The sequence below is a fragment of the Anaerolinea thermolimosa genome, from assembly GCF_001050195.2.
Classification (GTDB): Bacteria; Chloroflexota; Anaerolineae; order Anaerolineales; family Anaerolineaceae; genus Anaerolinea; species Anaerolinea thermolimosa.
Genome location: NZ_DF967965.1, coordinates 48449 through 106119 on the forward strand (window position 1 = coordinate 48449; position 57671 = coordinate 106119).

Below are 57671 nucleotides of genomic sequence, written 5' to 3' on the forward strand. Positions count from 1 at the left end.
AACGCCCCGGTCGGGCGCACAACGCCCTCACGCCGGGGCGTTGTGTTTGAGGCATTCAGTTGGATGTAGGTTTGGGAAGGTGCTACGGGGAGTATAGCACAAGGTATTACATGTTGTCAATACTTGTAATACCATAAAGTAAAAAAAAGAGCCTTTAGGCTCTTTTAAATTTGCGGTCGTAACAGTCCTGTTTTTGGTTTATATGGAAGGCCTTTACTATCAAACAACCATTTCCCTTGTCCCTTCCGTTGTTTATATATCTCAGCACAATAAGCCACGTCTTGCTCATTGAGGAATATTTTTTCACCACCAGATACTACTGCTCGCCTTATTTCTGTAATAATACCCTTCTTGTACCAGCGAAATAAAGTGACTTGTGGAATATTGTATTTAGTTGCCGCCTCTGATAAGCCTATTTCAACATTATTCAGGTATGCGTACTTTTTCCACTCCGGCAAATCCTCTTTGCGGAGGCCTTTTTCCTGGATAGCTTCACCTCGCACTTCATCTTCGTTCACGACCATTTCTCCCGCGATCACTCCCGCCCTGATTTTACCTTTCTCAATCAGGGCCCGCAAGCGAGCCTCGTCCAGCCCGTACTTGCGGGCGGCTTCGGAAACCGGGAGAAACGTGGGGAGTGTAACCATAACCTGCCTCCATTAACAGGACACGGACGAGTGGGCCCGGCAGGGTTCGAACCTGCGACCAAGCGGTTATGAGCCGCGCGCTCTGCCACTGAGCTACGGGCCCTGGAAGGGCGATCATCTGATAAAGAACCGCGCGCTCAGCTCCCTGAGGGGATTCTCTTTACAAATTATAACATCAGATCACTCTCTGTAGCCCCGAAAATTTCAGACGCTTCTCTCGGAGTGCGTAGTATAATACCGCCCATGCCTCTCAACTTGCTTACATGGCTGCTGGCATTTTCGCCGGTGATTATTGTGCTTGTGCTCATGCTCGGTCTTCGTTGGGGGGGGAGTAAGGCGGGGGCCATTGCCTGGTTTGTTGCCGTTCTGGTGGCGTTTTTCTTTTTCGGCGCGAATCTACGCCTGATCGCGTACACGCAGGCCAAAGCCATTCTGCTCAGCCTGGATGTCCTCTATATTATCTGGACGGCTCTTCTGCTTTATCATATTGCCGATGAATCGGGCACGGTGCGCATGATCGGTACCATGCTCCCGGCCCTCACCCCCGACCGCACCATGCAGGGTCTGTTGCTCGGATGGTTGTTTGCTTCCTTTCTGCAGGGCATGGGAGGGTTCGGCGTACCAGTGGCGGTCTCTGCACCGTTGCTGGTAGGGCTGGGGTTCTCGCCGGTGCAGGCAGTGTTAATGTCCTGTATCGGGCATGGCTGGGCGGTTAATTTTGGATCGCTGGCCACTTCTTTTCAAACCCTGCTGGCCGTAACCAATCTGCCGGGTACATTGCTCGGGCCGCCTTCAGCTGTGTTGCTGGGCATCTCTGCCCTGCCCTGCGGCCTGATTGTGGCTTTCATCGGCGGGGGATGGCAGGGGGTCAGGCGTACTTTCCCGGCGGTGTTGTTGCTGAGTGTGGTGATGGGCCTGACGCAATATGGGCTGGTGGTGGCCCGGGTGTGGACGCTGGGGGCAACCGGGGCTGCGCTGGTCGGGCTGGTGGTGGGTTTTGCGCTCACCCGCCTGCCAGCTTATCGCCAGACCAACGGGCAAAGCCTGACTTCCCAGGTAGATGAAAATGGTCGGCGGAGATCGTTGCCCGTAGCCTTCTCGGCATACGCCATTCTGGTCGTCCTGGCTTTTGGCATTAACCTGATTGAACCTTTACGGGCATTTCTGGACCGCTTTCAATTTACCCTGCAATTCCCCGAACTGCGCACCGCACTCGGCTGGGTTAACCCGGCGGAAGCCGGACGAAAAATTGACCTTCTGGGGCACCCGGGAGCGGTCTTGTTTTATTCATCCTTGCTGGCAGCGCTTATTTACCAGCGGGCGGGGTATTTCCGCCCTGGGGCATGGAAGCGTATTCTCACCCCGGTGTTGCGTGGAGCGGTCAATTCCAGTCTGGGAATCGTCGCCATGGTGGGAATGGCGGTGATCATGTCGAACACGGGAATGACCAACTTGCTGGCTGAAGGGTTGAGCCGGAATTTTGGGGCGGAGTTTTATCCCCTGGTGGCACCATTCCTGGGGGCACTGGGGGCATTTATCACAGGGAGTAATAACAACTCGAATGTGTTATTTGCACTGTTGCAGATGCGCACCGCTGAACTGCTCAAATTGAGTGTGCCACTGATCCTGGCGGCACAGACGGCGGGAGGGTCGCTCGGCTCTATCATGGCACCGGCCAAGGTGATCGTTGGATGCTCTACGGTGGGGCTGGGAGACAACGAGAGTGTGGTAATGCGCCCAATTTTATTCTACGGCCTGTTACCTGTGGCCGGAGTAGCCCTGCTCACGGTCCTTTTTCTCTGGCTTGGGGTGTGGTCATGAACGGAGTTCCGCCCAATTCCAATTCTTCGTGGCGTAAGAAATACCGGCTTCAGGTGCAATTGGTGGCATTGATCCTGGCAGTAACAGCGAGTTTTGGGCTCTATACCGCGGCCCAGAACGGGGATTCATTCTGGAGCGGGGCGTGGTTGGCAACGCTCGCTCTCAGTATGTTGCTTACTGGCCTGGTGGGATAAGTAAGATACCATGCTCTATATAATTCAGAAAGCGGGTGCCAGAGGGGCACCCGCTTTGAGATTAGTATTGTTCCCAGTGCACTCTGTCTTCGCGGTATTGGGTACGCGGAGGCTTCTCTTCTGCGGGGTAGCCCACGAGAATGACCCCCAGGGGAATCACCCCCTCGGGCAGGCCAAGGACTTTCTGCACTGCCTGGACACGTTCAGTCACGGGATACACACCCGTCCAAACGGTTCCAAGCCCCAGGCCGGTAGCGGCGATGAGCAGGTTTTCGGTGGCGGCGGAACAATCCTGCACCCAGTAACTGCCGGTTGGTTCATTCTGCGCGCGTTCGGGCACCCCGCAAACCACAATCGCGGCGGGGGCGTTGTATCGCGCGTAGGGTAGCACGGCCTGGAGTTCAGCCATACGTTCGGGGCGGGTGACGACTACAAACTCCCAGGGCTGCTTGTCGACGGCAGAGGGCGCTGCCATGGCGGCGCGTAACAGGTCTATGAGAAGTTCGCGGGGCACGGGGCGCGGTTGATACTGGCGAATGCTGCGCCGGGAAAAGATAAGCTGCAAAACGTCTTTCATGGTTCCCTCCCTTGTGATGAATGATTAACCTGGCCGTTGAGCAGGGCAGGTAATTCTTCCAGATGATGAATTTCGAACCTGGCCGGATACAGAGGCTGAGGTGGCAGGTAGCGCGGGTTGTACCAGCAGGCATCCAGACTGTACTGCAAAGCTCCCTGAATATCGGAAGTCAGGCCATCCCCGATGACCAGGGCTTGCTCCCGGGGGGGATTTCCCAGCTGAGCGAAGAGCGCATCGAAGAAGGCCGGATCGGGTTTGGCCGCACCAATTTCTTCAGAGATGGCGATAACTTCAAAAAAACGAGCCATTCCGGCGCGTTGCAGGCGCGGGCGCTGTACATCTTTGAGGCCGTTGGTGATGAGTGCCAGCCGGTAGACTGGCTTGAGAGCCTGCAAAGTTTCAACGGCGCCGGGCATCAGATCGGTGCCGTGAGAAAGGTTGAGGAGATAGCATGTAGAAAATTCGAGCGCGTCGGCGTGAACCTCGATGGCCTCCAGAAGGCGCGCGAAACGTTCGACGCGGAGGCGTTCAGCAGAAATTTTCCCGGCCTCGAATGCTTCCCATACCTCCGCGTTGAAGCGGCGGTAGAGAGACCCGTAGGCCGGCTGGTATGGGATATTTAATTGCCGAAAGGTGGCCAGGAGGGCCTTTTCTTCGGCCCTGTCGTAATCAAAAAGCGTGCCGTCGGCATCGAAAAGTAACCAGGTATAGGGCATGAGGTAATTATAACCAGAAGCGCCCCTCCCTGGAGATGGAAATCATCCCGGCGAAACGGTCTGGTGAGTGACGTTCCTTCTGACCGGATCGATTTGCCGGGTGGCCAGAAGGAATCCGGTAAACATCACTGCGGCACCGATTAATTCAGAAAGATACAGCGCATCTACCAGCCCGGCTTTGACCAGTGACCCTGCCATGGCCGGAGAGAGTGCTCCCGCGGCGATGAGGATATTTCCGAGCACGCGGTTGAAGAGCACCTGCTTTCTCCAGAAAAGAAATGCCGAGTAAATGGCGCCGCCGACCATGGCCAGTGTGCCATAAATATTCAACAGGATGGTCAGAGCGGTGATGATTCCACTGCGCACCAGAATCTCTTTATATTGACTGGATACAGGCAGGGCGGGTTGAAACGACCCTGCTGCCGAGGTGATGGGCGCCGCGGCCAGGAAAAGCACCGCTGCCAGTGAAACTACTCCCAGGGCCAGAGTCAGCCCGCGGGCGATTCCCGCACGGCGCACGAGCAGGTGGATGGTGCCCTGCCCGAGCCAGGCTGCGGTCAGCATGGCACCCGAAAGGTACCACAATTTAAGCACCAGAGGGTTGAAACTGATGGAGAGGAGCACTTCCGAGAGCGTGCCGAGGCCATACAGGAATAACCCGATGGACCAGAGTAAAAGATGGAGGCCACGTCGATTCAGATAGCGGAGAAAAACGGCGACGGTGAAGGCGAAAGTAACTGCAGTTGAGGCGAGGGGTAAGGGGTTCATGCAACCTCCATGGGTTAAGGATTGGGGGTGAGACCGGTAACCGAACCTATCACGATGGCGAGGGTGAGAAGTAACCCCAGGGTAAGAATCCCCAGGAAGACGGGTATGAGCCAGCGGCTCACGCCTGAGGCTTTAAAGCGATGAGAGCGGCGCGGGGGTTCAGGGAACATGTCGTTCGCGTTGGTCATAATGATCCAGAATGGCAATCAATACCTGATCCGAAAAATGAGAAAACCTTTGCAGTAAAGCATTCCAGGCGACCGGCGAGGTGATACAGGCAGATTGATAGGCCTTTCCCAGGGCTTCGAGCACCTGTTGCCGGAAAAAGAGAAAGACCTGGGCGGCTTCTTTGACCGTCAGACCCAGCCTGCGGCAGTGTACCGCATATTCAAACCCAAGTGCACCCGCCTGAGCTACTGATTCTTCCCCTTCTACCGTCAGGTAAGCTACCAGCGTGCGTGCCAGGTTCCGGCCACTTTCCCGAAAGTACGCCCGGGTACCGGTGTCCATGCGAAGGAACCAGGTTTCCTTCTCCAGCGAGAGTTCCTGAATCTGCAATCGCACTGAACGGAGAATTTCTTGCAGGAGGTAAGAGGTATCTATGGCCTCAGCACTGATGCGCGACTTTTGCCACAGTTCGATTTCGCTCAGCAGATAGCGGCGATGACCTCCACTGGTCAGGTGGACGGGGAGTTTCCCTTCATTGGACCACTTTCGCACCGTACTGGTGTGCACCCCCAGCAGGGCTGCGGCATCACTGAGGCTTAACCATCGTTGATCTGACATTGTCATCCAGGTCAGGCAAATTGACCCTCATTGTATCGCTGATAAATCAGAGTTCAATGTAGATTTCTACAGATTTGGATGAGAAGTTATTAATAAAAAGCACGCCCGGTGGTGCATTACCGGGCGTGCGGTTTCTATCTACTGGAAGCCCTGAAGATTACGGTTTCTTGTTGGGTTTGGGCTTCTGAGTGGGCTTCTCACGAGGCGGTTGGGCGGTGGATTGGGCTTCAAGGGCCTTTTTAATGTTGCCCCAGCCCATGCCTGAAGCGCGCATGGCGAACACTTCGGTGACGGGTTTGCCGCTCTGAATGGCCAGCTCGTAGGCCAGATCAATTTCGCCAAAACCATAGCCCTGGCAGAACCAGCTCATGATCTCATTGTAAGAGACGCCCCAGCGGGCTGCGAGTTTCAAGCCTTCTGGATGTTGCCATGTTCCATTCTCACAACCGGCGCGGTTACTTTCCAGGGTGGGTTCGGGGGTCAGGGTGGGTGTGGCTTCAGGAGTTTCGGTGATTTCAGGTGTGGGAGCCTCAGAACCTTCGGGAGTGGGAGTTTCGGACTCTTCGGGGGTGGGGCTTTCTTCTGCCGTGGAGGTTGGGGTAGGTGTGGGGTGCTCTTCGTTTTCCAGCGCCTCAATTTCCTTAGCCAGCCATGAGCCATCGGGCTGGATGAGGTAGTTCACGCTAACCACGTCCCCAACTGAAAGATCGCCATCGATTTCTGTTTCGTGGTTGACCAGCACGGTCTTGCCGCCGATGATCCAGCTGGAATCGCCGATGGACTCAATGACCCCTGTGAACCGCAGTTTCACCTGCTCGTTCTTGGCGTAAGTGACTCGGTCGGCCAGGTAGGTTCCATCCGGGAGAATGCGGCCGCGAATGACAACCCAGTCGCCCGGCTGGAAGCCAGTGGTCAGGGACGAAGCTACAGTAACAGGGGTGCCGCCCACCACCCAGCTTTCGCCCTCCATGGATTCGATCGGCCCTTGAATGTAGAAGGCGTAGGAGGGATCTTCGGGAGTGCTCTGAGGCTCTACCAGTGTGGCCTGCCCGGCGGTCAGGAAGACCGTCGCTCCCTGCTGGGAGACTGCCACTTTACCGTGATCCACGCTGTAATAGACACCATCTGTGGGATCGACATCTACCCCAAAGACGGTACCATGCACCTCAGCCATACCTGCAGGTGTTTCCACCCGGTAGAAGGCATTTTTGTTTTGGAAGGGAACGACCCGGTGATCGGTCTGGCCGTAAAGCTGACGCAGTTGTACTTTGAGAACCTTTCCCCAACTACCGGAAAGGGCCTCGATGAGCACAGCAGAGTCCGCCTCAAGCAGGGTCTGGCTGCCTTCAAAGTAGACCAGCCGGGCGCTTGAATCGGGCCGGGTGCGTACCACTTCACCCTGATGGATGGATTGACCCTCGGTGGCAATCGTCCAATCTCCGGCTTCTGGCGACGAGGCTACCTCAACCACACCTTGAACATCGGTGAGGGTGGCGGCGCGGGCACTGGCAGGCGCACGGAAGACCAGCACCGCCAGCAGGGCGAGAAGCGCCACCCCTGCCAGTCCCAGAGAAGTGGCCATGCGGGGCCATTTCAGTGAGCGATGGGTGGCCTGCCCTTTTTTCGCGGTATTCAGCACACGTTGTCGTTGTGCGTGGGCTGATGCCGGTTGTAACCGGGGGTGATCGAGGTTGCGGATGGCGGCAGCGGTTTGCACCAGAGACGCCAGTTCGTGGTTATCCGGGGGAAGAGATGCCAGCACCTGATCCAGGGGCTGGCCCGAGTCCAGTTGACGCAGGGCTTCTTCGAGCAAGCTATCGGTTTGATCCATGGTTTTCCTCCATCGATTCGAGGAGCGTGCGCAGATTGATGAGTGCCCGCCGCTGGAGGCCTTTGATGGCATCTTCGCTTCGATGCAGGGCGGCGGCTACTTCGGCGAGGGGCATTCCTTCCACAAAGCGCATGAGCACCACATCGCGCTGATCATCAGGCAGGCGAGAGAGAGCCTGGCGCAGCAGTTCGCCGGTGAGCTGGCGCTGAGCAACATCTTCGGGGTGCTCACCGTCTGCAGGGAAAACCTCTTCCAGGGGTTGGACGGGGCGGTTGCGATTGCGCCGGTAATGGTCAATGGCCAGGTTGCGGGCGATCTGGAATAACCAGGTGCGAAACGAAGCCGTACCCACCCTGAAGTTCGGAAGTGCCTCCAGCATTTTGAGGAAGACATCGCCGGTGAGGTCTTCGGCTGCCCGCAAGTCTCCGGTGCGATAAGCCAGGTAGCGAAAAATGCTCTGGTAATGGCGCTCGTAAAGCTGGCCGGTGGCTTCGGTGCTGCCACGTTGTGCCCGGGTGACGAGGTCGGGAAGGGTTCTGGTCTCGATCAAGGTGCGCGAATCCTCAAGGTTTCTTATAGATTCAAACGCAGGACGGAGGAAAAAGAGTCGTGTGTGAACAAATTTCAGCGGGTGTGCGGTGGGTTCGTTGAAAAAGACCGAAAAAACAGGTATCGAATCGGTCAAAAATGGGTTATGATCATATCATCATTTTTCGCAATGTTCATTGTAAACCCAGATTCGCCCGTTCAGGGAAGACCTCATCCTATCTCTCAAGAGGTGAAAATATGAGCCCCATTAAGCGCGTCCATAATTTCAATGCTGGACCATCGATCCTTCCGCTGCCCGTTCTGGAAAGGGCCCAGGCCGAACTGCTGGATTATGCGGGTACGGGTATGTCGGTCATGGAAATGAGTCATCGCTCCAAAGAATTCGAGGCCATTATTCAAACGGCCGAGGCCGATCTGCGCGAGCTGATGGGTATCCCGGCAAATTATAAAGTGATGTTCCTGCAGGGTGGCGCGAGCCTGCAATTTGCCATGGTGCCGATGAATTTGCGCCCTGCGGGTGCCTCGGCTGATTATATTGTCACGGGTTCGTGGAGCCGCACTGCCATGAAAGAAGCCGCCAAGCTCGGTGCGGTACGCACAGCTTTCAATGGAGAAGGGGAAAATTACACCCGTCTTCCGGCTGAAGGGGAGCTCTCTTTTGATCCGAAGGCGGCGTATGTGCATTTTTGCCATAACGAGACGATCCACGGCGTGGAGTTTAAGAGCGAACCGGCGGTTCCCGAGGGCGTGCCGCTGGTGTGTGATATGTCTTCCGATTTTTTAAGCCAGCCGGTGGATGTTTCTAAGTATGGGCTGATTTACGCCGGCGCGCAGAAAAACGCCGGCCCCGCAGGGGTGACGATTGTCATCATTCGTGAGGATTTGCTGGCGCGCGTGCCCGGCAACCTGCCCGCTCTTCTCAACTACCAGGTGATGGCCGAGAGTGGTTCTCTGCACAATACACCGCCCTGCTTTGCTATTTATATGGTGGGGCTGGTGTTGAAGTGGTTGAAAGACCTGGGCGGTTTAAACGCCATGTATGAGATCAACCGGGAAAAAGCCGAGATGATTTACAAAGCCATTGATGGGAGCGGCGGCTATTACCGCGGCCATGCCGTGCCAGAGGCGCGCTCGATCATGAATATTCCTTTCCGTATGCCCAGCGAAGAACTTGAAGACCTCTTTGTCAAGGAAGCCAAGAAGGCAGACCTGGTGGGGCTTAAGGGGCATCGCTCGGTAGGCGGTTTGCGCGCTTCGATCTACAACGCGCTACCGGTGGAGTCGGCCCGTGCTCTGGTCGAGTTCATGGCTGATTTTCAGCAGAAGCACGGATAAACTGATCTGTGAAATGTGAAAACGGGGTTTGCGCCATTGAAACGCAAACCCCGTTTGATTTAAGCAGGTGAGACGATCAGTTCCATCGACTGCGGCTGGTTTTACCGACCGGGCGGTGGTTGTAGGGCTGTCTGCCGCTGGGCGGTGTGCTCCGGCGCGTGGCCGATGGCCCTTTGTCCTCACGGCGCGGGGCGGGTGGGTTGAGGGGCTGCGGCTCGAATCCGTCCAGCGTGCGCCTTTCGAGAGGACGACCGATCAGGCGTTCTATGGAGCGCACCATGGGGGTGTCTTCAGGGGTGACGAGGGAATACGCTGTACCATGGTGAGCCATGCGGCCGGTACGGCCAATGCGGTGGGTGTAAGCGTCAGTAGTATCGGGAAGATCAAAGTTGATAACATATGCGATCTGCGATATGTCGATCCCGCGGGCGGCAATATCGGTGGCTACCAGCACACGCACTTTCCCGTTGCGGAACCCTTCCATGGCTTCCTGCCGGCGGCTCTGCGATAGATTGCCCTGTAACGAGGCGGTAGCGAACCCTTCGCGGGCGAGTACTTCGGCCAGTTTACTGGCGCGATGTTTGGTGCGGGTGAAGACCAGCACCTGCCCATCGCCCGACTGGTGTAATAAAGCTTTGAGTAATTCCACCTTATGGGCCTGCTCTACCGGATAAATGGCATGGCTGACCGATTCTACCGGGCGAGAAGCGCCGATCTCCACGGTTACCGGCTGTTTGAGGATGTCTCTGGCAAGCGAACGGATTTCGTCGGGCATGGTGGCAGAGAAGAGCAACGTCTGATGGTTGGCGGGCAGCGCGGCGAGGATGCGCCGGATATCGGGCAGGAAGCCCATATCAAACATCATATCGGCTTCGTCGATCACCAGTACCTCGACCGTGCTGAGGTTGACCACTTTCTGGTTCATCAAATCCAGTAAACGCCCGGGACAGGCTACGGCAATCTCAATTCCACCCCGCAGGGCTCGAATCTGAGGGACAGGGCTGACCCCGCCGTAGATTGTCTGACTGCGCAGGCGGGTCTGTTGCCCCAGGGTGTGGATGGCGGTGTGGGTTTGCTGGGCCAGTTCACGGGTGGGAGAAAGAATGAGCGCGCGGAGCTGTCGGCGCGGGCCGTGCATCAGGCGTTCGAGAATTGGAAGCACGAAGGCGGCCGTTTTGCCGGTGCCGGTTTGAGCCAGGCCCAGCACATCACGCCCCTCCAGAATGGGAGGTATACTGCGCATTTGGATTGAGGTGGGAGTGGAGTAACCAACAGCACGGATGCCCGCGTGAATCTGCGGGTGAAAAGCAAAAGTATCGAAGTTCAAAAGAGGTCCTTTAGGCAAAATTGAGCCAAGGCGAACCTCAGCCCATCCCCGTCGAAAGAGATAAAAACTATCTGATTTCGCGCGGATGAGTCAGTATATCATAGAAATTTCGATTTGGGGAAAGATTGTGCTAGAATGATGTGCATGGCCTCCCGTCGAATCCTGATAGATACGGACCCGGGTATTGATGATGCACTGGCGATTTTGCTGGCGCTGGCATCCCCTGAGGTGCAGGTAGAAGGCCTGACGGTGGTGCATGGGAATTGCTCCAGCTGGCAGGGGGCGCAAAATGCCCTCGCTGTGCTTGAACTGGCGCATGCGGCTGAAATTCCGGTGGCAGTTGGCTGTGATCGCCCTCTGGTGCAGCCCTCTTTGCTTGCCCCCGAAACGCACGGTGAAAGTGGGCTGGGATATGCCCGCCTGCTCGCTCCGGCTACCCCGCTCCATCCCATGCACGCGGTTGATTTCTTAATCGAACGGTTGCTGGCCGCCCCCGGGGAGATTACCCTGGTGTGTATTGGGCCGCTGACCAACCTGGCGCTGGCGATGCGCCGCGAACCACGTATCATTCCGGCCATTGCCGAATTGATCATCATGGGTGGGGCGATTCGTCATCAGGGGAATACCACCCCTCTGGCGGAGTTCAATGTGTACGTCGATCCTCACGCGGCACACATTGTTTATCACAGTGGCGTGCCCCTGACTCTGGTTCCCCTGGATGTCACCTATCAGTGTATCCTTACCCCGGGTGACGTGGCGCGCCTGCTCAAAATTGCTTCTCCCATTCCGCGATTTATCGCCGATGCCACTCGCTTTTATATGGAGTTCCACGACGCCTACCAGAAGATCGAGGGCTGTGTCATCAACGATCCACTGGCGCTGGCGCTCCTTTTTGCGCCGGAGCTGTGTGTGTACGAAGAACACTTCGTGGATGTGGATATTCAGGGGGGCGTTTCCATGGGGAAGACGTTTGCCGACTTTTACCGCATGACCGGAAACCCACCCAACATGAAGGTGGCACTTGGTGTGCGTGGAAGGGATTTCATCGAGCTTTTCATCGAGCGCATGGAACAGTTGAGCAGAAAAATCGCCGACTGAGTGGCGTGACTCTGGGGTGATTTACGGGTTTTTTTCCATAACCGGTCTGTTCTTCCGTTTTTTTTCCTTTTTTCAGGAGGGCCTCATGAAATTGCTCGAGTCGATTAAAAAGGACTTCAATACGATGACCTGGGTGCTCATCCCGGTGGCGATTGCCATCAATGTGGTCATCGGGCAAATTGTGGTTTTGCTTAAATTGCCAGTGTTCCTGGATTCCATCGGCACCATGCTGGTGGCGGTGGTTTGCGGGCCGTGGGCGGGTGCACTTACGGGAACCCTTTCCAACATTATCTGGGGTCTGGCGATTGATCCCAGTGCGTTTCCGTGGTTCCCGGTGGCACTTTTCATCGGTTTTGTCACCGGATGGTGCGCACAGGGCGGTCTGTTCCGCAACACCTGGAAGGTGGCCATTACCGGTTTCATCGTGGCGCTCACTGCGGCCGCGGTTTCGACGCCGATCAGCGTATACCTCTACGGAGGAATCACGGCCAGCGGTTCCAGCATCATTACAGCGTATCTGCTGCAGACCGGGCGCGATTTACTCACCTCGGTGCTCAGCACCAACTTCCTGGTAGAGCCGGTGGATAAAATTTCCACGGCTTTCCTGGCTTTTGCCATCCTCCGCGGGCTATCAGCGCGGTATCTTGCCCGCTTCCCACGTGCCGGGAATGCCACCCCTGAGAAGGATGATCGGCGCGCGCTGTTCATCGGTGTGGGCATCTTCGTTGTCCTGGCTATTCTGGTTGCCAATCTGATTAACCCGGCTTTCCTCTGGATCGGTCTGGGGGTGGCCGTGGTGGTGATTGGGGTGGGTCTCCTCTCTTCTCGCATTCGGTAGGGAAAGGTCTGCGTTGCGGGGGGCTGACTCCTTTTAAAGCCCCCCGCAGAGGTTTCTCATGCGCGAACGGCTCTCGTTCTATATTCAACGCCACAGCCCTATCCATCGCCTGAACCCGTTCACAAAGCTCACACTGGCCTTCGCGCTGGTGTTGATTTCTTTTTTCAGCCCGTGGTACTGGACGGCCCTTTGCCTGATTCTGCTGGTGATTTTCCCACTGGCGATCATCGGGCGGGTGGGGCGGGAATTTTTTGCCGCGGCGCTTCGTCTGCTTGTGCCAGTGACCGGTTTTATCTTCCTCATGCAGAGCCTTTTCTTGCCCGGCGGAGAAACGGTGCTTTTCCGGTTCTGGTTCCTCAGGGTGACGCTGGAAAGCGTTGCCAGAGCTTTTTTAATTTCCATGCGCATTTTTGGAATGGTCTCGTCTTTCATCTTGTTTTTACTCACCACGCATCCCAGTGAATTAATGACCGACCTCACCCGCCGGGGCTTACCGGGAACGGTCGCTTATGTGATTATTTCCACGCTGCAGATTCTTCCGCAGATGCAGGCCAAAGCACAGACGATCATCGCCGCCCAACGTTCGCGCGGTTTGGCGGTGGAAGGGTCGTTCATCCGCAGGGTGCGGGCGCTGGTGCCGCTGGTAGGGCCGCTGGTTTTTGGTTCGCTGGTGGAGGTGGAGGAACGTGCCATTGCCATTGAAGCGCGGGCTTTTTCTGCAACCGGGCCGAAAACTTCTTATCGTGAGATTGACGACACCCCCTTTGACCGTACTGTACGCTGGTTAATGGTGGCGCTGGTGGTGCTTTCTCTGGCGGCACGGTTCTTTGGCTGAGGGAGGACAGTTCTTGGTTATTGTCGATTTGCAGCACGTCACCTATCGGTATCCGATGACCGAACAATCGGCACTGGAGGATGTTTCTCTGCATATAGAAGAAGGGGAGTTCGTGGCCGTTATTGGCCCCAATGGTGCGGGAAAATCAACCCTGTGTTATACCGTGGCCGGTTTCATTCCCCACTTTTTTAAGGGGGAACTGGAAGGCACGGTGGAGGTGGCGGGTGTAGAAAGCCGCCAGGCCAGCCTGGAACAGCGGGTGCGCAGTGTGGGGCTGGTTTTCCAGAATCCGTTCAATCAGATTTCGGGCGCAAAATATACGGTTTTTGAAGAAATTGCCTTTGGTCTGGAGAATCTGGGGGTGAGTCGAGCGGAGATGCCCGCGCGGGTGGAGCAGGTCATGGCTCTGACTGGCATCACCGATCTGGCGGAACGATCGCCTTATGCTCTTTCGGGTGGTCAACAGCAACGGGTGGCGCTGGCTTCAATCCTGGTGATGGAGCCGAAAGTGCTGGTGCTGGATGAGCCGACCTCTCAACTCGACCCGGTTGGTACGCGCGAGGTCTTCGGGGTGATCCGAAACATGGCTCTGAGGGGGATGACGGTATTAATGGTGGAGCATAAACTGGAATGGGTGGCCGCCTTTGCCGACCGGGTCATCGCCCTCGAAAACGGGCGTATTCTTGCCGAAGGCACCCCCGCCGAAGTGCTTACCGACGAACGTTTGCTGGAGCACCATTTTGGCTTCTCGCGTTATACCCTGGCTGCCCGTGAAGGCAGAAAAGAGGCCCTTTGGCCGCCTGACCGGCGCCTTCCGGTGACGCTGGATGAGGCAGAGACGGGCTTTCGCGAAGGACTGAGAAGGCCATGAACATTGAAGTCGAAGATCTTCACTTCAGTTATCCCGGTGGGGTAGAGGCGCTCCGCGGCATCACCCTGCGCATAGAGGGTGGCGAGCTGGTGGCGATGGTGGGGCAGAACGGATCGGGGAAAACCACCCTGGTGAAGCATTTCAACGGGCTATTACAGCCATCTCGTGGTTGTGTGCGGGTGGGCGACTGGGATACCCGTACGGTTTCGGTGGCTCGCCTGGCCTCAAGGGTGGGTTATGTATTTCAGAACCCGGATGATCAGCTTTTCTGCAAAACCGTGGCTGAAGAAGTGGCCTTTGGGCCGCGTAACCTGGGGTATGCCCCGGAGAAGGTGGAACAACTTGTTCGCCGTGCCCTTGCATGGACCGGACTCACCGGGCGAGAAGGTACCAACCCCTATGATCTTTCTCCCACCTGGCGAAAAATGGTTGCCCTGGCGGCGGTGCTTTCGATGGATACCCCGGTTGTGATCTTTGACGAACCCACTACCGGCCAGGACTGGCAAAGTGTGGCGCGCATGGCCAGGGTCATCGCGATGCTGAGAGAAGAGGGGAAGACGGTGATCACCATCACCCACGACATGGATTTTTGCGCCGAGAACTTCACGCGGGTCATTGCACTGGGGGGCGGGCAGGTGCTGCTGGATGGCCCCGCGGATGAGGTGCTGGGAGAAGCCGAAATCCTGGCGCAGACGTTTGTGGAGCCTCCACAACTGGTGCGGCTGGCCAGACGGTTGGGATGGAAAGAGACCCCTCTCACCATCCCGGTTTTTCTGGATGCCTGCCGCCGCTCTGTGCGAAAAGAGGACGGCGCGGATGGAGCGGAGAGAAGGTTCGATACCTGAATAGGCTCTTTCCTTTTTAAGCCTGTAGTACACTTTAAACGGGAAAAGTTCACATTCCTGAATCACCGACATCACTGTGTTAAGGTTGTACTTCACAGGAGTTAACCCCATGGAACAGATTCGTAAAGATTTCTTGACCCCTCCTGCTACCTTTCGAGGGGCGCCTTTCTGGTCGTGGAATGATCGCCTGCAGGTGGATGAGCTGGTACGGCAGGTGCAGGATATGAAAGCCCATGGTATGGGCGGGTTCTTCATGCATTCACGAGAAGGGTTGGAGACCCCTTACATGGGCCCGGAATGGATGGAGTGCATTCGCCAGACGGTGCAGGCGGCTCGGCAGGCCGGGATGTATGCCTGGTTGTACGATGAAGACCGCTGGCCTTCGGGCTTTGCGGGGGGGCTGGTGCCGGCGCGCGGCGGCGATGCCTTCCGGGCAAAGATTCTCTCGGTGGAAGAATGCTCCAGCCTTCCCCCCGATGCGGATGAGGCGCTGGCGCTTTTTGCGGCAGTGATTGATGGAAGTGAAATCAGAGCCGCCCGCAGGTTGACTTCAGCGCAGGAACAGCTTCAGCCGGGTGAGGTGGCTTTGATCTTCCGGCGCGAGATTTCGGGCCCGAGTGAGTGGTTCAACGACGATGCCTATGCCGATAACCTCAACCCCGATTCGGTGGCGGCATTTCTGGACATCACCTACGAGGCTTATCGGAAAGAGGTCGGTGAGGAATTTGGCCGGGCGGTGCCGGGGATTTTCACCGATGAGCCGAATATTTTCAGCCACCATTCACCGGCCGGGCGGCGGGCGCTTCCCTGGACAGATGGTCTGGTGGAGATGTTCCGTGAGCGCCGCGGCTGGGACCTGCTGGATGGTCTCCCCTGGCTTTTTTACGATGGTGAACCGGCCGCCAGGGTTCGGCATGACTTCTGGTATACGATCAGCCAGCGTTTTACCGAAGCCTATTCCAGACAACTGGGGGAGTGGTGCGAGGCCAACGGGCTGGCATTTACCGGTCATTACCTCAACGAGGCCGAAATGGGGCACGGTATTTTGCGGGGCGGGGCGATCATGCCGCATTACCGTTACCAGCAGGTGCCCGGGATTGACATGCTCACCGAGCAAAACCACGAGTTCATCACCATTAAGCAATGCAGCAGTGTGGCCAATCAATTTGGGCGGCGCCGGGTGCTCTCTGAAACGTATGGCTGTTCGGGCTGGGAGTTCACCTTTGAAGGGCAGAAGTGGAATGGTGACTGGCAATACGTGCTGGGGGTGAACCTGCGCTGTCAGCACCTGGCGCTGTACTCCCTGCGCGGCTGTCGCAAGCGGGATTACCCCCCGTCCTTCAACTACAACACCACCTGGTGGGAATACAACGGGGTGGTTGAAGATTACTTTGCCCGCCTGGGGAGTATTTTAAGCAGGGGCCACGCCGTGCGCGATGTGCTGATGATCCATCCGGTATCGACGGGTTGGATGATGCTGGGCGAGGGGGAAGAACGGGTGCAACAGGTGAACGCCTTTGGTGAACGGTTGAATACCTTTGTTCAGGCTCAGCTTGCCACGCATTACGATTTTGACTTCGGCGATGAGCAGATCATGGCTACCGATGGGATCGTGGAAGGGAACCAGATTGGCGTGGGCCGGGCTCGTTATCGGGTGGTTGTCATCCCCCCCGAAACCAGAACTCTGCTGCCTTCCACGGTGGCATTGCTCACCCGCTTCCTGGATGCTGGCGGTGCAGTGCTGGGTTTTGAACCCCTGCCCGATTGTGTGGGTGCTGTTTCTGACCCACACCTTGCAAAATTATGGCAAAAGCCCGGGGTGACCGTGCTGAAAACCCCTGCTCAACTCAACCGTGCTCTCGAGGCGCTCCTTCCGCGGCGGATTTTGCTGGTGACCCCTCAGGGCCAGCAGGCCGCCCGCCTGCTCACCATGCAACGTAAAATGGAAGAGGGAATGGCTTTCTTTGTGGTCAATAATGACCGCCACCAGAGCTACCGGGTGAGTGTGGCGCTGGAAGCGGGAGAGTTTGTTGAGGGGTGCCTGGAAGAGTGGGACGCTCTCACCGGTGAAACGCGCCCTGTGGAGGCGACTCTGCGTGATGGGATGTTCCACTTTGAAGCCGAATTTGCCCCGGCGGGTTCGCGGTTGTATATGATCTCGCGCTCTCCAGCCGGAGCGACCCGGCCCGGTGAGGGAGCGCGTCGGGGTGATGTACGGCAGGTGCAAACACCGGCGCGTGTGTGCTATGCCGGGCCATCGTTTGAGTTCAGCCGCACCGATCCCAACCTGCTCACTCTCGATTTCTGCCAGTGGCGGGTGAAGGGTGAAGCATGGTCTGAACTGATGCAGGTGTGGCAGGCGCAGGACGAGTTGCGCCGCAGACTGGGTATGCGTTCAATTTATTACAACGGCCTTCCTCAGCGTTACCGCTGGGCGCTGAACCCTCACCCTGGTGATGGAACGCCCATGGAGATGCGGTTCACTTTCAAGGTTGAGGTTGTACCGCAAAAGCCGGTGTATTTGCTTCTGGAGAGGGCCGAACTCTTTGAGATCATGCTGAACGGCCAGCCTGTCTCTGCCAGCTCTGTGGGATGGTACCTGGATCGTGCCTTCAAGAAAGTGCTTCTTCCGGCACTGCAAAAGGGAGACAATGAGCTGGTGATCTCCTGCAGTTACACTCAATCCATGGAGCTGGAAGACTGTTACCTGCTGGGCGATTTTGGTGTTTCACTCGACCGGGTGATGGTTGCTGAACCGGAACGGCTGCACACCGGGGATTGGACTGCCCAGGGGTACCCGCACTACGCCGGCGGGATGATTTACCATGCCCGCGTGGAATTTTCTCCCGGAGAGCGCGTATTTCTCCACCTTGGACCCTTCAGCGGGGTGCATGTGGTGGTGCACGTCAATGATCAGAAGGTGGGGCATATTCCGTGGCGGGCGGCGAACGGACTGGAACTCACCCGCTTCCTTCAGCCCGGAGAAAACCGGGTTGGGATCGAGGTGGTCAGCAGCCCGCGCAACATGCTGGGCCCACTGCACCGTGCCCCTGAACATGAACCCTGGACGGACTGGCGATCCTTCCGGCGCACGGATGAAAGCTTCACTCCGGATTACGTGTTCTGGCCGTGGGGATTGACCGGGCAGGTGCGTTTTATTGTTCAAAGATCATAAGTTCCGCAGGATGGGTGATGGCGGGGAGAAATTCCTGAACGAAGCCATCATCCATCCCGGGCAGGAACAAGATCAATATCGAGGGGCTTCTCTGACCGGTACGCTTTGCGAGCCGCCCCGTTGAGACGGGTTTTTCTTCTGCACTGGCGCTTTGCCTGTGGATGAAAAAGGTAGCGCTGGTATGGGCATATCTGCGCGAGCAGATCAAGATGGGTGACCTTTATGCCATGCTGTTCACCAGTGCCATCGCCGAAGGAAAACGCAGAAGCGGAGACCGCAAAAGTAGTTGGAGAAATAGAAGCCTTTGTTGCTATACTTTGCTTATGATTGAGGTGAGTCCTTCGATAAAACTGGACGAGAGCGAATTGCAGTTCGACTATATCCGCGCCCCTGGCCCCGGCGGGCAAAATGTGAATAAAGTTTCCAGCGCGGTACAGCTTCGGTTTCATGTAATTCGTTCTCCCTCTCTGCCGCCTGAAGTAAAGGAACGGTTAGCGCGCCTGGCAGGACGAAAGATGAATGATGCGGGGGTGTTGATCATCGAGGCTCATGCCTATCGCACCCAGGAGCAGAATCGCGCCGATGCCATCCGGCGGCTGGTAGCGCTGATTCGAAAAGCCAGCCAGGTTCCCCGGGTTCGGAAACCCACGCGGCCGTCAGGCGCCGGGAGAGCCCGCGAAAAAGCCCATCGCAGTCGGATCAAAGCCATGCGCCGGCTTGATCTCCATGACTGGGAAGAATGAACCGGGAGGTGATGAGGAGATGAGGCAGAGATTGGAAAGAGTGTTTCTCTGCGCGGCACAAAAACTCCGCCGTCTGGTGAGGGAACATCCCGATCAATTTCCTATGTACACCACCGGCGGGAAGTGGGACTTCAGCGGTGAGGTGTGGACCAACTGGTGCGAGGGGTTCCCTGGAGGGCAGTTCTGGCTGCTCTACCAGCATACCAGTGAGCCTGAATGGCGCAGGCTTGCTGAACATTATGCGCGGCTCATCGAAGGACGAAAAACCGACCGGAACGTACACGATCTGGGCTTTCTGTTCTGGCCAACCTGGAAACCCTGGTATGACCTGACCGGAGACCCGGAACATCAGGCGGTGCTCATCGAAGCCGGACAGACGATGGGGTTGCGCTATCGCGAGAAGGGACAGTATTTGCATTCTTTCCTGGCTGAAAACAGCCTGTTTATCGATATCATGATGAACGTTGGGATCGTGTTTTACGCCGCCCGGCAGACAGGGGATACGGCGCTGGAAGAGAAGGCGCTCCGTCACTGCCTGACCACCCGCCGAACCCTGGTGCGCGGTGACGGCTCTACTGCCCATGAGGGTATCTTTGACCCGGAGACGGGAGAATTCCTGCGGCAGTCAACCCAGCAGGGATGGCGGAGTGACTCGAGCTGGGCAAGGGGGCTTGCGTGGGCGCTGTATGGTTTTGGCACCGTTTACGGCCTTACGGGTGATCCCCGTTTTTTAGACACAGCTGAAGCCTGTGCTCGTTATTATATGGAGCGAACCCCCGCGCATGGCGTCCCGCCGAATGACTGGGATGAACCCGATCCGCTCTATCCTTATGAAAGTTCGGCGGCGGCCATTGCGGCGAGTGGTCTGCTTCAACTGGCCGGGCTGAGCCCTGCGCGACGGCCTGCCAGCGTCTACCGGGAATATGCCTTGCAAATTCTTGATACATTGTGCGAGCCCGAATTTCTGGCCCTTGAGGAACGTGAATGGGACGGGGTGCTCAAACACGGCATTTACCATCTTCGCAAAGGGCTGGGCGTGGATGAATCGGTCATGTGGGGAGATTATTTCTTCCTTGAAGCCTGTTTCAGGGTGCTGCATGGAGATTAAATCGGCACTGGTAACCGGTGGAAGCCGTGGTATTGGCCGCGCAATTGTTCTGGCGCTGGCTGCCCGTGGCTGGCAGGTGGTGTTCAGTTACCTTGCGCATGCAGAGGCCGCTGAAGAGACGCGCCGCGCCGCCGTAAATGGAGGAGGGCGGGCGCTGCCGGTGCAGGCGGATGTCTCCGAAGAGACCGGGCGAGAGCACCTCATCCAGACGGTGCTGGATTCTTTCGGAAGGGTGGATTTGCTGGTCAACAACGCCGGAATAGCCCCGCGTGTACGCACCGACCTGCTGGAGGTGAGTGAAACCAGTTATGATGAGGTGATGACCACCAATCTCAAAGGGCCGTTCTTCCTCACCTGCCGGGTGGCGCGCGTGATGATGGCTCAGGCAGACCGGGAAGATGGCCTCACCCCGGCGATCATCAATATCGGCTCGATCTCGGCGTATACCTCCAGTGTGAACCGGGCCGAGTATTGCCTCTCGAAGGCCGGAATGGCCATGATGACCCGTCTTTTTGCCGACCGCCTGGCGGAGGAGGGCATCAGAGTCTATGAGGTGCGCCCCGGCATCATTGCTACCGAGATGACCGCCGGGGTGCGGGAAAAATATGATCGGTTAATCGACGGAGGGCTGCTCCCCTTGCGCCGCTGGGGACAACCCGATGATGTGGCGCGGGCGGTGGTCATGCTGGCCGAAGGTGCCTTACCCTACTCCACCGGTGAAGTCATTAATGTGGATGGTGGTTTTCATCTGCGGCGTCTGTAATTACTGTCATGCGTGGAGATGAAAATATGCCCTATCCGAAGATTGCATCTTTGCGTAAACCGGCGGCTTTTCTGGCGCGGCTGGAGGAACTCGGATTGGAACTGCCCTTTGACGAGGTGATCGAGCCGGCGCCGGCTTCACCCCTGGCCCGGCCTCTTCAGGTAGATGGCCTGGAGGTAGGCAATCGGTTTTGTGTGCTGCCCATGGAAGGGTGGGACGGTACCCCGGAGGGGCGACCCACGCAGCTCACGCTGCGCCGCTGGCGCCGCTTTGGTCAAAGCGGGGCAAAGCTGATCTGGGGTGGTGAGGCGGTTGCCATTCGCGCAGATGGGCGTGCCAACCCCAACCAGCTGATGATTCATCGGGAGACCCTGGCCGATTTAGAAAATCTGCGTAAAGAACTGGTAACCGCGCATGAGGAAGCATACGGTTCACGGGCCGGGCTGGTGGTGGGTTTGCAGCTGACTCACTCCGGGCGTTATGCCCGCCCTCAAGGCAAACCCGCGCCGCGCCTTGCTTACGATCATCCTCTGCTCAATGAACGGGTTGGGTTGCCTTTCCCATCACGGAATGTGATGAGCGATGATGAGGTGGATGAGATCATTGAAGATTTTATTCGGGCGGCCGTGCTGGCTGAAGAAGCAGGCTTTGATTTTGTGGACATCAAGCACTGCCACGGGTATTTACTGCATGAATTTCTGAGCGCAGTTGACCGTCCCGGGCGGTATGGGGGCAGTCTGGAAAACCGCACCCGCCCGGCGCGTGAAATCATCCGCGGAATCAGACAACGGGCGCCCGGTCTGCGGGTGGGGGTACGGCTGAGTGCGTTTGATTTTTTACCCTTCCAGCCCGGGCCTGAGGGGACGGGTACGCCCATGCCATGGCAGGGGGTTTACCCTTATGCTTTCGGGGGAGATGGCACAGGGCTTGGTATTGACCTGCGGGAACCGGCGGCCTTTCTTTCCATGTTGCAGGCGTGGGGGGTCAGACTGATCTGTATCACTGCTGGCAGTCCGTATACCAACCCGCACATCCAGCGTCCGGCGTATTTTCCGCCCTCCGATGGCTATCAGCTTTTCGAGGACCCGCTGGTGGGCGTTGCCCGTCAGATACAAGTCACAGCGGCCCTCAAGGCGAGTTTTCCCGGATTAACCATGGTGGGGTCGGCTTATTCGTACCTGCAGGAATATATACCCCATGTGGCGCAGGCCGTGGTGCGCCGTGGCATGGCCGACCTGGTGGGGCTGGGCAGGTCAATGCTGGCGTATCCACAGCTCCCGGCAGACGTGCTTTCGGGTCGGGGAGTACAGCGCAAATATCTCTGCCGCACGTTCAGTGATTGCACCACCGCCCCACGGCACGGGCTGGTCTCTGGCTGTTACCCGCTGGATGATTTTTATAAGTCGCGCCCGGAGAATGAGCTTCTCAATCAGATCAAGTATCCTCAGGGATGATCTCAGCGGTGGCAGGCAGCCGTTCTGACCCTGAAAGCCTTTGGAGCGGCGTGGGGCGAAAGGATGATACGGCATTTTCGTGAACGTTATCGCTCTGTTTGGGGCGTTTTATCATATAATCATGATCAGAATCCCAACTCGAGGTAAACCCATGGAACATAAAGCAATCCTTACCCTGCATGAAGAGTTCGCCATCGGCGAGGTTGACCCGCGCCTGTACGGCTCGTTTATTGAGCATCTGGGGCGGGCGGTGTATGGCGGTATTTATGAGCCGGGGCATCCTGCGGCCGACGAGCAGGGCTTTCGTGGCGACGTGCTGGAACTGGTGCGTGGCCTGAATACACCCATCGTGCGTTATCCTGGCGGAAACTTCGTTTCGGGCTATAACTGGGAAGACGGTATTGGCCCGAAAGAAAAACGACCGCGCCGCCTGGAGTTGGCCTGGCGAAGTGTAGAAACCAACCAGGTGGGAGTGGATGAGTTTGTAGACTGGTGCCGTAAAGCGGGGACGCAGGTGATGATGGCGGTGAACCTGGGTACGCGCGGGCCAGAAGAGGCTCGAAACCTAGTAGAGTATTGCAATCATCCGGGCGGCACGGCCTGGAGCGACCTGCGCCGCGCCAATGGTCATGCTGACCCGCATAACATCAAGGTGTGGTGCCTGGGAAACGAAATGGATGGCCCGTGGCAGATCTGTCATAAAACGGCGGAAGAATACGGACGGGTGGCCTGCGAAACGGCCAAGGTGATGAAATGGACCGATCCAAACCTCGAGCTGGTAGCCTGTGGCAGTTCAGGCAGTGGTATGCCGACCTTCCCGGCCTGGGAAGCCACTGTTCTCGATCACACTTATGAGCATGTGGATTACATTTCTCTGCATACTTACTACGGTAATCAAAAGAACGATACCCCAAACTTCCTGGCTAAATCGCTGGACATGGATCACTTCATCCGCAGTGTGGTTGCCACCTGTGATTATGTGAAGGCCAAGAAACGCAGTAAGAAAACCCTTTACCTGAGTTTCGACGAATGGAATGTATGGTTCCATTCCCATGAAGCGGACAGGAAAATGGAACCCTGGCAGGTAGCCCCGCCGCTCCTGGAAGATGTGTACACCTTCGAGGATGCGCTTCTGGTAGGCTGTATGCTGATCACCCTGATTAAACATGCCGATCGGGTGAAGATGGCCTGCCTGGCGCAGCTAGTCAATGTGATTGCCCCCATCATGACCGTCAATGGTGGCGGCGCCTGGCGGCAAACGATTTATTATCCCTTCCAGCACGCTTCCCTGTTTGGGCGCGGCACGGCGTTGAATTTAAACGTGCGCAGTCCGCACTACATCGATGCTGAATTCGGCGAAGTGCCCACGCTGGAAGCCGTGGGGGTGTTCAACCCGCAGAATGATGAGATTACCCTCTTTGCCGTCAACCGTGACCTGGAGAAATCCCTCCCGCTGGAGAGCGCCGGGCAAGATCTCAGCGGTTATCGGGTCAAAGAGCACCTGGTCATGGTTCACCCGGATCTCAAGGCCGTGAACACACTGGAGAATCCCAACAATGTGGTTCCCACGCGGCGTGAAGGCGCCCATATTGCCGGTGGGAAGCTTTCGGCAGAACTGCCAGCTGCCTCCTGGAATGTCATCCGGCTGGCAAAGATTTAATCCATAGTATGTACAGGCGAGGCCTTTGACCGGGCCTCGCCTGTGTGGAAAGCAGGTGCTGAGAAGATGAAAGCGGTACGGCTGGTAGAGGTGGGAAAGCCTCTTGAATTACACCAGGTGCCCATCCCATCGGTAGGGGAGCATGATGTGCTGGTGCGGGTGCGCGCTGCCGGAATTTGCCATTCGGATGTGCATTATCGCGCCGGGAAATCTCCCGTGTACCCGTTGCCCATGACGCTGGGGCATGAGGTGGCCGGTGTGGTAGAAGCCGTGGGGCGGGAGGTCAGGCGCGTCAGGCCGGGAGACAGGGTGTGTCTTCATTACATGGTGACCTGCGGGAATTGCTTTTACTGCAGTGCCGGCAGTGAGCAGTTCTGTGAAAGCGGGCGGATGATCGGCCATTACACCGATGGTGGTTACGCTGAGTTCATTGCCGTGCCTGAACGCAATGCAGTGCTCCTGCCGGAGGAAATTTCGTTTGAGCAGGGAGCCACACTGATGTGCGCCTCGGCCACTGCCCTGCATGCTTTGCGAAAATCGCGCCTGCGGGGTGGTGAGACGCTGGCAGTTTTTGGTGTGGGCGGACTGGGCTACTCGGCGATTCAGCTGGGACGGGCGTTCGGCGCGCGTGAAGTCTTTGCAGTGGATATCTCGGAGCACAAACTGAGCCTGGCTGAAAAAGTGGGCGCCACGCCGGTGAATGCGGCCCGCACCGACCCCGTCGAAGAGATTCGTCGGCTCACCGGCGGGTATGGGGTGGATGTGGCGCTGGAATTGATTGGCTTGCCCATCACCATGGAGCAGGCATTACGTTCACTGGCGGTTTTCGGGCGGGCGGTGATCGTTGGGATCAGTGACCGTCCCATTTCTGTGGATACATACCGCGAGTTGCTTGGCCCTGAGCGTGAGTTGATTGGCTCAAACGATCATTTGCTTCAGGAACTCCCGTTGTTGATCGAACTGGCACGGCGAGGGGCACTCGACCTTTCGGAGGTGGTGTCGCGCACAATCCCGCTGGAAGCCGGGGCCATCAATGCGGCACTGGATGATCTGGAGCATTTCAGTGAGCATGTACGCACCGTTATCGTCCCTTAAAATCGGCGGTCTCTTCTTTTTCTTAGAACAGGAGGTTTGCCATGATTGATCTGAAGCAATATGAAATCTGGTTTGTCACGGGCAGCCAGAGCCTTTATGGGCCGAAAACCCTTGAACAGGTGGATGCCCATTCGCAGACGATTGCACGTGCTCTGGATCAGGCACCACAAATTCCGGTGCGGGTGGTAGCCAAACCCGTCCTGACGACTCCGGAGTCGATTTATCATCTCTGCCAGGAGGCGAACGCCGCGCCGCTGTGCGTGGGCCTGGTGACCTGGATGCACACATTTTCGCCTGCCAAGATGTGGATCGCCGGGCTGAATGCCCTGCGTAAACCCTTCGCGCACCTGCACACGCAGTTCAACCGCGATATTCCCTGGGATGAGATTGATATGGATTTTATGAATCTCAACCAGTCGGCGCACGGGGACCGCGAGTTTGGGTTCATTGGTTCGCGCCTGCGGCTGGAGCGCAAGGTGATTGTGGGCCACTGGCAGGATGAAGAAGTGCGTGATCGCCTGGGAGCCTGGGCGCGTGCAGCCTGCGGCTGGCATGAGATGCAGGGAATGAAGGTGGCCCGATTTGGTGACAATATGCGCGAGGTGGCCGTTACCGAGGGTGACAAAGTAGAAGCGCAAATTCGCCTCGGTTATTCGGTCAACGGGTATGGCGTAGGCGAGCTGGTGAACTACATTAACCAGGTGAGCGATGCCGAAATTGACCGCCAGCTGAAGGTGTACGAGGAAAGTTATGTGCTGGCTGAGGCGCTGAGAAAGGACGGCAGTCAGCGGGCATCGCTGCGTGAATCGGCGCGCATTGAGCTGGGAATGCGGGCTTTCCTGGAGCAGGGTGGGTTTAAGGCTTTTACCACCACCTTCGAGGATCTCTATGGAATGGCTCAACTACCCGGCCTTGCGGTACAGCGATTGATGGCCGATGGCTACGGCTTTGGGGCAGAAGGCGACTGGAAAACTGCCGCGCTGGTACGGGCGATGAAGGTGATGGCCGCAGGCCTGCCCGGTGGAACTTCCTTTATGGAAGACTACACCTATCATTTCAACCCGGCGGGGATGAAGGTGCTCGGTGCACACATGCTGGAGGTGTGCGCCTCGATTGCCGAGGGGAAGCCCTCTCTGGAGGTTCACCCGCTGTCAATTGGCGGCAAGGCCGACCCCGCACGGCTGGTATTTAACGTAAAGCCAGGTCCGGCAATCAATGCCTCACTGATTGATCTGGGTAATCGTTTCCGCATGATCGTCAACGATGTGGAGGTGGTGCCGCCCGATGCTCCTTTGCCGAAACTGCCCGTGGCGCGGGTGGTGTGGGCGCCAAAACCAAACCTTAAAGTGGCCGCCGCGGCCTGGATTTTAGCGGGTGGTGCACATCATACCAGCTTCAGCCAGGTTTAAGGCTTTTACCACCACCTTCGAGGATCTCTATGGAATGGCTCAACTACCCGGCCTTGCGGTACAGCGATTGATGGCCGATGGCTACGGCTTTGGGGCAGAAGGCGACTGGAAAACTGCCGCGCTGGTACGGGCGATGAAGGTGATGGCCGCAGGCCTGCCCGGTGGAACTTCCTTTATGGAAGACTACACCTATCATTTCAACCCGGCGGGGATGAAGGTGCTCGGTGCACACATGCTGGAGGTGTGCGCCTCGATTGCCGAGGGGAAGCCCTCTCTGGAGGTTCACCCGCTGTCAATTGGCGGCAAGGCCGACCCCGCACGGCTGGTATTTAACGTAAAGCCAGGTCCGGCAATCAATGCCTCACTGATTGATCTGGGTAATCGTTTCCGCATGATCGTCAACGATGTGGAGGTGGTGCCGCCCGATGCTCCTTTGCCGAAACTGCCCGTGGCGCGGGTGGTGTGGGCGCCAAAACCAAACCTTAAAGTGGCCGCCGCGGCCTGGATTTTAGCGGGTGGTGCACATCATACCAGCTTCAGCCAGGCACTTACTGCTGAGCATATCGAAGATTTTACGGCTATGGCAGGGATTGAGTTCCTGCGCATCGGCGAAGATACCCGGCTTGAGGAGTTCAAGAAAGAATTGCGCTGGAATGAGGTGTATTATCACCTCGCCAGAGGGTTTTAAGCGTATCGGGGGCGGGCCTTCCCGCCCCTTTTGCGTCAGCCTGGGGCTGATGGGAGGCTTTTTAAGGAGGGTATTTATGGATCTCCCAACCTATCAGGATGATGATTACCCGCGAAAATTCCTGCAGGGAAAAACGATTTTCCCTGAAGACAGTCGGATTTTTCATCGTGTGGGGTACACCTATGACCACGCGGTACGGATCGCAACAGCCACCATTGAAGAGGGGCGCTTTTTTGCGGGGTTAACCCTTGCTTCGGGGGCACAGGCGGGTTTTTCGGTGGAAGGGATCACTCCGCAGGTACTGCGGCTGCGGTTCTGGCAGGGGCAGCCAGCTTTTGCGGATGCCAGCCCCATGCTGGTGCCGCGAGAAGCCCCGCCCCCACCCCTGCAGGTGAGAGAAGATGAGAAGGCGTGGGAGATTGGCCTGGGAGATTACCGCCTGTGGGTGGCAAAAGCTCCCTTCAGCCTGCTGTTGCTTTCGCCGACAGGAGAACGGATCTTTGAGAGTGAAACCGAGACCCTGGTAGGGCTGCTTACGGCTCCGCCTTTTGGTTTTCGCCGGAGAGAAGGAGAAGATTGGGCCTTCTTGAGCTGGCGGATGAGAAACCAGGATCGCTTTTATGGCCTGGGCGAAAAATTCACCCGTTTTGAGAAGACGGCTACCCGTGCAACGATCTGGGAAGCCGATACCTGCGGTTCTAACACCACAGATCTGAGCTATAAGGCCGTCCCGGTGCTCTTTTCGACCGCTGGCTGGGGGTTGATGCTGCACAGTGCCTATCGTTCTTTCTGGGAGGTGGGGTCCTTTTCCTACGCTACGGGGGCGCTGATGGTGGAGGAGCCGCAATTGGACCTTTACCTGATGCTTGCCCCCACCCTCAAAGAGCTCACGCGCCTCTACACTGACCTGACCGGGAAACCCGCTCTGTTGCCCAGGTGGGCGCTGGGGGTCTGGATGAGCCGCGCGGCTTACCCGAACCGCAAGGTCATGACCGCAGTGGCCGAGCGTTTGCGCGCCGAATCTATTCCCTGCGACGTGTTCTCGGTAGACCCCACCTGGATGAAAAAGGGGTATTACAACGAAATCGGCGTGGAAGTGTGTGACTTTTCGTGGAATACAGCCGGATGGGGTGAGCCGGAAGACTTCTTCTCTGACTTCGCCGCCCGGGGTTTCAACATTTGCCTGTGGATTAACCCCTACCTGCCTCACGACAGCCCACGATTTGCTGAAGCCCGTGACCGGGGATTCCTTGTTAAAGATTCTCACGGGGGAATTTCGGGGCTGGAACTGGGATTGCAGGCGGGGATTGTGGACTTTACCAACCCCGAGGCGAAAGCCTGGTGGCAGGGGTGGCTCAAAGACCTGCTCCGCCGGGGAGCCTCGGCCTTCAAAGTGGATTTCGGAGATCGTATCCCTGAGGATGCGGTATTTTTCAACGGGAAGAGCGGGCGAGAGATGCATAATCTCTATGTCCATCTTTATGCCGAGACGGTTTTTGAGGCAGTGAGAGCGGTAAAGGGGCAGGGAGTGATCTGGCGCAGGCCGGGGTACATTGGCAGTCAGCGTTACCCGGGATCGTGGGCCGGTGATACTCAGGTAACCTGGGAAGGAATGCGTGGCGCACTGCGGGGAGGGCTTTCAGCGGCGTTCACCGGTGAGGCTTTCTGGAGTCATGATACAGGCGGTTTTGTGGGGGCGCGACCCTCTGAAGAACTGTATATCCGCTGGGCACAGTTTGGACTGCTTTCGCCGCTGGCTCGGTTCCATGGCACGACGCCGCGTGAACCATGGGAATTTGGCCCCACTGCCCTGAAAGTAGTGCGTGATTATGCCCGTCTGCGGTATTCCCTTATGCCTTATCTGCTGGCACAGGCATGGGAAGCCGCTTCAGATGGAATGCCCATCTTGCGCCCGATGGTCTTTGAGTTTCAGGGAGAACCCGGCGTAGATTCCATCGATGATCAGTACTTGCTGGGCTCTGATTTGCTGGTGGCACCGGTCTTTCAGGAAGGCGCACGAGAACGGGTGGTGTACTTTCCGCGGGGGGTCTGGAGGCAGTTTGAAGATCCGGGGGTGTGCTTTGAGGGACCGGGGTACCACCGTGTGCCCGCCCCCCTCGAACGGGTGCCGCTCTTTGTGCGCCAGGGGGCGTTGATTCCACGCTATGCCGAAGTTCCTCAACACCTCAAGGGCACGCCGCCTTCACGCTGGGAGGTTGATCTTTACCCCGGTGACGAAACACGTACGCTGGTGATTCCGGAGGATGGGGGTGAGGTGAGGTTGCGTTCGGTCACCGGCGCGGGGCAGATTCATTTTCAGGTAAGCCCTGCTCCGCTTTCAATCATGCTGCGCCTGCCCGGAAGGAAGCTTGCTGCCCGCTCAGGCTGGGAGGAAACGCCAGAGGGGGTGCCAGTTTTACGACTCGATGCTTCGGCCGGGGTTGATCTTTGGATCGAGATCAACGATTGAGGTCAGTAATCGAAATGAGGGGATTTAAGAGTCTACAACATCCAGAAGAGGTTGTCTGACCAGGTCCTATAAGCAGGAGGCAAAAATGGTTGAGCTCACGAAGAAGGAACGATTGATGCGACAGGTGCGGGGGTTAGAAGTCGATCGTGTGCCTACCATTGGAGGCTGGATCGGCGGTGGCCGGGTGCTGGCGCGGATTGCGGGGATGGATGAAAGGGAGTATCTGGCTGACCCGGAGCGCGCTGTCATTGCGGCCCACCAGGCCCTGGATGTGGACGGTATGGTACAGCCGGTCATTCCGCTGGGGTTGGATCAGATCCGCACCGGGCTGGTACAGGAGGAAAGCTTCAGGGGGGTGGAACCGGAAGAAGTGCTGGAGCTGGCAGAGATGTACCCGGATTCGGAGAAGGAAATCCTTGCCACGTTCGATGCTGTCGCTGCCGAAGAACGCTACCGCGATTATTTTGAACGTGCCTTTCAGAATTGGGGAGGCATCCAGCCGGTGCCGAACTTCTGGGAAATGGGGGGGCATTTTCCTTTGTATACCGAAGTGGGCTATACGGCCTTCTGGACGGCCTGTGCGCTTTACCCGGAAGCTGTAGGAAAGATTTACTGGGCGCGGGCGGTACAATCACGTGAACGGGCGAAAATTCTGGTTAAACTCTACCGGGAATATGATCTGGTTCCGATCATGTTCTGTGGAGAAGATCTGTGCAACAACAGCGGGCCGATGGTTTCACCGACTTTTCTGCGACGCTATTACTTCCCAACGGTCAGGATGATTGTCGAGCCGCTGGTGGATGCCGGTGTGCGCCTGGTGCATCATTGCGATGGCGATGTGCGCCCACTGCTCTCAGATTTTATAGAGATTGGATTTAGCGGATTGCAGGGATTTCAGTACGAACTTGGGATTGATCTGTGCGAGCTGCGTGGTTTACGCAGCCGCATGGGAGAAGAATTGCTCTTATTCACGGGGTTGAGCGTTTCACGTACGCTGCCGTTTGGAACGCTGGAAGATGTGCGGGAGGAGATTGATTACTTCCTGGATTGCACGGATGGCGGCAGGGGAATGTTTCTTTTTACCAGTAATGTGACCGGTGTTGAGACGCCTCCCGAAAACCTGGTGGAAGCTTACCGCTATGTGCGCACCCGTAAGCCAGGTGTGCTGGGGAACCCCCCCAGGCGGGAGTGGCCGTGGAGGGTGAAACACGGGGAGTGACCGGTCAGGAGAGAGAGGAAAATGGTATTCGAAGGATTTGCATCGTTGAACCCTGTTTTACAGGCCCTGCTGGGCACCCTTTTTACCTGGGGTGTGACGGCCCTGGGGGCGGCAGGTGTGTTTTTCTTCAAGAGTATTCGCCAGCGGGTGCTCAATTCCATGCTCGGTTTTGCCGCCGGGGTAATGATTGCCGCAAGTTTCTGGTCGTTGCTGGCCCCGGCGATACAGATGGCCGAAGAGAGCGGTGGGCCAGCCTGGATGCCAGCGGTGGTCGGGTTCTTACTCGGCGGGGTGTTTTTGTGGGTGGTGGATCGGCTTCTGCCGCACCTGCATATCGGGATGGCACTTGACCAGGCTGAAGGGATCAAGACGCGCTGGCAACGCAGTGTTTTACTGGTGCTGGCTATCACGCTCCATAACATTCCAGAGGGGCTGGCGGTGGGTGTGGCCTTCGGGGCAGTGGCCGCCGGTTTGCCTGCGGCCACCCTGGCCGGAGCTTTGGCGCTGGCACTCGGAATTGGTATTCAAAACTTCCCGGAAGGGGCGGCGGTATCGATCCCGTTACGCCGCGAAGGCATGAGCCGCTGGAAGAGCTTCCTCTACGGGCAGGCTTCGGGCATGGTGGAGCCGGTGGCGGGGGTGCTGGGAGCGGCGCTGGTGTTGCTCATCCGCCCGATTCTTCCCTATGCCCTGGCATTTGCGGCGGGAGCGATGATCTATGTGGTGGTGGAGGAGATCATCCCTGAGGCACAGCAGGAGAAGGATACTCATGCGGCTACCTTCGGGGCTATGCTCGGGTTTGCCCTGATGATGCTTCTGGACGTTGCGCTGGGTTAACAACCCGCCCGTGTATTTACTGGAAGAAAGCGCGAAACACCCCGGAAGAGGCCGTACAGTAGTACACATAGTGTGGGTTATTGGGGTCAACCACGATGGCTTTGATTCCCAGCCATTCCAACCCGGCCGGGCCGGGGTTCCAGGTGTTGCCGCCATCGGTAGAGAAGTAGGCCCCGCTGTTGGAACCGGCAAAGATCCACCCTGGCCGTGAGGGGTGGGGAGTGATTGCCGTGACCACTACACCGCTCAGACCGCGTAAGCTCCATTCACCGTTGCCAGTTTTGCTGAAGACCCCTTTGCTGGTAGCTGCGAAGAGAGTGCCCGGGTCATCGGGGGAGAAGGCCAGCGTGTAAGGGATAGCCCCTGGCAGGCTGGTATCTACCCAGGAGGCCCCGGCATTTTCGCTTAACTTAACCGTTCCGCTGACGCTGGTAGCCGCGAAGACCCGGCTGGGATTGGCTGGGTCTACCGCCAGCCCCCACACTGTTTGCCCTCCAAGCCCTGCCGCTGACCATGTGCTCCCGCCATCGGTACTGCGGTACACGCCGTTCCCGCCACTGCCAAGGTAAGCGATGTTGCTGCTGGAGGGGGCAAATGCCATCGAGAGCAGCGCACCGCCGGGTACAGCCTGGGGCTGGAGGAGCAGATCGGTTTCGTCGGGCGGGAGAAGTTCCTGAATCTCGTTCCTTGGGCTGAGCGGATGGGCGGCTATTTCACCTGCGGGGGTGGGCGGTACTTCCTGCAATTTGGACCAGGTCGTTTCGGTGTTCAGATTGATGCGATATAGTCCGCTGGCCTGAGTGAGAGCAAAGAGCAGGCGTGGGTTCTGGGGATGTTGCAGCAGAAGATTCACAGTATCTGCCGGGAGGCTGCTACCCACCGGTGCCCACGAAGCGCCCAGGTTGGTGGTGCGTAATACACCCTGGGCGCCGATGATCAGGCTGGCCGGGTCGCCGGGAAAGCCCACCAGCGAAGAGACGCCGATCTGCGAAAGCCCCTGGTAGCTGGCGGCCCAGGAATTACCTCCATCGGTGCTACGGTATAACCCGTTGCTGACAAGCCCGGCATAGATCAGGTTGCTGTTGGCCGGGTTGACCGCTACGCTGTAAACCCACTGGTTCCCGAACCCGACGGAGCTCCAGCTTTCTCCGCTGTTGGTCGAGCGCAAGACCCCTCCAGAAAAAGTGGCGGCAAACAGACGGTTGGGGTTGTTTGGATCGATCGCCAGCCCCATGCTGTAAATTTTGCTGTCGATGATGCCATCGGTAATCAGTCGCCACAGGTTGGCATCGGTCGTGGTTTTGAACAGCCCGCTGCGATGCCAGACGCCGTAAAATGCGGTGCTCGGGTTGCGGTAGCGCGGATCAAACACCACTGCCCGGCCAGAAAAGTCGGTGATGCCATTGTTTGCAGCGCTCCAGCTATCGCCGTAATTCAGGCTACGGTAGACTCCGTATTCGTGGGCTGCGGCAAGGATGAAGTTGGGATCTCGTGGGAGGACAGCCAGTGAATAAACCCAATCCTGCTGGTTTGCTCCGCCAATGTTCTGCAAGACCGCGCGCCAGCTGGCCCCGCCATTTTCACTTTTATAGACGATACCGCTCCATGGCGGGTTGCCACGGCTCATGGCACGCGTGGCTGCGTAAAGGCGGTTTGGGTTTTCGGGGTCGATGGCAATAGCGTACACGATGGCTCCACCCTGCAGCCCGTTGCTGGCCTGAACCCAGGATGCCCCGCCATCGGTGGATTTGAAGATCCCATCTCCATAGGTGCCCGCATAGACGTTAAGCCCGTTGCGAGGGTCAACGGCCATCGAATTGATATAAAGGTTCCATAAACCGCTCCGTGCGGGTGACCAGCTGACCCCGGCATCGGTGCTTTTGTAGACCCCTGCTCCCCAGGTGCCAGCATAGATGACCGACCCGTTGGTTGGGTCCGGGGTAATGACCACAACACTGCCGCCGAAAGGTCCCATCCAGAGGGGTGGCTCACTGCGCATGATCACTGGCAGGTAAGCCTGGAAGGGTGGTGGATCGGCCTGAGTGGAGGTCGGGGGAGCACTCAGCAGGAGAAGAAGCAGGAGAAAACCAGTGGAAAAGCGGAATCGGAGCATAGGCAGGGTTGACCCGGGTAGTAAAATAAGGATAGAAGGAATGATGCAAGGAGTGTACCAGAATTCCGGGCTTAAATTGGGGAGAGGACGCAAAACCTATGGAAATTGAACTGCGAGGGGCAGAGATCAATGACAAGCCGGTGTTACGTAATCTGTTCGAACTTTATCAGTATGATTTCAGCGAATATGAGAACAGCGATGTAGACGAACATGGTCTGTATGGCTACCGTTATCTGGATCATTACTGGACAGAACCAGGGCGTTACCCGTTTTTAATCCGGGTAGATGGCCGCCTGGCGGGGTTTGTTCTGGTGCGCGAGCTTCATGAGGGGCATGGCAGCCCCACTCATTCGATTGCTGAGTTCTTTGTGATGCGTAAATACCGCCGCAGGGGGGTGGGGCGAGAGGTAGCGCGAAGGATCTTTGATCAGTTTCCGGGGCGGTGGCGGGTGGCGATCGAAAAGAACAACCTGCCAGCTCAGTCGTTCTGGCACAGGGTGATCGAGGAATATACCGGGGGAGATTTTGAGGAAATGCGCCTGGAGGGGGAAGAATGGAGCGGGGTGGTATATGTCTTCCGTACCGAAGGCGGTGCGGGCAGGTTTGAGTAAGGGGTCCGTCCCTTCTTTTTTTTACATTATGCCCCGATAAATTGGTCACAAAAGTACTTGAATCGGGTTGATGAAATCGATACAATGTAATCGTTACCGTTTAATCCTTTTCATAAAAGGGTGAACGGGTTTTCAGATCTACCTTATTCAAATTCACCAGAGGGTTACAGTTTGAATATGCCGGATAAAAACCCGGAAGATTATCTGGTGCTCATGCAGGGCATTGACAAGCATTTTCCAGGTGTGCATGCCCTGAATCAGTGCCGCTTCGACCTGAAGCGTGGAGAGGTACATGCTCTCGTGGGCGAGAACGGCGCGGGAAAATCTACGCTGATGAAAGTCCTGGCGGGGGTTTACAAAAAGGATGCTGGCAGGATATTCGTCCGGGGGCAAGAAGTGGAGATTCCCAATCCGCGGGCCGCGATAGACCTGGGGATCAGCACCATTCATCAGGAACTCAACCTTATTCCCCACCTGACGGTGGCGCAAAACATTTTTATTGGGCGTGAGCCGAGGCAAAAGATTCGCTTCTTGCTGGATGATAAAGCGATCAATGAGAAGGCCCAGCAGGTATTCGATATGATGCATTTGAAGCTTGAGCCAGGCACCCTGGTGGCGAATCTGACGGTGGCCAAGCAACAAATGGTAGAAATTGCCAAGGCGCTTTCTCTGAATGCTGAAGTGCTCATTATGGATGAGCCTACTGCGGCCCTTACCGAGGCAGAAATTGAAGAGCTCTTCCGAATCATCCGCAAACTGCGAGAGCAGGGAGTTGGGGTGATCTACATCTCTCATCGCCTGGAGGAGCTCAAGCAGATCTCCGACCGGGTCACGGTGATGCGGGATGGACATACCATTGATACGGTGAATACACAGGATGCCACCATTGATCAGATTATCAGTATGATGGTGGGCCGCACCATTTATGAAGCTGCTCCTGATGTGCCGGAACATCAGGAGGAAGAAGTGGTGCTTGAAGTGAGGAATCTTAGCCGCGGGAATGTGATTAAAGATGTCAGCTTTAAGCTAAAGAAAGGTGAAATCCTGGGGTTTGCCGGTCTGATGGGTGCGGGGCGTACCGAAGTGGCGAGGGCCATTTTTGGAGCTGACCCGGTGGATTCAGGGGAGATTTATGTGCATGGGCGGAAGGCGGTCATTCGAAGCCCCAAGGACGCCGTGAAGTATGGCATTGGATATCTTTCGGAAGACCGGAAACGCTTTGGCCTTACCCTGGACCTGGATGTGGAAAATAACATGGTGCTGGCCACTTTCCGAAAGTTTATGGGAGCCCTGGGCTGGGTGAACGACTCAAAGATCCATCAAACGGCCAACCATTATGTGCAGGCCCTTTCCATTAAAACCCCCAGTGTGCAGCAGAAGGCGCGCTATCTCTCCGGAGGGAACCAGCAAAAAGTGGTTATCGGAAAGTGGCTCACCTGCGATACCGATATTTTGATCTTCGACGAACCCACCCGCGGGATTGACGTGGGGGCGAAGAGTGAAATTTACCGACTGCTCAACGAACTGGCTCACCAGGGCAAGTCGATCATCATGATTTCTTCGGAATTGCCGGAAATTTTAAGAATGAGTCACCGTATTGTGGTCATGTGTGAAGGCCGGATCACCGGCGAGTTGAGCAGTGCTGAAGCCACACAGGAGAAAATCATGAAACTGGCCACTCAGCGCGGTGTCGTCATGCGAGACAATGGCGTGGCCTTACCCCAGAACAATGGAGTTGTCTAATCCATGATCCACAGTTTGCTGGCACGCGGGAGTTCTATTTTTCGTTCGTCTGCGATGCAGAGAGTGTTAGCCTTTGGAGGGTTGATTGTCCTGTTTGTGGGGTTCTCTCTGGCATCGCCCAACTTCTTCAATTTTGAGAATATCAAAGGTATTCTTCTGGCAACTGCAGTGAATGGTGTCCTGGCGCTTGGTTCAACCTTTGTGATCATCACCGCAGGGATTGACCTTTCCGTGGGTACGGTGATGACGTTTTCGGCAGTGATGACCGGCGTCTTTATTACTTTCTGGCATTTACCTGTACCGCTGGGGGTGCTGGCGGGGCTTTCGGCGGGAGCTCTGTGCGGATTTCTCAATGGCACCATGGTTTCACGCATGCGGTTGCCGCCTTTCGTGGCTACACTGGGGATGCTTTATGCTACCAAGGGGCTTTCGCTGGTTATTTCGGGGCTGAAACCCATTTACTTCACTGACACCCCCGAATTTGCCACGATTTCGATGGGATCGATTCTTGGGATGATTATTCCGGGGTTTGATATCCCTAACGCCGTCCTGATTCTCTTCGGTGCCGCCATTCTGGCGAATTTGATTCTCACCAAAACGGTCATTGGCCGTTATACCTTTGCCATTGGCAGCAATGAAGAGGCCACGCGGCTTTCGGGTGTGAATGTTAATGCCTGGAAAACCGTGATTTATACCATGTGTGGCATCTTTGCCGGTTTAGGGGGAGTGTTGATGGGGGCGCGTCTGAATTCGGCCCAGCCAGCGCTCGGGGCCGGGTATGAACTGGATGCTATTGCCGCGGCAGTGATCGGTGGCACATCGTTGAAAGGTGGCGAGGGGACCATTGTGGGAACCATCATCGGGGCTTTTGTGATCAGCACGTTGGCTAACGGGTTACGTATTCTCTCGGTTCCCCAGGAGTGGCAGATTGTAGTCACAGGGGCGATTCTGGTCATGGCGGTGTACATGGATAATCTGCGCCGCCGCAAGGAGTGAAGCTTCCTGTTCTTCGGTTAAGCGCTCTTTTCGGAGCTTAACAGCCAACCAACTATTTTGTTGAGAGGAGGATTGTTATGAACAGATCGAAGTGGGTTTATGTTTTGATCGCCCTGCTGGTGGGTGCACTGGTGGTGAGCGCCTGTGCTCCTGCCGCGACCCCAACACAGTCTGCGGCGAAAAAGCCGTATATCGCGATCATCTCCAAGGGGTTCCAGCATCAGTTCTGGCAGGCGGTCAAGGCGGGCGCTGAGAAGGCTGCAGCAGAATTCAACGTGGAAATCACGTTTGAAGGACCGGAAAGCGAAGCCATGGTTGATAAGCAGATGGAAATGCTTCAAACTGCCATCGATAAAAAACCGGCTGCCATTTGTCTGGCAGCGGTTGATAGCAAAGCGGCTATCCCTCTGCTGGAGAAGGCCAAGGCAGCCAATATTCCTATCATTGGCTTTGACTCCGGTGTGGATAGCGACATTCCTCTGACCACCGCGGCCACCGACAACATTGCCGCCGCTGCTCTGGCCGCCGATAAAATGGCTGAGCTCATTGGTGGTGAGGGCGAAGTGGCTGTGATTGCTCACGACCAGACCAGCCGAACCGGGATTGATCGGGTGAAGGGCTTTACCGATCAGATCAAAGCGAAATATCCCAAGATCACCATTGTGGATATTCAATACGGCGGTGGTGATCAGCTGAAATCCACTGATATTGCCAAAGCCATCATTCAGGCACACCCGAACCTCAAAGGGTTCTTTGGGGCGAATGAGGGTTCGATCATTGGTGTTCTGAACGCCGTGAAAGAGTTGAAGAAGGAAGGCCAGATTGTGGTGATCGGGTATGACTCCGGTCAGCAGCAGATCGATGCCATCCGCAGTGGTGTTGAGGCGGGGGCGATCACCCAGGATCCCATCGGGATCGGGTATAAATGCGTCGAAGCCGCAGTCAAGGCGATAAAAGGCGAGACCCTCCCCAAGACCATTGATACCGGCTTCCACTGGTACGACAAGAACAACATCGACTCCGAACAGATTAAACCGTTGCTCTACAAGTAGCCTGTTGTCCCTGATTTGACGTTTCTTCGGTGGGGGCTGCCTTTCTGGTGCAGGGCAGCCCCCTTTATAAAAATCATGGTTACGATTCACGATGTTGCACAGAGAGCGGGCGTTTCTCCGGTGACGGTGTCACGGGTGATTAACGGCGTGGCCAATGTCAACCCTGAAACGCGCGCGCGGGTTGAAAGGGCGATCCGCGAGCTGGGTTACCTGCCCAACCGTGCCGCCCGCAGCCTGCGCGTGCGTCAGACGCACACCCTGGCCCTGCTGGTGCCCGATATTACCAATGCTTTCTGGACGACGGTAGCGCGTGGGGTAGAAGACGCGGCGCAAACACGAGGGTATTCCGTGCTTCTCTGCAATACCGATGAAAACCCGGTAAAGCAAAGCAGTTACCTGGAGGCTGTGCTTCAGCAACGGGTAGACGGAGTGGTTCTGGCCCCCTGTGATACTGACCCATCGCGCCTGGCTGCGTTGCAAATTCACCAGACACCGGCAGTTTTAATCGATCGGCGGGTAACCGGCTGGGATGGCGACTGGGTCATCAGTGATTCACTTGGGGCGGCGCGGGCGCTGGTGGATCATCTTGTGCGCCTGGGTCGCAGAGCGATTGCCATGGTCACCGGGCCGCGGGGAGCTTCCACAGCTGAAGACCGGGTTGCGGGGTACAGGCTGGCTCTGCTCTCAGCCGGTTTAGCGTTTGATCCGCGCCTGGTGCGATATGGCGAGTTCCGCGCTCCCTCAGGGCGAGAGCAAACCCACCGGATGCTCGATGAGGGGTTGCGCCCGGATGCCATCCTGGCGGCCAATAACGTGCTGGCGATGGGGGTGTTGGAGGCCTTGAATGAACGGGGCTTGCATGTTCCCCAGGACATTGCGCTGGTTTGTTTTGATGAATTGCCTGACCTGGCAAAGTTCTTCCCGTTTTTAACCGTGGCGGCTCAACCGGCTTACGATATGGGGCTCAATGCTGCTCAACTGTTGCTGAGCCGTATTGATGCCGCCGGGCCGTTGCAACCACGGCAGGTTGTTTTACCGGTTCGGCTGGTATTACGTTATTCCTGCGGGCGCCTCCTTCAGCAAGAAGAAGTGAGCCCCAAAATTCTGGAGAATCGGAGTGAATCGGTCATAGCGCGCCCGCTTTTACGGAACGAAGTCAGCCTTCTGGAATCAGAGGGGGGCGAAGGTCTTCTGGCTTCGGTGCGTTCCTTCCGGCAGGCGGGGCGCTCGCTCCTCTCTCGCGTTCTCTATGGCGAAGCTGTAGAACGGATTCCCTACCTGGAACTGGATTTCCCCGGCCAGGCAACCCTGGAATATGTACTTGAACGTGCCCTGGCTGAAGAAGTGGACGCTCAAAATGTCTCACCGGAGGACTGGCTGGGGTTTGCTTTACGTGCGGGGGTAGATGCCATTCCGTGTCTTTTGTTCTCGCATCGTACCGGAGCGTTACCTCCCGTTTTTGAATGGTTATATCGAATCGAGAAATATATGCGGGCGGCTCAGAACAGCGGGGTGGAGGTGTATCTCAGTCTGCTCGTGCCGGAACAATGCGTGGCACAGCCTTCCGGCAGAGGAGAGGAATGTACGCCGCACCTGGTGACCGCCCTGCGGACAATCTGTGATCGCTTTGCTGAGGATCTTCCGCTGGTCATGCTGCGCGGGCTACCCGGGCATGCTCTGCAGGCAGAGGTACTTGCCGGGTTGATTGCCCCGATGAAAGAACATGCCATTCCGACAGCAGTGGAACTCCCTGTCCAATCGGCGGGTTCTCTCGCCTCTCTGGTGCGGGCGGGTGTCACGGCGGTTGTTGCGGCGGGTTATCCACTGGAAGAGCTGGCGGCTCTCAAACGTGCATGTGGGGAGCAGCTGGTTGTGGTGGGCGGCCCCCTGGCGGTATGGATGCGGGGCTCACGCCGGGAAGTCGAGCAAGTGGTGAAGGATTATTGCACAGCGCTTTCTCCGGGTGGGAGATGTGTATTTTCAATCAGGCAAAGTATCTCCGGGGAGATTGCCCCTGAGCCTTACAGCTGGATGTTGCGAACATTACGGGCTTTTCATGGAGAAAATTCATTTTAACAGGAGGTTCTGATGGCTGTCTTTGACACAACCAACCGATGGGTGGGTAGCCTGCCAAAGATTGGCATTCGCCCCACCATTGATGGACGTTTGAATGGGGTGCGCGAGTCGCTGGAAGAGCAAACGATGAACATGGCGCGGGCCGTGGCACGCCTGCTCAGTGAAAACCTGCGTTACCCCAACGGTGAACCAGTTTCGTGCGTGATCGCGGATAGTACGATTGGGGGGGTGGTCGAAGCCGCGCGTTGCGCCGAAAAATTTGCCCGTGAAGGGGTGGGGGTTTCGATTACGGTGACCCCGTGCTGGTGTTATGGTTCTGAGACGATGGATATGGACCCTCTTACTCCAAAAGCGGTGTGGGGGTTCAACGGCACCGAGCGCCCCGGTGCGGTGTACCTGGCGGCGGTGCTTGCAGCGCATAACCAGAAGGGCCTGCCGGCCTTCAGTATCTATGGGCGCGATGTGCAGGATGCCGGTGATCCCACCATTCCCCCGGACGTGCGAGAAAAACTGCTGCGGTTTGCCCGCGCGGGCCTGGCCGCGGCCATCATGCGTGGGAAGAGCTACCTCTCGCTGGGCGGGGTTTCGATGGGTATTGCCGGTTCCATCGTTGATCAGAGTTTCTTTGAGAGTTACCTCGGGATGCGGGTAGAAGTGGTGGATATGACCGAGTTCGTCCGCCGCATTGAAGAGGGGATTTACGACCCTGTGGAATATGATAAAGCTCTGGCCTGGACAAAAGCCAAATGTAAAGAGGGACGTGACCATAACCCGCCCGACAAACAGCGTACACGGGCGCAGAAAGATCGGGACTGGGAAATGGTGGTGAAGATGGCACTCATCGGGCGAGATTTAATGGTGGGAAACCCCCGTCTGGCCGAGCTGGGGTTCGGCGAAGAGGCGCTGGGGCACAATGCCATCGTGGCCGGGTTCCAGGGGCAGCGCCAGTGGACGGATCACTTCCCCAACGGGGATTTCATGGAGGCTATCCTGAATTCCTCTTTTGACTGGAACGGCATTCGTCAGCCATTTGTGTTCGCCACCGAAAACGACAGCCTGAACGGCGCGGCGATGCTCTTTGGCCACTTGCTGACCAATGCGGCTTCGATCTTTGCCGACGTGCGAACCTACTGGAGCCCCGAGGCCGTGAAACGGGTGACGGGGTATCAGCTCACAGGCCTGGCAGAGGGGGGCGTGATTCATCTGATCAACTCCGGGGCAGCCACGCTGGATGCCACCGGGGCCTTCAAACGTGATGGCCAGCCGGTGATGAAGCCCTTCTGGGAGATCACTCCCGCTGAGGTAGAAGCCGCCCTGGCGGCTACCACCTGGTACCCGGCCAATACGGGGTACTTCCGGGGCGGAGGGTTCTCATCGGGCTTCCTCACGCGGGGGAGCATGCCGGTGACGATGCTGCGGATTAACCTGGTCAAAGGGCTGGGGCCGGTTCTCCAGCTTGCTGAAGGCTGGACGGTAGATTTACCGGAGGAAGTGCACCGGGTGCTCAATGAGCGCACCGATCCCACCTGGCCGACCCACTGGTTTGCACCGCGCATCACCGGGGCGGGGGCCTTCCGTGATGTTTACTCGGTGATGGCCAACTGGGGGGCGAACCATGGTGCTGTAAGCTACGGGCATATCGGGGCCGATCTGATCGCTCTGGCGTCTATCCTGCGCATCCCGGTGTGTATGCATAATGTGCCCGTAGAACGCATCTTCAGGCCCAGCGCCTGGAGCGCTTTTGGCACGGCTGACCCGGAAGGAGCCGACTATCGGGCCTGCGCGACCTTTGGCCCGCTCTACGGGTAATTTGAGTTGAGGCTATAATGGATGGCAGTGGCTTTGGAGAATGAGCCGCTGCCATCCTTTTTGTCAACCACGGAGGGATGAATGACGACTTCATTGCGCTATCTGGCGTTTGATCTGGGGGCGGAGAGCGGGCGCGCCATGGGGGCTTCGTTTGATGGTGTACACCTCGCTGTGGAGGAAGTGCATCGTTTTGCCACCGGGCCGGTGCGCGTGCTCGATAGCCTGCACTGGGATGTACTTCGCTTCTGGAGCGAAATGCAAAGCGCGCTTGGAAAGGCCAGTCGGCTGGAAGGGGCAGACCTGGCCAGCCTGGGGGTAGATACCTGGGGGGTCGATTTTGCCCTGCTGGCCGCGGATGATACCCTGCTGGGAAATCCCTATCATTACCGTGATAGCCGCACCAATGGGATGATGGAAGAAGCTTTCCGAAGAGTCCCGCGGGCCGAAATTTACCGGCAGACGGGGATTCAGTTCATGCAGTTGAATACCCTGTATCAGCTTCTGGCCATGGTGAAAGCCGAATCGCCGGTTCTCAGGGCGGCCAGCACATTGTTAACCATGCCCGATCTGTTTAACTTCTGGCTCAGTGGAGTCAAGACGAACGAGTTTACCAATGCTACCACCACCCAGTGCTTTAATACACTTCAGAATGCCTGGGCGACCGATCTGCTGGAGCGACTCGGTATTCCCACCGGGCTTTTTCAGAAGGTCACCCAGCCCTGCACGGTGCTGGGGATGCTTCGCCGTGCCGTGGTAGAGGATGTGGGTTGCCAGCCGATACCGGTGGTGGCCGTGGGCAGTCACGATACTGCCTCGGCGGTGGCGGCGGTTCCGGCAGAAGGGCGTGACTTTATCTACATCAGTTCGGGCACCTGGTCTCTGATGGGGGTGGAGAACCCGGCGCCGTTGATCAATGAGCAAACACTGGCGTATGATTTCACGAATGAAGGCGGCCTCAACCATACTTTTCGCTTTTTGAAGAACATTATGGGCATGTGGTTGTTACAGGAGTGCCGCCGCGAATGGGCGCGCGAAGGGCAAAGTTATTCCTACGATGAGCTGACCGAGCTGGCCCGCCAGGCTCGTCCACTGCAGGGGCTGGTTGTTCCTTCAGACGGACGCTTCCTGCCGCCAGGGCCGATGGCGGAACGCATCCGCGCCTTTTGCCGCGAGACGGGCCAGCCTGTGCCGGAGACTCACGGAGAGGTGGCGCGTTGTATTCTGGAGAGCCTGGCGCTCGAATATCGCTGGGTGGCTGAAAAACTGGAGCTTCTCAACGGGCGGCGCTTCCCTGTGATTCATATCTTCGGGGGTGGCTCTCGCAACCGATTGCTGAATCAGTTTACGGCGGATGCCGTAGGCTGCCCGGTGGTAGCCGGGCCAGTGGAGGCTACGGCTGTGGGGAATGTGCTGGCACAGATGATCGCGCTGGGGCATATTGCCTCGCTGGAAGAAGGACGCGCCATCGTTCGTCGTTCCTTCGAGGTGAGTGTTTTTGAACCCCGGGAGAAGGCTTCCTGGGATGATGCCTACGAACGGTATCTTCGTTTGAAGAAGGCCGATTAAGCCCCTGAGAGGAGGGAAATATGTATTTCGGCGTGCAGTATTATCCGGAACAGTGGCCAGAGTCGCGCTGGCCTATCGACGCCGCCATGATGCAACGTGCCGGAGTGAATACAGTGCGCATGGGTGAGTTCGCCTGGAGCGCGTATGAACCGCGTGAAGGGCAGGTCGATTTTCGCTGGATGGATCGCGCCATTCAACTGCTCAACGAGCATGGCATTCGGGTGATCATGTGCACCTGTTCGCGCACGCCGCCGCCCTGGGTGTTTAAGAAATATCCCGGCGTGGCCAATACGCGTTTTGATGGTCATGTTAACCGGTATGGCCAGCGATATACCGTGGGACTGGCGCATCCTGAGTTCATCGCGCTGGCCGAGCGGATTGACCGGGCAGTCATCGAGCATTTCGCCGGTCATTCGGGAATCATTGGCTGGCAGGTAGATAACGAAGTGGGAGGGTTCAACGACTGCTACTGCGAGCGTTGTCTGCGGACATTTCAGGATTATCTGCGGGATAAGTATGGTACGGTTGAGCGGCTTAACCAGAGCTGGGGAGAGCATTTCTGGTCGTTCCATTTCAGCGATTTCGATGAAGTGCCTCTGCCAGCCAACAACCCCCAGCTGGCGCTGGAGTATCGCCGATTTATGTCTCACCTGAATGTGGCGTTTACCCGCTGGCGGAGTGAGCTGATTCACCAGCTTGACCCGGGGAAATTCGTGACGACCAACTTTCAGTCGTTTACGATCAAGCATACCGATTACTTCAAGATGGCCGAAGTGATCGATCTGCCGGGGATGAACCATTACCCGCCGCGTTCCCCGGAATTGATCCTGGACTATTACCGCGGCGCCAGGGGGAAGATGATTGTGCTGGAGCAGTTAAGCCGCCTGGCCTTCTGTGACACTGGCGAAGGCTGGATGCGCCTGTGGGCATACCGTGCTCTGGCTCATGGGGCTTGCGGCACCATTTTCTTCCGCTGGCGAACTGCCCGCTACGGCCAGGAACAACACGCCGATGGTATTCTGCCCCACGCCGGGCAGGAAAACCGCCGTTACCGCGAGCTGGCACGCATGGGGGCAGAATTGAAAACGATGGGTGAACGTATCGATGCCACCCATGTTGAGGCCAGGGTGGCCCTGTTGATGGGGTATGAGAGCCGCTGGGCCATGGAAGCCGGCCTTGACCTGCCGGATATGCAGGGACATCTGGATGTGATCCGTTTCCATGAAGATTTACTGCGTAAAAACGTCACAACTGATGCGCTTGACCCGCATGGCGATCTTTCCCGTTATCAACTGGTCATTGCACCTCGTCTCTGGCTGGTGGATGAAGGTATTGCGGCCAATTTGCGCGCTTTTGTGGAGCGGGGCGGGGTGCTTTGTCTTACAGCGGCCTCGGGCGTGGTGGATGAATTTAACAAGAGCTTCGATACCCCTCGCCCAGGGCCACTCGCCGAAATCGCGGGGGTGGAGATCAGTGATCTCTCGCCTCTGGAAAAGCCGGTGAGGTTGAGCAGTGCAGTGCTCCCCGCACTGGAAGGGGCGCAGGCCACGGTGATGGCTGATGAAATGCACCCCACCACGGCGAAGGTGCTTGCACGTTATGCCTCGGGGTGGCGCAAGGGATTACCCGTGTTGACCGAAAACCGCTGGCATGGGGGGCGGGTGTTCTACCTGGGGACAGTGCTCGAAGGTGCAGCATTGAGCGCGCTGGTGGGGTACCTTCTGCGCGTGGCAGGGGTTCAGCCTGTGCTTGAGACACCCCCCGGCGTGAGGGCATACCAGAGGGTGGGAGAGGCTGAACGGCTCCTGTTCCTGATCAATGAAAATGAGGAGCCACGCTCCCTCGTACTGCCTGAAGGCTGGCGGGATGCATTCACCGGAATGCCGGTGGAGGTGGTTGAGATCGGCGGAGTGGATGTGCGGATTCTTTCCCAATCTGACTTTCAGGTACAATAAAAGCAACTCAGATCACGTACATCTGTTCTTCTCATCCTGTTTTCTCCCTGGAGCTGGTCTATGACACAATCTTCTCAACCGGTGACGGCAGTGGTGGTGGGCGCCGGTGGGCGCGGCATCACTTACAGCCTTTTTGCCCTGCAACACCCGGAGCGTCTGCGTATTGTGGGGGTGGCTGAACCGCGGGAATGGAACCGAAACCACATGGTGGCGCTCCATCACCTGAAACCAGAAAACGTCTTTACCGACTGGCGCGACCTGGCTGCCCGCCCACGGATGGCGGACGCGGTGATCATCGCCACTCAGGATCGGATGCACGCCGATCCGGCGGAGGCGTTTGCGGCGCTGGGTTATGCCATTCTTCTCGAAAAGCCCATGGCTCCTAACGAAGCCGATTGTGTACGCATTGTGAACGCGGTGAAGCGCCATGGTGTGCTCTTTGCCGTCTGCCATGTACTGCGCTATACCGGCTACACGCGCGCATTAAAAAAGCTCCTGGATGACGGCGCGGTGGGAGAGGTGATCAGTATTCAGCATCTTGAACCGGTGGGTTACTGGCACCAGGCGCATTCCTTTGTGCGCGGTAACTGGCGCAATTCTCAGGAATCTTCACCCATGCTGTTGTCCAAGTCGTGTCATGATCTGGATTGGATGCGGTACATTATGGGGAGGTCTTGCCGCTCGGTCTCTTCTTTTGGTGAGCTGACCCATTTTAAAAAAGACCAGAAACCCCCCCAGGCCGGAAATGCCATCCGCTGCCTGGAATGCGATTATGAACCGCAATGCCCTTACTCTGCAAAAAAGATTTACCTGGGGCGGCTGGCTCGCGGCGAGACGGGCTGGCCGGTGGATGTGGTGGTGCCCGAACCCACGGTAGAGAGCCTCACCGAGGCTCTGCGTACCGGTCCTTACGGGCGGTGTGTTTACGAATGCGATAATGATGTGGTGGATCACCAGGTTGTCAACCTGTTGTTTGAGGGCGGGAAGACAGGGGTATTCACCATGACGGCCTTCAACCGGTCGGCGCACCGAAAAACTCGCATCTTTGGCACCCGCGGAGAAATTTTCGGTGATGGCGAACGTATTGAGCTGTTCGATTTCCTTACCGATCAGACGCAGATCATTGAAACCGAGAGCCCCGATGGCAGCATCCTCGGTGGGCATGGGGGCGGCGACTACGGTCTGATGGATGCATTTGTTTCGGCAGTGGCCACCGGAGACCAGAGCCTGATCCTTTCCGGGGCGGACGAGTCCCTCGAGACGCATCGGATGGTCTTTGCCGCCGAACGGGCGCGGGAAGAACACCGGGTGGTTGATCTGTGAAAGCCGCCGGGTGGTCAGGGATGACTGACGCTCTCCATTCTGCTCTGGCTGAGGTTGGGGCGCACTTCCAGGTGGAGGGTGAATTCAAAGAAGCGCGCCCTTACGGGAATGGGCACATTAACGACACCTACCTGGCGCTTTATGATTCGCCTTATGGGATGCGCCGGTATGTGCATCAGCGGATTAATACCCACGTGTTCCGCGAACCCGAAAAGGTGATGGAGAATATCCGGCGGGTGACGGAGCACATTCGCCACCTGGTGATTGCGGACGGGGGTGATCCTGCCCGTGAGGTTCTCACCCTCATTCCGGCGCATGATGGATCCTTCACCTGCCGGGATGCATTCGGTCAGGTCTGGCGCACGTATGCCTATATTGACCGCACCCAGACCTTTGATGTGCCGCCCGATTTGCACACGGTGTATCAGGCGGCGTATGCGTTTGGGCATTTTCAACGTCAGCTTGCCAGCCTGCCTGGCCCATCTCTGCACGAGACCATCCCGGGTTTCCATCATACGCCATCCCGCTTTGAGGCTTTTGTGCGCGCCGTCGAGGCCGATCCCCTCAACCGCGCCGCCCGGGTGAAAGGAGAGATTGCTTTCCTGTTGAGGCGCGAGGCCGATGCCCCCGTTATTGTGGATTTGCTTGAACAGGGACGCCTGCCTGAGCGTGCCACGCACAATGACACCAAAATTAACAACGTCCTCTTCGATGAGTTGACCGGCCAGGGAATTTGTGTCATTGATCTGGATACGGTGATGCCCGGCTCGGCGCTTTATGACTTTGGGGATATGGTGCGTGCGGCTGCCTCTCGCAGTGCTGAAGATGAACCTGACGCATCACGTGCCGGTTTTGACCTGGCGCTCTTCACCCAGCTGGCGCGTGGTTATGTGCATGCCACGCGAGATTTTCTCACTTCTGCCGAGTTTGAATTGCTGGCTTTTTCGGCCCGGTTAATCACATATGAGCAGGCCCTGAGGTTCCTGACGGATTACCTCAACGGCGATGTTTATTACAAAGTGGCGCATCCGTCTCAGAACCTCGACCGTGCCCGCACACAAATAGCCATGCTCGCTGAGATGGAAGACCAGGCCGGACTGATGGAAGCCATAGTGGAGCGTTGCCGCAACGAGAAGGAGTAGAAAAATGCCCGCATATCCCCCGATTTTACCCCGCCCCCGCCACCTGACTCCCCGCGAGGGACAGTTCACCTTCACTGCCCAGACTGCCCTGCTGGCGGATGAGGCGGCAGAAGGCGTGGCGGCTTTTTTACGAGATAACCTGGCGCGTGTTGCCGGTATCAGGCTTATGCCGGGCAATTCCAGCGGTAACCGGGTTGAGTTCCGGCTGGATGAAGGCCTGGCTGCGCTTGGTGAGGAAGGTTACCGGCTGGAGGTATCTCCACAGCGCATCCTGGCGCGCGCACCTGCCCCCCGTGGACTGTTCTATGCGCTTCAAACCCTGCGACAGTTGCTCCCGGTGGAGATTTACAGCCCCACCCTTCAGCCGGGCATTGAATGGTGTGTGCCATGTGTGGAAATCGAAGACCGGCCACGCTTTTCATGGCGCGGAGCGATGCTGGATGTGGCGCGACATTTTATGCCCCTGGAGTTCATTTTTCAATGGATCGATTTGCTTGCTCTGCATAAGATGAATCGCTTCCACTGGCATTTGACTGACGATCAGGGCTGGCGTATCGAGATAAAGAAGTATCCGCGCCTTACAGAGGTGGGTGCCTGGCGAAAGCAGACCATGGTGGGACATTTTGATGGCCAGCTTGAGGGCCTGGTATTTGACGGCATTCCTCATGGAGGTTTCTATACTCAGGAGGAAATACGCAGGGTGGTTGAGTATGCACGGGCGCGCTTCGTGCAGGTGGTGCCTGAGATTGAGATGCCCGGCCACAGCCAGGCGGCGATTGCCGCCTACCCGTATCTGGGCAACACCGGAGAAGCGGTAGAGGTGAGCCAGGTATGGGGGATCCATGAGCACGTGTTCAATGTGGAGGAGCGTACTTTCCAGTTCCTCACGGATGTGCTGGAAGAGGTGCTCGATCTGTTCCCCGGTGCGTTTATTCACGTCGGGGGAGACGAATGCCCCAAAAAGGAATGGCGTGAAAGCCCCTCAGCGCAGGCGCGCATGCGGGAACTGGGCCTGAAAAATGAGGATGAACTGCAGAGCTGGTTCATCCGCCGCATTGACCGCTTTCTGACGGAGCAGGGCCGTCGGCTCATCGGCTGGGATGAGATTCTGGAAGGTGGGCTGGCCGAAAATGCCGCGGTCATGTCGTGGCGTGGAGAAGAAGGCGGCATTGCCGCTGCCAATGCCGGGCACGATGTGGTTATGGCGCCCTATACCTTTACCTACCTGGATTACTACCAGTCTGAAGACCGTGCCAGAGAACCGCTGGCCATCGGGGGCTACCTGCCGCTGGAAAAGGTGTATCTCTACGATCCTCTCCCGGCGGCCATCGCCCCCGATCAAGCGCACCACGTTCTCGGTACTCAGGCGCAGTTATGGACGGAGTATATTGCCACCCCACAGCATTGCCAGTACATGGCTTTCCCTCGCCTTTGTGCGCTTGCCGAAACTGCCTGGTTGCCGCCCGAACAAAAAGACCTGGCGGATTTTAAACGGCGGTTGCGCACGCATCTCCGGCGGTTGGATGTGCTGGGGGTGGCTTACCGCAGGCCAGATGACCCGGACTGATTAATCCTCCTCCCTGGAGTTGTAGACTGCCTCGCGCAACCCTTTGATGTAGCCGATGGCAAACAGGCGCCCGATGGAAGAATAAGCCGGGTTGTCGTTGCTGTCTCCTTCCATGGTCGGCACGTGGTCGGGGCGCAGTACTCCTTCAAAGCCGATGTCTTTGTAGGCTTTCATGCACTCCAGCATGTTCGTCTTGCCTTCATCGTGGAAGGTCTCGACGAAATTTTCTGCCGTCCCGCGTACATCACGGAAGTGGGCGAAGAAGATCTTCCCCTGCTTTCCAAAATGACGGATCACACCCGGCAGGTCATCGGTCATCAGGGTGAAGTTCCCCTGGCAGAGGGCGATGCCGTTCACCGGGCTGGGGTAAAGATCGAGCAGGCGCTGGAAGTTTTCGACACTGCGCATGATGCGCCCCAGACCGCGGATGGGCGAGAGGGGCGGATCATCGGGGTGCATGGCCAGCAAGACCCCGGCTTTCTCGGCTTCCGGCACCACGGCGCGGAGGAAGTACTCCAGATTCTTCCACAGTGTTTCTTCGCTTACCTCACCATACTCGGTCAGGGGGGCATTTTTCATCAAATTGTGATCGTAGGCGGTAGCCAGTGCACCGCCCCGTGCGGGAGCCGTGGTAGATGTGCGCAACCAGTTGAACACGGGCATCCATTCATAACAATAGACGGGCACGCCAAGCCTTCCAAGGTTGCGGATGAGGGTGATGGTGTATTCGATCTCTTCGTCCCGTCCGGGCAATCCCAGCTTGGCTTTGTTCGTGGGGGGGCGGCTTTCGAGCACCGCCAGTTTGAAACCATAATCCTCATAGGCCGTTTTGACATGAAGCAGGGGCATGTAGGCCCAGGGCAGTTCCTCTTTGGGAACATTCAATCCGCGGCTGAAATCCATGCCGCCCACCACGTATTTGATGCCCACCTGTTTGACCATTCTCCACAGGGGAGAAGGGCGCGGCGGCAATACCTCGGCGATTTTAATCATAGGGAACCCCTCCAAAAATAAGAATAAAGCGCTCCAGATTTACCGGAGTTACGCAACCAGTGCCTGATAAACAGCATTCTTAAAATCTTCCGTCACCGGAAGCACGAAACCGGGCATGTACTGGGTCATTAAAATTCCGAGCAGATCTTCCCGGGGGTCAACCCAGAACCAGGTGTTGGCGGCTCCCCCCCAGCCCCAGTTGCCTGCTGAACCATAACCCTGGCTGCCGGCCACATCCAGCAGTACTGAACCTCCCAGTCCAAACCCGTTGAAGGGTTCATCGGGTTTACGGCCATTGCCCGGCAAATGATTCATCATCATCAATTCCACCGTTTTTGGCGCCAGCAAACGGGTGCCATCCAGAATGCCGCGGTTGAGAATCATTTGGGCAAAGCGCAGATAATCTGCTGTGGTGGAGACCAACCCTCCGCCCCCTGAGGCCACTTTGGGCTTCCGCAGGTAACTGGAGTCGGTAGCCGAATCGATGACTTTCAGACCTCCGCCTTCTGCCGGGCCATAGACGGCCGTCAGGCGGCTGGCTTTTTCTTCGGGGACGTAAAAGCCGGTATCTTTCATTCCCAGAGGGGCGAAGATGCGCTCTTCCAGGAACACTTCAAAGGGTTTTCCGGATACCACCTGCACCAGATACCCCAGCACGTCGGTGGCCATGCTGTATCGCCAGGCTTCACCGGGGTGATGGGCCAGGGGAAGACTGGCAATGGTCTCGATCATGGTTTCCAGTTTCACATCGGGGTCGGTATCCATGCGCTTCCACACTTTTTCACGGTAAAGCTCGTCTACCGGGGAGCGCTCATCGAACCCGTAACTGAGGCCCGCCGTATGGGTGAGCAGGTCGCGGATGGTGATCTCGCGCCGGGCGGGCACCAGGTCGTAGTCAGCATTACCGCGCGGCTGGTACACTTTCATGTCCTTGAAAGCTGGAATGTAGCGCGAAACCGGGTCTCCCAGCCTGAAGTGGCCTTCCTCGAAAAGCATCATCACTGCAGTGCTGGTGATGGGCTTGCTCATGGAATAAATGCGGAAGATGGCATCCAGGCTCATTTCTTTGTTATTCTCGCGATCCATCCAGCCAACCTTTTCCAGGTGAACCACCTGCCCGTGACGGGCGACGAGGGTGATGATTCCGGCCATGAGGTTGCGGTCGACGTAGCGCTGCATGGCTTCCTTCACCCGCTGTAAACGGCGAGGGTCAAAGCCAACGGATGCGGGGTCTGTTGTGTGCATGAGTTATTCTCCTTGGTTTTTCCAACCCCTATCTGAGGGTTGGAGCGATGAACTCGAATCATTGTACTCCCGATTCTCCATAATCTCTCCGGGTGCAGACCACTTTTTGAGGTTGTGTTGAGGGTGAGGGTTATCTCTCTAACGGAGGGTGGAGGATGATACAATTAATGATATTGTTCCTCTTTTAACTCCAAATAAGGAGCATCTATGGTCCAGACCCGTATTACCCTGGCATATGGCGATGGCATTGGGCCGGAAATTATGCGCGCGGTGCGGCGGATTCTCGAGGCCGCAGGCGCGCCACTGGTTTATGACGTGGTTGAGATGGGTGAAACTGTGTATCGGCGAGGGGTGCTTTCAGGCATTCCACCTGAAGCCTGGGAGGTCATCCGTGCGAACCGTGTGCTCCTCAAAGCTCCCATGACTACCCCGCAAGGGGGTGGTTACAAAAGCATCAACGTGACCCTGCGGATTTCACTGGGACTGTTTGCCAATGTGCGACCGTGCAAGGCGTATGCCCCCTTTGTCACTTCTTTGCACCCGGGCATGGATGTGGTGATTATCCGTGAAAACGAGGAAGATCTCTACGGGGGAATTGAACACCGCCAGACACGTGAAGTGACCCAGGTGCTCAAATTGATCTCTTACCCCGGCACCCATTCTATCGTCCGCTATGCTTTTGAATATGCCCGGGCTTATGGACGCCGCAAGGTGACCTGTATGACCAAAGATAACATCATGAAGATCACCGATGGGCTTTTCCATCGCGTCTTTCGTGAAATTTCTCAGGAATACCCTGATATTCAGGCTGAACATCAGATCATCGATATTGGCGCGGCGCGGCTGGCGGCTGCCCCCGAAACACTGGATGTTATTGTTACCCCCAATCTCTATGGAGACATTCTCTCTGATGTGGCGGCACAACTTACCGGCTCGGTGGGGCTGGCTGGCTCATCCAACATCGGACGCGAAGCCGCCATGTTCGAGGCGATTCACGGCTCTGCCCCCGACATCGCCGGGAAGGGCATTGCCAACCCGTCCGGGCTGCTTCAGGCGGCGGTGCAGATGCTGGTGCACGTGGGGCAGGGTGAAACTGCCGCGCTGATCAACAACGCCTGGTTGTGCACGCTGGAAGATGGCATTCACACTGCAGATATCTACCGGGAGGGGCTGAGCCGCAGGCGGGTAAACACCGATGCCTTTGCCGATGCTGTCATCGAGCGACTGGGCCGCGAGCCTGAACGGCTGCGCCCGGCACGTTTTCAGCAGGCCAGCATTAGCATTGGGGGAGCGCCTGAACGCACTGCGCGCAAGGCATTGTGCGGGGTAGACGTTTTCCTTGACTGGAGCGAAGGAGAACGCGACCCCGCCCGGCTGGGGCGCCAGGTGGAGGGCCTGGTTTCATCTCCGTTGAAACTGCAGATGATCACCAACCGGGGGGTGAAGGTCTACCCGGAAGGCCTGCCTGAAACTTTCCGCACCGACCACTGGCGCTGCCGTTTTGTTGCTGAAGATGGCGGCGAGATCGATTTTTCGCGAGTGATAGACCTGCTCTGGCGCCTGCACCAGGCGGGGCTGGAGGTGATCCAGACTGAAAACCTCTACACTTTCGATGGAGAAAGGGGCTATTCGCCGGGGCAGGGGGAATAGCTCTGTGCCACCTCAGGGGGTGTAGAGCTGAAGCACCCCAACGTCGACGGTCTGGTTGGGAATGACCCGAACCGGCACGGTCACCCCGCTGACCCCGGGAAGCTCCACCACCACCCGCCGGGTTCCGGCAGGTACCTGCGGCAGGGTAAATTCACCCGAAGGCCCGGTGAAGGTCTGCACGCCATCCAGTCCTTCAACGCGCACCACCACGTTCATGATGGAAATACCCGCGAAGTTGGTCACCCGTCCAGTGACTGTGCCGGGCGGGCCGACGGGGCGGGATTCGAGGGATTGCACCATGCCCAGGATGAGCAAAACAGTGACAAGCACACTGCCCACTGCCGCCCCGCTCAGCCGCAGGGCATGAAAGAGCCGCCTGCGTTGATAGGGTGAAAGCCTGCGCCGCTCGGGTGGAGTGCTGGCCGAGGTCTCTACCTGTTCGCGGGCGGCCTCACGCAGGGCGCGCAGGTCGTTTTCGTCTGGAATATCAACAGAGGGAGGTTTTTCGGTGCTCATGGGTTCGGCTCAATTCGGACGTTATCGATGGCTCCGGCAGAGCCGTTGTTCACTGCCCCCGCCCCGCCGGAGGGAATGGGGCTGGGGTCGTTATAGCGGATGACCAGGGTGCCATTGAGGCTGACTTCAATCTGGCTGCCGCTCACCTTTACCTGCAGGGCGTTCATCTTTTCGGGGTTAACCCCAACACTGGCCACGGCCAGTGACGGATACCATACGCCGTTTTGCATTTTGGCCAGCTCAATGATCCCGTTGGTATTGGGGATAATGGCGTAGTAATTCTTTTCATCCTGAAAGCGCACCACTGCCTGGGTAACCTGACTGGCTGACTTCTTCCCACTTTTGAGGGTGATCAAATCAACCGAGTAGGTATAGTCGGGCAGGGGAACCTTGACCCAGGCAAGGGAACCCTGCCCGGCGCTCTGGAACAGGCCGTCTTTTACCAGCCAGTTGCCATTGGCGATGTTCCAGTCCAGCCCGGCTTTATCAAGGAAATCATCCACCAGGGCAATGAAGAAATCACCCGGGGAATCCATGGGGGAGGGGGTTTCTTCCACAATCGGGTTGGGTTCCTCTCCACCAGAGGTGGGTTGTTGGAACAGGCGCGCCAGGGCGTCACGCACGCCGCCGCCCAGGAACCATAAAGCCAGAATGGTCAGCCCTGCCATTAATAGAATAATCAGGGCATACTCCAGGACCGATTGGCCTCTTTCGGAGTTCCGAAAATACCTTTGATTCAATTCCGCTTCCTTCCCAGCCGCATGTTTTTGTTTCTCATTTTAAAACAAACAACGGGGGTGTCAACTTACAAATAAGTCAGGAGGTAAAACAACAGGCCGCACCGGCGGCCTGTTCTGATATGAGACAGCGTCCAGAAACCTTCTCAATCATCCATGTGCCGGATGATGGCCTGCCCGAACTCTGAGCATTTCAACAGGGTGGCGCCTTCCATAAGGCGGTGGAAATCATAGGTAACGGTTTTTGCCGCAATGGCGCCTTCCATACCGCGAAGGATCAGGTCAGCGGCTTCTGCCCAGCCGAGGTAACGGAGCATCATCTCTCCTGAAAGGATGACCGAACCAGGGTTGACCATGTCTTTGTCGGCATACTTGGGCGCGGTGCCGTGGGTGGCTTCGAAGACAGCGTGGCCGGTATCGTAGTTGATGTTGCCACCCGGGGCAATGCCAATTCCCCCCACCTGGGCGGCCAGCGCATCCGAAAGATAGTCGCCGTTCAGATTCATGGTGGCCAACACGTCGAAGTCACGGGCACGGGTGATGGTTTGCTGGAAGACGATATCGGCAATCACATCCTTGATGAGGAGTTTTCCTTCTTTCAGGGCAGCTTCCTGTTCGGCGTTGGCGGCTTCTTCGCCTTTTTCGGCGCGGGTGCGCTCCCACTGCGCCCAGGTATAGACCTGCTGGGCAAATTCGGTCTCAGCCAGTTCATAGCCCCAGTTGCGGAAGGCGCCCTCGGTATATTTCATGATGTTGCCTTTGTGCACCAGGGTGACGCTCCGGCGTTTGTTTTCCAGTGCATACCGGATGGCCGCCCGCACCAGCCGGAAGGTGCCCTCTCTGGAAATCGGCTTGACTCCGAACCCGGCGGTATCGGGGAAACGGATTTTGGCGTATTCCTTGGGAAAATGCTCCTGCAACAGGCGTTTGAAGGCAGCATTGGCCTCGGTGCCAAATTCAAACTCGATGCCGGTGTAGATATCCTCAGTGTTCTCGCGGAAGATGACCATGTCCACATGTTCGGGGTGCTTTACCGGTGAGGGCACCCCCGCAAAGTACCGCACCGGGCGGAGACACACGTACAGGTCGAGTTCTTTCCGCAGGGCTACATTCAACGAGCGAAAGCCGCCCCCGATGGGCGTGGTGAGCGGGCCTTTGATGCCGACCAGGTAGGTACGGAAGGCCTGCACGGTTTCTTCGGGCAGCCATGTGCCCAGCTGGGTAAACGCTTTTTCACCGGCCAGCACTTCCATCCAGGCGATGCGCCGCGCCCCATGGTAGGCTTTCTCCACCGCGGCATCGAACACCGCCACCGCCGCCCGCCAGATATCCGGGCCGGTGCCGTCGCCCATGATGAAGGGGATAATCGGGTTGGATGGCACCTTCAAGGCGCCATTGACCATTTGGATGGGTTCTCCGTTTGGTGTACTCATGATTCCTCCTTGGTGGGGTAATTTTATCCCATTTTCTCTTTCCTTTAAGAGGATGGGCTGGTTATAGTTTTTGCCCCTGGGGAGGCGGGTTTCCATGGGTTTTACAGGCTGGCCTGGCTCTTCAGGGGTTTTGCACCTTGCAGATGTGTTAACTGCATTCTGTGCGGGGGAGATTAAAATAAGAACCATCTGGACAATGGATTATGCCTGACTCTTCCCGTGTTTTTTTGCCTGCCTGGCAAAAAGTGATGCTCCTTTTCAGCGGGGCGTATCTTTTTGCCAGTGTGGGTATGGTATGGTTTGTTTCACAGCCCGACCTCAAACGCCTTTTTTCTGATATTCTTGCCCCGCTGGGTGGTCTGGCCTCAGCGGGGGTTCTCTTCTGGGTAGCCTGGAGGCTGAAGCGGCGTTCGCGCCGCCTGGGACTGGCCTGGGCGGTTTTTGCGGCCGGGGTGCTGATGAGCGGGCTGGGCGAAGTGGCCTGGTCTGTGCTGGAAATGACTTCCGGTGAAATCCCGTTCCCATCGATTGCGGACGCCCTCTACCTGTGTAATTATCCTCTCTTCCTTCTGGGGGTGCTCCTCTATCCGCGAAAACCGCTGCGCCTGGCGGAAGCCATTCAGGGAATTCTGGATGCCGGGGTGGTGATCCTGGGCGGGGTGGTCAGCATTGTGATGTTTGTGCTCACCCCTCTTCAGCAATCGCTCGCCGGGCAATCGTGGTTTGAACGGGTGGTTTCTCTGACCTACCCGATGGGGGATATTCTGATTTTCTCGGTGGTTATTGTGCTGCTCTACATGCAACCAGCCGATCACCGGCGGCTTTCGCTCTCCCTTTTTGCTTTTGGCTTGCTCTTGTATCTGGCGGCTGACCTTGCCTTTGTTTTTCAATCCACGGCAGGGGTGTATCAGACGGGCGATTTCCTCGATCTTTTATGGAACGTGGCTTACCTGTGCTTTGCGTGGAGCGGACTGCATCTGCTGCTCCCATACAAGGAAAAGCAGGCAGGGTTGGAGGTAAACTCATTCCTGGGGCGTGGGCTTCAGCACATCGCTTTGCACTGGGACAACTACTTGCCCTATCTCTGGCTGTTCGGGGGGTTCGCCCTGCTCATTCCCAGCCATAAAGAACGCATCCCGGTGCAATTTGAGACACTGGTGGCCATGATCGGAGGGATGATTTTCCTGGTCATGATCCGGCAGATTCTCTCTCTCAAGGACAATATTGACCTCAACCGCCGGCTCAACCACGCGATGGAGATGCTGAGCAGACAGTCGATGGAACTGGTGAAGGCCAACCGTGAGCTGGAAAAGCAGATCCAGGTGGAGATGGAAACCAAGCAACAGCTCAGTTATGCCGCCACGCACGACCACCTCACCGGGTTGCCCAACCGCACCTTTCTCATGGATTATCTGAACATTGTCCTGCGGCAGATTTCTTCAGGCTCTGGTGAGACGAGTGCGTTGATGTTTCTGGATTGTGACC

At 57.2% G+C, this 57671-nt stretch carries 47 protein-coding genes, 1 tRNA gene and 1 pseudogene (1 of these 49 cut by a window edge); 33 read left to right on the plus strand and 16 right to left on the minus strand.

Annotated elements, in window-relative coordinates; translation table 11 throughout:
- Positions 1–164: 164 nt before the first annotated feature.
- Both ATHL_RS00220 and ATHL_RS00225 read right to left on the minus strand, forming a co-directional pair.
- Positions 165–647: a hypothetical protein gene (locus ATHL_RS00220; RefSeq protein WP_062188722.1), complete on the minus strand. Its 483-nt coding sequence runs from the start codon at positions 645–647 to the stop codon at positions 165–167.
- 31 nt (positions 648–678) lie between these two features.
- Positions 679–750, minus strand: a tRNA-Ile gene (locus tag ATHL_RS00225).
- Between the two features lie 140 nt (positions 751–890).
- Between ATHL_RS00225 and ATHL_RS00230 the strand changes: the two genes are divergently transcribed.
- Together ATHL_RS00230 and ATHL_RS00235 are read left to right on the plus strand one after the other, a co-directional pair.
- A complete protein-coding gene (locus ATHL_RS00230; RefSeq protein ID WP_062188723.1) occupies positions 891–2468 on the plus strand; it encodes an L-lactate permease in 1578 nt (525 codons plus the stop codon).
- Complete coding sequence (locus ATHL_RS00235; RefSeq protein ID WP_062188724.1) at positions 2465–2662, plus strand: hypothetical protein; 198 nt, start codon at positions 2465–2467, stop codon at positions 2660–2662. The genes ATHL_RS00230 and ATHL_RS00235 overlap by 4 nt, the downstream gene beginning before the upstream one ends.
- Positions 2663–2723: 61 nt before the next feature.
- On the opposite strand, the gene ATHL_RS00240 is transcribed toward ATHL_RS00235, so the two are convergent.
- The 7 genes from ATHL_RS00240 to ATHL_RS00265 form a co-directional block, all read right to left on the minus strand.
- On the minus strand, positions 2724–3239 hold the full coding sequence (locus ATHL_RS00240; RefSeq protein ID WP_062188725.1) for a nitroreductase family protein: 516 nt from the start codon (positions 3237–3239) through the stop codon (positions 2724–2726).
- Positions 3236–3955 (minus strand): YjjG family noncanonical pyrimidine nucleotidase, encoded by a 720-nt coding sequence (locus ATHL_RS00245; RefSeq protein WP_062188726.1) that lies wholly within the window; start codon positions 3953–3955, stop codon positions 3236–3238. Before ATHL_RS00245 ends, ATHL_RS00240 begins: the two co-directional genes overlap by 4 nt.
- A gap of 42 nt (positions 3956–3997) precedes the next feature.
- Positions 3998–4723, minus strand: a complete 726-nt coding sequence (locus ATHL_RS00250; RefSeq protein ID WP_062188727.1) for a hypothetical protein — start codon at positions 4721–4723, stop codon at positions 3998–4000.
- Between the two features lie 14 nt (positions 4724–4737).
- Positions 4738–4893 (minus strand): hypothetical protein, encoded by a 156-nt coding sequence (locus ATHL_RS18690; protein WP_162787521.1) that lies wholly within the window; start codon positions 4891–4893, stop codon positions 4738–4740.
- Complete coding sequence (locus ATHL_RS00255; protein WP_062188728.1) at positions 4883–5509, minus strand: MerR family transcriptional regulator; 627 nt, start codon at positions 5507–5509, stop codon at positions 4883–4885. The genes ATHL_RS18690 and ATHL_RS00255 overlap by 11 nt, the downstream gene beginning before the upstream one ends.
- A 157-nt stretch (positions 5510–5666) precedes the next feature.
- A complete protein-coding gene (locus ATHL_RS00260; protein WP_062188729.1) occupies positions 5667–7340 on the minus strand; it encodes a DUF5666 domain-containing protein in 1674 nt (557 codons plus the stop codon).
- Positions 7324–7890: an RNA polymerase sigma factor gene (locus ATHL_RS00265; protein WP_162787522.1), complete on the minus strand. Its 567-nt coding sequence runs from the start codon at positions 7888–7890 to the stop codon at positions 7324–7326. The genes ATHL_RS00260 and ATHL_RS00265 overlap by 17 nt, the downstream gene beginning before the upstream one ends.
- Before the next feature lie 236 nt (positions 7891–8126).
- On the opposite strand from ATHL_RS00265, the gene serC reads away from it, so the two are divergent.
- Complete coding sequence (gene serC / locus ATHL_RS00270) at positions 8127–9224, plus strand: 3-phosphoserine/phosphohydroxythreonine transaminase (protein WP_062188731.1); 1098 nt, start codon at positions 8127–8129, stop codon at positions 9222–9224.
- Positions 9225–9300: 76 nt separating this feature from the next.
- On the opposite strand, the gene ATHL_RS00275 is transcribed toward serC, so the two are convergent.
- Positions 9301–10551, minus strand: coding sequence for a DEAD/DEAH box helicase (locus ATHL_RS00275; protein ID WP_062188732.1), 1251 nt, complete (start codon positions 10549–10551; stop codon positions 9301–9303).
- A gap of 144 nt (positions 10552–10695) precedes the next feature.
- Here ATHL_RS00275 and ATHL_RS00280 point away from each other — a divergent pair, with 144 nt between their 5' ends.
- The 17 genes and pseudogenes from ATHL_RS00280 (at position 10696) to ATHL_RS00365 (ending at position 31659) form a co-directional block, all read left to right on the plus strand.
- Positions 10696–11649, plus strand: a complete 954-nt coding sequence (locus ATHL_RS00280) for a nucleoside hydrolase (RefSeq protein WP_201797909.1) — start codon at positions 10696–10698, stop codon at positions 11647–11649.
- 85 nt (positions 11650–11734) lie between these two features.
- Positions 11735–12487 carry an ECF transporter S component gene (locus tag ATHL_RS00285; protein WP_201797910.1) on the plus strand — a complete coding sequence of 251 codons (753 nt, stop codon included), beginning with the start codon at positions 11735–11737 and terminating at the stop codon, positions 12485–12487.
- A gap of 58 nt (positions 12488–12545) precedes the next feature.
- Complete coding sequence (locus ATHL_RS00290; RefSeq protein WP_062188733.1) at positions 12546–13322, plus strand: energy-coupling factor transporter transmembrane component T family protein; 777 nt, start codon at positions 12546–12548, stop codon at positions 13320–13322.
- A gap of 13 nt (positions 13323–13335) precedes the next feature.
- Positions 13336–14193, plus strand: coding sequence for an energy-coupling factor ABC transporter ATP-binding protein (locus tag ATHL_RS00295; protein ID WP_201797911.1), 858 nt, complete (start codon positions 13336–13338; stop codon positions 14191–14193).
- A complete protein-coding gene (locus ATHL_RS00300) occupies positions 14190–15038 on the plus strand; it encodes an energy-coupling factor ABC transporter ATP-binding protein (protein ID WP_084001047.1) in 849 nt (282 codons plus the stop codon). The genes ATHL_RS00295 and ATHL_RS00300 overlap by 4 nt, the downstream gene beginning before the upstream one ends.
- Positions 15039–15147: 109 nt before the next feature.
- Complete coding sequence (locus ATHL_RS00305; RefSeq protein ID WP_062188735.1) at positions 15148–18213, plus strand: glycosyl hydrolase; 3066 nt, start codon at positions 15148–15150, stop codon at positions 18211–18213.
- A 323-nt stretch (positions 18214–18536) separates the two neighbouring features.
- Positions 18537–18956, plus strand: a complete 420-nt coding sequence (gene arfB / locus ATHL_RS00310) for an alternative ribosome rescue aminoacyl-tRNA hydrolase ArfB (protein WP_062188805.1) — start codon at positions 18537–18539, stop codon at positions 18954–18956.
- Positions 18957–18975: 19 nt separating this feature from the next.
- Positions 18976–20064, plus strand: a complete 1089-nt coding sequence (locus tag ATHL_RS00315; protein WP_201797912.1) for a glycoside hydrolase family 88 protein — start codon at positions 18976–18978, stop codon at positions 20062–20064.
- The gene (locus tag ATHL_RS00320; RefSeq protein ID WP_084001048.1) at positions 20054–20827 is read left to right on the plus strand and encodes a 3-ketoacyl-ACP reductase; all 774 of its coding nucleotides are present in this window, start codon (positions 20054–20056) and stop codon (positions 20825–20827) included. The genes ATHL_RS00315 and ATHL_RS00320 overlap by 11 nt, the downstream gene beginning before the upstream one ends.
- 8 nt (positions 20828–20835) lie before the next feature.
- Positions 20836–22281 (plus strand): NADH:flavin oxidoreductase, encoded by a 1446-nt coding sequence (locus tag ATHL_RS00325; RefSeq protein ID WP_236822303.1) that lies wholly within the window; start codon positions 20836–20838, stop codon positions 22279–22281.
- Between the two features lie 121 nt (positions 22282–22402).
- Complete coding sequence (gene arfA, locus ATHL_RS19450; RefSeq protein WP_272897315.1) at positions 22403–23941, plus strand: arabinosylfuranosidase ArfA; 1539 nt, start codon at positions 22403–22405, stop codon at positions 23939–23941.
- Positions 23942–24007: 66 nt separating this feature from the next.
- Positions 24008–25036, plus strand: a complete 1029-nt coding sequence (locus tag ATHL_RS00340; protein WP_062188739.1) for an alcohol dehydrogenase catalytic domain-containing protein — start codon at positions 24008–24010, stop codon at positions 25034–25036.
- A gap of 41 nt (positions 25037–25077) precedes the next feature.
- Positions 25078–26445, plus strand: coding sequence for an L-arabinose isomerase (araA, locus tag ATHL_RS00345; RefSeq protein ID WP_084001049.1), 1368 nt, complete (start codon positions 25078–25080; stop codon positions 26443–26445).
- A pseudogene (locus ATHL_RS00350) lies at positions 26441–27133 on the plus strand (L-arabinose isomerase family protein); the annotation flags it as partial. The gene araA and the pseudogene ATHL_RS00350, both read left to right, overlap by 5 nt.
- A gap of 76 nt (positions 27134–27209) precedes the next feature.
- Positions 27210–29603: a TIM-barrel domain-containing protein gene (locus ATHL_RS00355; RefSeq protein ID WP_062188740.1), complete on the plus strand. Its 2394-nt coding sequence runs from the start codon at positions 27210–27212 to the stop codon at positions 29601–29603.
- A gap of 85 nt (positions 29604–29688) precedes the next feature.
- Positions 29689–30822 carry a uroporphyrinogen decarboxylase/cobalamine-independent methonine synthase family protein gene (locus ATHL_RS00360; RefSeq protein WP_062188741.1) on the plus strand — a complete coding sequence of 378 codons (1134 nt, stop codon included), beginning with the start codon at positions 29689–29691 and terminating at the stop codon, positions 30820–30822.
- 21 nt (positions 30823–30843) lie between these two features.
- Entirely contained in the window at positions 30844–31659 is an 816-nt protein-coding gene (locus ATHL_RS00365) for a ZIP family metal transporter (protein WP_062188742.1), read from the plus strand.
- A gap of 16 nt (positions 31660–31675) precedes the next feature.
- Here the strand turns inward: ATHL_RS00365 and ATHL_RS00370 are convergent, their stop codons facing one another.
- Entirely contained in the window at positions 31676–33772 is a 2097-nt protein-coding gene (locus ATHL_RS00370) for a WD40/YVTN/BNR-like repeat-containing protein (protein WP_062188743.1), read from the minus strand.
- Between the two features lie 98 nt (positions 33773–33870).
- Between ATHL_RS00370 and ATHL_RS00375 the strand changes: the two genes are divergently transcribed.
- The 11 genes from ATHL_RS00375 to ATHL_RS00425 all read left to right on the plus strand — a co-directional run bounded on the left by ATHL_RS00375 (position 33871) and on the right by ATHL_RS00425 (position 49612).
- On the plus strand, positions 33871–34383 hold the full coding sequence (locus tag ATHL_RS00375) for a GNAT family N-acetyltransferase (RefSeq protein ID WP_062188744.1): 513 nt from the start codon (positions 33871–33873) through the stop codon (positions 34381–34383).
- Positions 34384–34560: 177 nt separating this feature from the next.
- The gene (locus ATHL_RS00380) at positions 34561–36126 is read left to right on the plus strand and encodes a sugar ABC transporter ATP-binding protein (RefSeq protein WP_201797914.1); all 1566 of its coding nucleotides are present in this window, start codon (positions 34561–34563) and stop codon (positions 36124–36126) included.
- Between the two features lie 3 nt (positions 36127–36129).
- Entirely contained in the window at positions 36130–37122 is a 993-nt protein-coding gene (locus ATHL_RS00385; RefSeq protein WP_062188745.1) for an ABC transporter permease, read from the plus strand.
- Positions 37123–37199: 77 nt separating this feature from the next.
- Positions 37200–38174 (plus strand): ABC transporter substrate-binding protein, encoded by a 975-nt coding sequence (locus tag ATHL_RS00390; protein ID WP_084001051.1) that lies wholly within the window; start codon positions 37200–37202, stop codon positions 38172–38174.
- Between the two features lie 75 nt (positions 38175–38249).
- Positions 38250–40250: a LacI family DNA-binding transcriptional regulator gene (locus ATHL_RS00395; RefSeq protein WP_062188746.1), complete on the plus strand. Its 2001-nt coding sequence runs from the start codon at positions 38250–38252 to the stop codon at positions 40248–40250.
- A 12-nt stretch (positions 40251–40262) separates the two neighbouring features.
- On the plus strand, positions 40263–42059 hold the full coding sequence (locus ATHL_RS00400) for an L-fucose isomerase (protein WP_062188747.1): 1797 nt from the start codon (positions 40263–40265) through the stop codon (positions 42057–42059).
- 81 nt (positions 42060–42140) lie between these two features.
- On the plus strand, positions 42141–43625 hold the full coding sequence (locus ATHL_RS00405) for a rhamnulokinase (protein WP_062188748.1): 1485 nt from the start codon (positions 42141–42143) through the stop codon (positions 43623–43625).
- A gap of 20 nt (positions 43626–43645) precedes the next feature.
- The gene (locus tag ATHL_RS00410; protein WP_062188749.1) at positions 43646–45580 is read left to right on the plus strand and encodes a beta-galactosidase; all 1935 of its coding nucleotides are present in this window, start codon (positions 43646–43648) and stop codon (positions 45578–45580) included.
- Positions 45581–45640: 60 nt separating this feature from the next.
- Positions 45641–46903, plus strand: a complete 1263-nt coding sequence (locus ATHL_RS00415) for a Gfo/Idh/MocA family protein (protein ID WP_062188750.1) — start codon at positions 45641–45643, stop codon at positions 46901–46903.
- 20 nt (positions 46904–46923) lie between these two features.
- Positions 46924–48045, plus strand: a complete 1122-nt coding sequence (locus ATHL_RS00420) for a phosphotransferase enzyme family protein (protein WP_062188751.1) — start codon at positions 46924–46926, stop codon at positions 48043–48045.
- A 4-nt stretch (positions 48046–48049) separates the two neighbouring features.
- The gene (locus tag ATHL_RS00425; protein WP_062188752.1) at positions 48050–49612 is read left to right on the plus strand and encodes a beta-N-acetylhexosaminidase; all 1563 of its coding nucleotides are present in this window, start codon (positions 48050–48052) and stop codon (positions 49610–49612) included.
- Here the strand turns inward: ATHL_RS00425 and ATHL_RS00430 are convergent, their stop codons facing one another.
- Both ATHL_RS00430 and ATHL_RS00435 read right to left on the minus strand, forming a co-directional pair.
- Positions 49613–50605, minus strand: coding sequence for a mannonate dehydratase (locus ATHL_RS00430; protein WP_062188753.1), 993 nt, complete (start codon positions 50603–50605; stop codon positions 49613–49615).
- 48 nt (positions 50606–50653) lie between these two features.
- A complete protein-coding gene (locus tag ATHL_RS00435; protein ID WP_062188754.1) occupies positions 50654–51850 on the minus strand; it encodes a serine hydrolase domain-containing protein in 1197 nt (398 codons plus the stop codon).
- Positions 51851–52057: 207 nt separating this feature from the next.
- Between ATHL_RS00435 and ATHL_RS00440 the strand changes: the two genes are divergently transcribed.
- Complete coding sequence (locus tag ATHL_RS00440; RefSeq protein ID WP_062188755.1) at positions 52058–53500, plus strand: NADP-dependent isocitrate dehydrogenase; 1443 nt, start codon at positions 52058–52060, stop codon at positions 53498–53500.
- A gap of 12 nt (positions 53501–53512) precedes the next feature.
- Here the strand turns inward: ATHL_RS00440 and ATHL_RS00445 are convergent, their stop codons facing one another.
- From ATHL_RS00445 to icd, 3 genes are all read right to left on the minus strand, one after another.
- Complete coding sequence (locus tag ATHL_RS00445) at positions 53513–54016, minus strand: carboxypeptidase-like regulatory domain-containing protein (protein WP_062188756.1); 504 nt, start codon at positions 54014–54016, stop codon at positions 53513–53515.
- On the minus strand, positions 54013–54756 hold the full coding sequence (locus ATHL_RS00450) for a 3-keto-alpha-glucoside-1,2-lyase-like domain-containing protein (protein ID WP_062188757.1): 744 nt from the start codon (positions 54754–54756) through the stop codon (positions 54013–54015). Before ATHL_RS00450 ends, ATHL_RS00445 begins: the two co-directional genes overlap by 4 nt.
- Positions 54757–54899: 143 nt before the next feature.
- A complete protein-coding gene (gene icd, locus ATHL_RS00455) occupies positions 54900–56186 on the minus strand; it encodes an NADP-dependent isocitrate dehydrogenase (RefSeq protein WP_062188810.1) in 1287 nt (428 codons plus the stop codon).
- Positions 56187–56389: 203 nt separating this feature from the next.
- On the opposite strand from icd, the gene ATHL_RS00460 reads away from it, so the two are divergent.
- Positions 56390–57671: the 5' portion of a putative bifunctional diguanylate cyclase/phosphodiesterase gene (locus tag ATHL_RS00460; RefSeq protein ID WP_062188758.1), read on the plus strand. The gene runs 1220 nt beyond the window's last position; only the first 1282 of its 2502 coding nucleotides appear in the window; the start codon lies at positions 56390–56392; its stop codon lies off the right edge, out of view.

Excerpts from the sequence above, each read along its gene's own strand:
- ATHL_RS00290 (WP_062188733.1), top strand. The coding sequence starts at position 12,546 with ATGCGCGAACGGCTCTCGTTCTATATTCAACGCCACAGCCCTATCCAT.
- ATHL_RS00360 (WP_062188741.1), top strand. The coding sequence starts at position 29,689 with ATGGTTGAGCTCACGAAGAAGGAACGATTGATGCGACAGGTGCGGGGG.
- ATHL_RS00340 (WP_062188739.1), top strand. The coding sequence starts at position 24,008 with ATGAAAGCGGTACGGCTGGTAGAGGTGGGAAAGCCTCTTGAATTACAC.
- ATHL_RS00445 (WP_062188756.1), bottom strand. The coding sequence starts at position 54,016 with ATGAGCACCGAAAAACCTCCCTCTGTTGATATTCCAGACGAAAACGAC.
- ATHL_RS00240 (WP_062188725.1), bottom strand. The coding sequence starts at position 3,239 with ATGAAAGACGTTTTGCAGCTTATCTTTTCCCGGCGCAGCATTCGCCAG.
- ATHL_RS00375 (WP_062188744.1), top strand. The coding sequence starts at position 33,871 with ATGGAAATTGAACTGCGAGGGGCAGAGATCAATGACAAGCCGGTGTTA.
- ATHL_RS00380 (WP_201797914.1), top strand. The coding sequence starts at position 34,561 with ATGCCGGATAAAAACCCGGAAGATTATCTGGTGCTCATGCAGGGCATT.
- ATHL_RS00260 (WP_062188729.1), bottom strand. The coding sequence starts at position 7,340 with ATGGATCAAACCGATAGCTTGCTCGAAGAAGCCCTGCGTCAACTGGAC.
- ATHL_RS00435 (WP_062188754.1), bottom strand. The coding sequence starts at position 51,850 with ATGCACACAACAGACCCCGCATCCGTTGGCTTTGACCCTCGCCGTTTA.
- ATHL_RS00285 (WP_201797910.1), top strand. The coding sequence starts at position 11,735 with ATGAAATTGCTCGAGTCGATTAAAAAGGACTTCAATACGATGACCTGG.
- ATHL_RS00235 (WP_062188724.1), top strand. The coding sequence starts at position 2,465 with ATGAACGGAGTTCCGCCCAATTCCAATTCTTCGTGGCGTAAGAAATAC.
- ATHL_RS18690 (WP_162787521.1), bottom strand. The coding sequence starts at position 4,893 with ATGTTCCCTGAACCCCCGCGCCGCTCTCATCGCTTTAAAGCCTCAGGC.
- ATHL_RS00245 (WP_062188726.1), bottom strand. The coding sequence starts at position 3,955 with ATGCCCTATACCTGGTTACTTTTCGATGCCGACGGCACGCTTTTTGAT.
- ATHL_RS00250 (WP_062188727.1), bottom strand. The coding sequence starts at position 4,723 with ATGAACCCCTTACCCCTCGCCTCAACTGCAGTTACTTTCGCCTTCACC.
- serC (WP_062188731.1), top strand. The coding sequence starts at position 8,127 with ATGAGCCCCATTAAGCGCGTCCATAATTTCAATGCTGGACCATCGATC.
- ATHL_RS00400 (WP_062188747.1), top strand. The coding sequence starts at position 40,263 with ATGGCTGTCTTTGACACAACCAACCGATGGGTGGGTAGCCTGCCAAAG.
- ATHL_RS00305 (WP_062188735.1), top strand. The coding sequence starts at position 15,148 with ATGGAACAGATTCGTAAAGATTTCTTGACCCCTCCTGCTACCTTTCGA.
- ATHL_RS00440 (WP_062188755.1), top strand. The coding sequence starts at position 52,058 with ATGGTCCAGACCCGTATTACCCTGGCATATGGCGATGGCATTGGGCCG.
- ATHL_RS00425 (WP_062188752.1), top strand. The coding sequence starts at position 48,050 with ATGCCCGCATATCCCCCGATTTTACCCCGCCCCCGCCACCTGACTCCC.
- arfB (WP_062188805.1), top strand. The coding sequence starts at position 18,537 with ATGATTGAGGTGAGTCCTTCGATAAAACTGGACGAGAGCGAATTGCAG.
- ATHL_RS00430 (WP_062188753.1), bottom strand. The coding sequence starts at position 50,605 with ATGATTAAAATCGCCGAGGTATTGCCGCCGCGCCCTTCTCCCCTGTGG.
- arfA (WP_272897315.1), top strand. The coding sequence starts at position 22,403 with ATGATCAGAATCCCAACTCGAGGTAAACCCATGGAACATAAAGCAATC.
- ATHL_RS00315 (WP_201797912.1), top strand. The coding sequence starts at position 18,976 with ATGAGGCAGAGATTGGAAAGAGTGTTTCTCTGCGCGGCACAAAAACTC.
- ATHL_RS00220 (WP_062188722.1), bottom strand. The coding sequence starts at position 647 with ATGGTTACACTCCCCACGTTTCTCCCGGTTTCCGAAGCCGCCCGCAAG.
- ATHL_RS00415 (WP_062188750.1), top strand. The coding sequence starts at position 45,641 with ATGACACAATCTTCTCAACCGGTGACGGCAGTGGTGGTGGGCGCCGGT.
- icd (WP_062188810.1), bottom strand. The coding sequence starts at position 56,186 with ATGAGTACACCAAACGGAGAACCCATCCAAATGGTCAATGGCGCCTTG.
- araA (WP_084001049.1), top strand. The coding sequence starts at position 25,078 with ATGATTGATCTGAAGCAATATGAAATCTGGTTTGTCACGGGCAGCCAG.
- ATHL_RS00320 (WP_084001048.1), top strand. The coding sequence starts at position 20,054 with ATGGAGATTAAATCGGCACTGGTAACCGGTGGAAGCCGTGGTATTGGC.
- ATHL_RS00410 (WP_062188749.1), top strand. The coding sequence starts at position 43,646 with ATGTATTTCGGCGTGCAGTATTATCCGGAACAGTGGCCAGAGTCGCGC.
- ATHL_RS00420 (WP_062188751.1), top strand. The coding sequence starts at position 46,924 with ATGACTGACGCTCTCCATTCTGCTCTGGCTGAGGTTGGGGCGCACTTC.
- ATHL_RS00325 (WP_236822303.1), top strand. The coding sequence starts at position 20,836 with ATGCGTGGAGATGAAAATATGCCCTATCCGAAGATTGCATCTTTGCGT.
- ATHL_RS00280 (WP_201797909.1), top strand. The coding sequence starts at position 10,696 with ATGGCCTCCCGTCGAATCCTGATAGATACGGACCCGGGTATTGATGAT.
- ATHL_RS00365 (WP_062188742.1), top strand. The coding sequence starts at position 30,844 with ATGGTATTCGAAGGATTTGCATCGTTGAACCCTGTTTTACAGGCCCTG.
- ATHL_RS00300 (WP_084001047.1), top strand. The coding sequence starts at position 14,190 with ATGAACATTGAAGTCGAAGATCTTCACTTCAGTTATCCCGGTGGGGTA.
- ATHL_RS00385 (WP_062188745.1), top strand. The coding sequence starts at position 36,130 with ATGATCCACAGTTTGCTGGCACGCGGGAGTTCTATTTTTCGTTCGTCT.
- ATHL_RS00390 (WP_084001051.1), top strand. The coding sequence starts at position 37,200 with ATGAACAGATCGAAGTGGGTTTATGTTTTGATCGCCCTGCTGGTGGGT.
- ATHL_RS00255 (WP_062188728.1), bottom strand. The coding sequence starts at position 5,509 with ATGTCAGATCAACGATGGTTAAGCCTCAGTGATGCCGCAGCCCTGCTG.
- ATHL_RS00230 (WP_062188723.1), top strand. The coding sequence starts at position 891 with ATGCCTCTCAACTTGCTTACATGGCTGCTGGCATTTTCGCCGGTGATT.
- ATHL_RS00370 (WP_062188743.1), bottom strand. The coding sequence starts at position 33,772 with ATGCTCCGATTCCGCTTTTCCACTGGTTTTCTCCTGCTTCTTCTCCTG.
- ATHL_RS00405 (WP_062188748.1), top strand. The coding sequence starts at position 42,141 with ATGACGACTTCATTGCGCTATCTGGCGTTTGATCTGGGGGCGGAGAGC.
- ATHL_RS00355 (WP_062188740.1), top strand. The coding sequence starts at position 27,210 with ATGGATCTCCCAACCTATCAGGATGATGATTACCCGCGAAAATTCCTG.
- ATHL_RS00395 (WP_062188746.1), top strand. The coding sequence starts at position 38,250 with ATGGTTACGATTCACGATGTTGCACAGAGAGCGGGCGTTTCTCCGGTG.